Origin of the sequence: Bacillus sp. B1-b2 (assembly GCF_009183415.1) — a bacterium.
In the GTDB taxonomy this organism is placed as follows: Bacteria; Bacillota; Bacilli; order Bacillales; family Cytobacillaceae; genus Niallia.
The window spans coordinates 113790-171460 of sequence record NZ_WEHU01000003.1 but is presented as its reverse complement, the minus strand read 5'-3'; the positions used below and the strand labels follow the sequence as shown (position 1 = coordinate 171460).

Annotated in this window: 54 protein-coding genes, 1 pseudogene, 1 riboswitch and 1 other annotated feature (2 of these 57 cut by a window edge); of the genes and pseudogenes, 48 read left to right on the top strand and 7 right to left on the bottom strand. The window is 32.9% G+C overall.

The genetic code is table 11. The annotated features are described in order from the left end of the window. Both F9279_RS04335 and F9279_RS24985 read right to left on the bottom strand, forming a co-directional pair. On the bottom strand, nt 1–908 hold the 5' portion of the coding sequence (locus F9279_RS04335) for a beta-glucoside-specific PTS transporter subunit IIABC (RefSeq protein WP_152111559.1). The gene continues 1012 nt to the left of window position 1, outside the view; only the first 908 of its 1920 coding nucleotides appear in the window; the start codon lies at nt 906–908; the stop codon falls past the left edge of the window. A gap of 189 nt (nt 909–1097) precedes the next feature. Continuing rightward, nucleotides 1098–1277 (bottom strand): hypothetical protein, encoded by a 180-nt coding sequence (locus F9279_RS24985; protein ID WP_193224444.1) that lies wholly within the window; start codon nt 1275–1277, stop codon nt 1098–1100. 331 nt (nt 1278–1608) lie between these two features. Between F9279_RS24985 and F9279_RS04330 the strand changes: the two genes are divergently transcribed. The 11 genes from F9279_RS04330 (at nt 1609) to F9279_RS04280 (ending at nt 11478) form a co-directional block, all read left to right on the top strand. Further along, complete coding sequence (locus F9279_RS04330; protein WP_152111558.1) at nt 1609–1791, top strand: hypothetical protein; 183 nt, start codon at nt 1609–1611, stop codon at nt 1789–1791. 316 nt (nt 1792–2107) lie between these two features. Continuing rightward, complete coding sequence (locus F9279_RS04325; RefSeq protein WP_152111557.1) at nt 2108–2980, top strand: alpha/beta fold hydrolase; 873 nt, start codon at nt 2108–2110, stop codon at nt 2978–2980. Nucleotides 2981–3434: 454 nt separating this feature from the next. Next, nucleotides 3435–4469 carry a DUF3231 family protein gene (locus tag F9279_RS04320; RefSeq protein WP_193224443.1) on the top strand — a complete coding sequence of 345 codons (1035 nt, stop codon included), beginning with the start codon at nt 3435–3437 and terminating at the stop codon, nt 4467–4469. Between the two features lie 435 nt (nt 4470–4904). After that, on the top strand, nt 4905–5225 hold the full coding sequence (locus F9279_RS04315) for a PadR family transcriptional regulator (RefSeq protein ID WP_152111555.1): 321 nt from the start codon (nt 4905–4907) through the stop codon (nt 5223–5225). After that, nucleotides 5218–5817 carry a DUF1700 domain-containing protein gene (locus F9279_RS04310; RefSeq protein WP_152111554.1) on the top strand — a complete coding sequence of 200 codons (600 nt, stop codon included), beginning with the start codon at nt 5218–5220 and terminating at the stop codon, nt 5815–5817. The genes F9279_RS04315 and F9279_RS04310 overlap by 8 nt, the downstream gene beginning before the upstream one ends. After that, nucleotides 5818–6783, top strand: coding sequence for a DUF4097 family beta strand repeat-containing protein (locus tag F9279_RS04305; protein WP_152111553.1), 966 nt, complete (start codon nt 5818–5820; stop codon nt 6781–6783). A 389-nt stretch (nt 6784–7172) separates the two neighbouring features. After that, nucleotides 7173–7811, top strand: a complete 639-nt coding sequence (locus F9279_RS04300; RefSeq protein WP_152111552.1) for a DUF1349 domain-containing protein — start codon at nt 7173–7175, stop codon at nt 7809–7811. Between the two features lie 401 nt (nt 7812–8212). Then, nucleotides 8213–8953 (top strand): alpha/beta hydrolase, encoded by a 741-nt coding sequence (locus F9279_RS04295; protein WP_152111551.1) that lies wholly within the window; start codon nt 8213–8215, stop codon nt 8951–8953. A 399-nt stretch (nt 8954–9352) separates the two neighbouring features. Continuing rightward, nucleotides 9353–9673: a hypothetical protein gene (locus F9279_RS04290; RefSeq protein WP_152111550.1), complete on the top strand. Its 321-nt coding sequence runs from the start codon at nt 9353–9355 to the stop codon at nt 9671–9673. Between the two features lie 28 nt (nt 9674–9701). After that, nucleotides 9702–10574 carry an ABC transporter permease subunit gene (locus F9279_RS04285; protein ID WP_226793212.1) on the top strand — a complete coding sequence of 291 codons (873 nt, stop codon included), beginning with the start codon at nt 9702–9704 and terminating at the stop codon, nt 10572–10574. Continuing rightward, nucleotides 10558–11478, top strand: a complete 921-nt coding sequence (locus F9279_RS04280) for an ABC transporter permease subunit (protein WP_152111548.1) — start codon at nt 10558–10560, stop codon at nt 11476–11478. The genes F9279_RS04285 and F9279_RS04280 overlap by 17 nt, the downstream gene beginning before the upstream one ends. A gap of 405 nt (nt 11479–11883) precedes the next feature. Here F9279_RS04280 and F9279_RS04275 read toward each other — a convergent pair whose 3' ends face one another. Continuing rightward, nucleotides 11884–13185, bottom strand: coding sequence for an alpha-glucosidase/alpha-galactosidase (locus tag F9279_RS04275; protein WP_152111547.1), 1302 nt, complete (start codon nt 13183–13185; stop codon nt 11884–11886). A 182-nt stretch (nt 13186–13367) separates the two neighbouring features. Between F9279_RS04275 and F9279_RS04270 the strand changes: the two genes are divergently transcribed. Beyond that, nucleotides 13368–14273 carry an AraC family transcriptional regulator gene (locus F9279_RS04270; protein WP_226793209.1) on the top strand — a complete coding sequence of 302 codons (906 nt, stop codon included), beginning with the start codon at nt 13368–13370 and terminating at the stop codon, nt 14271–14273. Between the two features lie 342 nt (nt 14274–14615). Here F9279_RS04270 and F9279_RS24980 read toward each other — a convergent pair whose 3' ends face one another. Continuing rightward, nucleotides 14616–14903: a hypothetical protein gene (locus tag F9279_RS24980; protein ID WP_193224442.1), complete on the bottom strand. Its 288-nt coding sequence runs from the start codon at nt 14901–14903 to the stop codon at nt 14616–14618. 744 nt (nt 14904–15647) lie between these two features. Between F9279_RS24980 and F9279_RS04265 the strand changes: the two genes are divergently transcribed. The 10 genes from F9279_RS04265 to F9279_RS04225 all read left to right on the top strand — a co-directional run bounded on the left by F9279_RS04265 (nt 15648) and on the right by F9279_RS04225 (nt 23565). Continuing rightward, nucleotides 15648–16163, top strand: a complete 516-nt coding sequence (locus F9279_RS04265; RefSeq protein WP_193224441.1) for an RNA polymerase sigma factor — start codon at nt 15648–15650, stop codon at nt 16161–16163. After that, nucleotides 16150–17196, top strand: a complete 1047-nt coding sequence (locus F9279_RS04260; RefSeq protein ID WP_193224440.1) for an anti sigma factor C-terminal domain-containing protein — start codon at nt 16150–16152, stop codon at nt 17194–17196. The genes F9279_RS04265 and F9279_RS04260 overlap by 14 nt, the downstream gene beginning before the upstream one ends. Nucleotides 17197–17280: 84 nt before the next feature. After that, a complete protein-coding gene (locus tag F9279_RS04255; protein ID WP_152111544.1) occupies nt 17281–18057 on the top strand; it encodes a hypothetical protein in 777 nt (258 codons plus the stop codon). Nucleotides 18058–18260: 203 nt separating this feature from the next. Further along, complete coding sequence (locus F9279_RS24975) at nt 18261–18437, top strand: hypothetical protein (RefSeq protein ID WP_193224439.1); 177 nt, start codon at nt 18261–18263, stop codon at nt 18435–18437. Nucleotides 18438–18631: 194 nt separating this feature from the next. Next, a riboswitch (TPP riboswitch) is annotated at nt 18632–18742 on the top strand. Between the two features lie 139 nt (nt 18743–18881). Continuing rightward, complete coding sequence (locus F9279_RS04250; protein ID WP_226793243.1) at nt 18882–19481, top strand: thiamine phosphate synthase; 600 nt, start codon at nt 18882–18884, stop codon at nt 19479–19481. Beyond that, nucleotides 19465–20583 carry a glycine oxidase ThiO gene (thiO, locus tag F9279_RS04245; protein WP_152111543.1) on the top strand — a complete coding sequence of 373 codons (1119 nt, stop codon included), beginning with the start codon at nt 19465–19467 and terminating at the stop codon, nt 20581–20583. Before F9279_RS04250 ends, thiO begins: the two co-directional genes overlap by 17 nt. A gap of 4 nt (nt 20584–20587) precedes the next feature. Then, entirely contained in the window at nt 20588–20791 is a 204-nt protein-coding gene (thiS, locus tag F9279_RS04240; RefSeq protein ID WP_152111542.1) for a sulfur carrier protein ThiS, read from the top strand. 3 nt (nt 20792–20794) lie between these two features. Beyond that, complete coding sequence (locus tag F9279_RS04235; protein WP_152111541.1) at nt 20795–21562, top strand: thiazole synthase; 768 nt, start codon at nt 20795–20797, stop codon at nt 21560–21562. Beyond that, on the top strand, nt 21559–22575 hold the full coding sequence (locus F9279_RS04230) for a ThiF family adenylyltransferase (RefSeq protein ID WP_152111540.1): 1017 nt from the start codon (nt 21559–21561) through the stop codon (nt 22573–22575). Before F9279_RS04235 ends, F9279_RS04230 begins: the two co-directional genes overlap by 4 nt. A gap of 654 nt (nt 22576–23229) precedes the next feature. Then, the gene (locus tag F9279_RS04225) at nt 23230–23565 is read left to right on the top strand and encodes an MmcQ/YjbR family DNA-binding protein (protein ID WP_152111539.1); all 336 of its coding nucleotides are present in this window, start codon (nt 23230–23232) and stop codon (nt 23563–23565) included. 375 nt (nt 23566–23940) lie between these two features. Here the strand turns inward: F9279_RS04225 and F9279_RS04220 are convergent, their stop codons facing one another. Then, nucleotides 23941–25161, bottom strand: a complete 1221-nt coding sequence (locus tag F9279_RS04220) for an MFS transporter (protein WP_193224452.1) — start codon at nt 25159–25161, stop codon at nt 23941–23943. Between the two features lie 70 nt (nt 25162–25231). Continuing rightward, nucleotides 25232–25487 (bottom strand) — a binding site (T-box leader). Between the two features lie 488 nt (nt 25488–25975). Here F9279_RS04220 and F9279_RS04215 point away from each other — a divergent pair. The 26 genes and pseudogenes from F9279_RS04215 to F9279_RS04100 all read left to right on the top strand — a co-directional run bounded on the left by F9279_RS04215 (nt 25976) and on the right by F9279_RS04100 (nt 54572). After that, a complete protein-coding gene (locus F9279_RS04215) occupies nt 25976–26617 on the top strand; it encodes a DUF421 domain-containing protein (protein ID WP_152111537.1) in 642 nt (213 codons plus the stop codon). A gap of 720 nt (nt 26618–27337) precedes the next feature. Continuing rightward, entirely contained in the window at nt 27338–28006 is a 669-nt protein-coding gene (locus F9279_RS04210; protein ID WP_152111536.1) for a response regulator transcription factor, read from the top strand. Beyond that, a complete protein-coding gene (locus F9279_RS04205; protein ID WP_152111535.1) occupies nt 28003–29016 on the top strand; it encodes a sensor histidine kinase in 1014 nt (337 codons plus the stop codon). The genes F9279_RS04210 and F9279_RS04205 overlap by 4 nt, the downstream gene beginning before the upstream one ends. Before the next feature lie 310 nt (nt 29017–29326). After that, nucleotides 29327–29743 carry a hypothetical protein gene (locus F9279_RS04200; RefSeq protein WP_152111534.1) on the top strand — a complete coding sequence of 139 codons (417 nt, stop codon included), beginning with the start codon at nt 29327–29329 and terminating at the stop codon, nt 29741–29743. Between the two features lie 54 nt (nt 29744–29797). Further along, nucleotides 29798–30565, top strand: a complete 768-nt coding sequence (locus tag F9279_RS04195) for an ABC transporter ATP-binding protein (RefSeq protein ID WP_152111533.1) — start codon at nt 29798–29800, stop codon at nt 30563–30565. Then, nucleotides 30555–32564, top strand: coding sequence for an ABC transporter permease (locus F9279_RS04190; protein ID WP_152111532.1), 2010 nt, complete (start codon nt 30555–30557; stop codon nt 32562–32564). Before F9279_RS04195 ends, F9279_RS04190 begins: the two co-directional genes overlap by 11 nt. Nucleotides 32565–32815: 251 nt before the next feature. Continuing rightward, nucleotides 32816–33226, top strand: coding sequence for a hypothetical protein (locus F9279_RS24970; protein WP_226793206.1), 411 nt, complete (start codon nt 32816–32818; stop codon nt 33224–33226). A gap of 351 nt (nt 33227–33577) precedes the next feature. Then, nucleotides 33578–33724, top strand: coding sequence for a sulfurtransferase TusA family protein (locus F9279_RS24965; RefSeq protein ID WP_193224454.1), 147 nt, complete (start codon nt 33578–33580; stop codon nt 33722–33724). Nucleotides 33725–33898: 174 nt separating this feature from the next. Beyond that, a complete protein-coding gene (locus F9279_RS04180; protein ID WP_152111531.1) occupies nt 33899–34690 on the top strand; it encodes a sugar phosphate isomerase/epimerase family protein in 792 nt (263 codons plus the stop codon). A gap of 15 nt (nt 34691–34705) precedes the next feature. Continuing rightward, a complete protein-coding gene (locus F9279_RS04175) occupies nt 34706–35782 on the top strand; it encodes a Gfo/Idh/MocA family protein (RefSeq protein ID WP_152111530.1) in 1077 nt (358 codons plus the stop codon). Between the two features lie 74 nt (nt 35783–35856). After that, the gene (locus tag F9279_RS04170) at nt 35857–36903 is read left to right on the top strand and encodes a Gfo/Idh/MocA family protein (protein ID WP_152111529.1); all 1047 of its coding nucleotides are present in this window, start codon (nt 35857–35859) and stop codon (nt 36901–36903) included. Between the two features lie 85 nt (nt 36904–36988). Continuing rightward, nucleotides 36989–37456, top strand: a complete 468-nt coding sequence (mgsA, locus tag F9279_RS04165; RefSeq protein ID WP_152111528.1) for a methylglyoxal synthase — start codon at nt 36989–36991, stop codon at nt 37454–37456. 251 nt (nt 37457–37707) lie between these two features. Then, entirely contained in the window at nt 37708–38613 is a 906-nt protein-coding gene (locus F9279_RS04160; RefSeq protein WP_152111527.1) for a sugar phosphate isomerase/epimerase family protein, read from the top strand. Between the two features lie 44 nt (nt 38614–38657). Further along, entirely contained in the window at nt 38658–39788 is a 1131-nt protein-coding gene (locus tag F9279_RS04155; protein WP_152111526.1) for a Gfo/Idh/MocA family protein, read from the top strand. A gap of 422 nt (nt 39789–40210) precedes the next feature. After that, nucleotides 40211–42709: a GH39 family glycosyl hydrolase gene (locus F9279_RS04150; RefSeq protein ID WP_152111525.1), complete on the top strand. Its 2499-nt coding sequence runs from the start codon at nt 40211–40213 to the stop codon at nt 42707–42709. Nucleotides 42710–42949: 240 nt separating this feature from the next. Beyond that, entirely contained in the window at nt 42950–44059 is a 1110-nt protein-coding gene (locus F9279_RS04145; protein WP_152111524.1) for a Gfo/Idh/MocA family protein, read from the top strand. 26 nt (nt 44060–44085) lie between these two features. Continuing rightward, complete coding sequence (locus F9279_RS04140) at nt 44086–44526, top strand: DUF6379 domain-containing protein (protein ID WP_152111523.1); 441 nt, start codon at nt 44086–44088, stop codon at nt 44524–44526. 17 nt (nt 44527–44543) lie between these two features. Then, nucleotides 44544–45515 (top strand): sugar phosphate isomerase/epimerase family protein, encoded by a 972-nt coding sequence (locus F9279_RS04135; RefSeq protein WP_152111522.1) that lies wholly within the window; start codon nt 44544–44546, stop codon nt 45513–45515. A 358-nt stretch (nt 45516–45873) separates the two neighbouring features. Beyond that, on the top strand, nt 45874–47280 hold the full coding sequence (locus tag F9279_RS04130) for an MFS transporter (protein WP_152111521.1): 1407 nt from the start codon (nt 45874–45876) through the stop codon (nt 47278–47280). Between the two features lie 292 nt (nt 47281–47572). Beyond that, nucleotides 47573–49027 (top strand): MDR family MFS transporter, encoded by a 1455-nt coding sequence (locus F9279_RS04125; protein WP_152111520.1) that lies wholly within the window; start codon nt 47573–47575, stop codon nt 49025–49027. 27 nt (nt 49028–49054) lie between these two features. After that, nucleotides 49055–49492, top strand: a complete 438-nt coding sequence (locus tag F9279_RS04120) for a DUF6379 domain-containing protein (RefSeq protein ID WP_152111519.1) — start codon at nt 49055–49057, stop codon at nt 49490–49492. Then, on the top strand, nt 49476–50465 hold the full coding sequence (locus F9279_RS04115) for a sugar phosphate isomerase/epimerase family protein (protein ID WP_152111518.1): 990 nt from the start codon (nt 49476–49478) through the stop codon (nt 50463–50465). The genes F9279_RS04120 and F9279_RS04115 overlap by 17 nt, the downstream gene beginning before the upstream one ends. Before the next feature lie 107 nt (nt 50466–50572). Beyond that, nucleotides 50573–51529: an ROK family glucokinase gene (locus F9279_RS04110; RefSeq protein WP_152111517.1), complete on the top strand. Its 957-nt coding sequence runs from the start codon at nt 50573–50575 to the stop codon at nt 51527–51529. A 749-nt stretch (nt 51530–52278) separates the two neighbouring features. Next, nucleotides 52279–53052 (top strand): annotated as a pseudogene (locus tag F9279_RS26175) (MCP four helix bundle domain-containing protein); the annotation flags it as partial. Next, the gene (locus F9279_RS26170) at nt 53044–53991 is read left to right on the top strand and encodes a methyl-accepting chemotaxis protein (RefSeq protein ID WP_413463192.1); all 948 of its coding nucleotides are present in this window, start codon (nt 53044–53046) and stop codon (nt 53989–53991) included. The pseudogene F9279_RS26175 and the gene F9279_RS26170, both read left to right, overlap by 9 nt. A 209-nt stretch (nt 53992–54200) precedes the next feature. Beyond that, a complete protein-coding gene (locus F9279_RS04100) occupies nt 54201–54572 on the top strand; it encodes a VOC family protein (RefSeq protein WP_152111515.1) in 372 nt (123 codons plus the stop codon). A 1400-nt stretch (nt 54573–55972) separates the two neighbouring features. On the opposite strand, the gene F9279_RS04095 is transcribed toward F9279_RS04100, so the two are convergent. Further along, the gene (locus F9279_RS04095; protein ID WP_152111514.1) at nt 55973–56794 is read right to left on the bottom strand and encodes an STAS domain-containing protein; all 822 of its coding nucleotides are present in this window, start codon (nt 56792–56794) and stop codon (nt 55973–55975) included. Between the two features lie 820 nt (nt 56795–57614). Next, nucleotides 57615–57671 carry the 3' end of a class I SAM-dependent methyltransferase gene (locus tag F9279_RS04090; RefSeq protein WP_264298223.1) on the bottom strand. 474 nt of this gene lie beyond the right edge of the window, so the window shows 57 of its 531 coding nt (coding positions 475–531); its start codon lies beyond the right edge, outside the window; it ends in the stop codon at nt 57615–57617.

The following is a 57671-nucleotide window of genomic DNA, read 5'->3' as shown; positions in this document are numbered from 1 at the left end:
AATATTCCTGCGATGATAGGACTTAGGTTGTAGAGCCAAAGGGTTGCTTGTCCAATTAATACTCCTGCCCAAGTTGCAACTGGTCCTATTACTAGAAATGTGATTGGTACAGCTATTAATAGAGTAAAAAAAGGTACTAAAAAAGTTTTAACGACATCTGGTATTACTTTTCGGAAAAACTTCTCAAGCTTCGCACCAAAATAAGCTGCCAGTATAATAGGAATGACAGAGGATGCGTAGCTCATAAGAATCACTGGAACACCTAAGAAAGTAATATAAACAGGTGACTGAAAAACAGATCCTGAAAATAATGTGGTAATAGGCGTTCCTGTTGTTAATGTCGTTAATGTGGGGTAAACAAGAGATGCACCAATTACCATCCCAATAAACGTTGTACCTCCGAACTTTTTACTTGCTGTATAACCTAGGAATATCGGGAAGAAATAAAACAATGAATCTCCAAGCGCATTTAAGATTTGATAGGTTCCAGCAGTTGTATCTAGCCAACCCAATGCTAAAAATAATGCATTAAATCCTTTAATCATCCCTGTTGCTGCTAGTACGCCTAAAACTGGTGTGAAAATACTGGATATAATATCTATAAATTGATTAAATATTCCTTGTTTCTTACCATCTGCTTTTTCATCATTAGTTTGGTTATGAAAACCACCGACCTCAACAACAGCCTTATATACATCGGGTACATGATTTCCGATGACCACTTGGTACTGGCCACCACTTTTCATGACGGTTACTACACCTTCCATATTTTTAATGACATCTGTATTAGCTTTACTTTCATCTTTTAACTTAAAGCGTAAACGAGTGATACAATGAACGACACTGTTAACATTTTCCTTCCCCCCTATATTTTGCAAAATATCTTTTGCAAGCTGTTCATATTTCATGTAGTACACCTACTTTCTTGAATTGTATAAACATCTATATTGTGTTATATCGTAGGTTATATTATCCACATATAACTTGAAATCATAAAAAAGGATTCCCAAACAAAGTCTTTTAGAGGATTGCTAGACTTATTGTTAGAGAGATGTTCTTCCTTTATAACTACAGTTAAAACATCATATAACAGATGTTCAAATCTCACCATTTGCAACAGGTAGCGCCTTAAAGCCAAGATTTACTGTTTCATTTCCAACCCATTTTAAAATTTCAATGAGGAAAATAATTTCTGTTTTAACTGGAAATGAAAGTAATTTATTTCTTTGTGTAGAATGATAGAGATAAATATTTTCTATGTGAGTTCGCATTTTCATATTCTGTAAGAAAAAGAGTAATTTTTGTTCTGAAACAAAAAGGGAATTCCTACTTCCTTTAATTAAGGAACAGGAGCGTACATATGTATTTTTATTTTTTTAGAGTACTTCAGCCACTTTTGGAGAAGTATTCCTGTATTATTTGAATGTGGTTCGAATAACAAATGAGATGTTTTCTTTAGTTAAAATGAAGGTTAAAAAGATTAACGATTTGTTTATGAGTTAATGCTCATTTACTGTGTGTGAAACTGTGTATTCAGTGTGGTTATTAAGGAAGCTAGTTGAGGAATTTCTTAGATTAAAATAAAAATATAAAAAAAGGTGGTGTTTTTTGGTGGTAAGCAATGGAGAAGTCTCAGCTAATACAGGAAACATTAGAAATGTAATCTTCTGTATCCTTCCCATTTCTTCCATCGTATTTTTGGTTCCTAGAGTTACAGGGAAAACATCAACCGAAAAATTACCTAAACAAAAAGGTGGGATAAACTCAGTATTACCAAATCCAAATTATTAAAGAATGAAGAGTATCCATTTTTGTTCAAATTTTAAAAGGAAAGTACTGAATGGACCGACTTTAACATAATGAGCACCCTAACTAATTATTAAGTAGCTTTTTCTAATGTTTAAGAAAACAAGGGCTTCGAATCTTTAATGATTTGTATCAAAATTGCGTAGAAGAACAACTAACATAACAAAGTCACTTTCTGCCTATACAATTCGATTGCTCAAACTTAAATGCTTCTTTCTACTTTCCTATCTAATAAAATATATTATGGATTTATGAAACATTTAGTCAAGGAACTCGTAGAATCACTATGGGAGTTGATAGTATGGAACGAACAATCGAGAAATATTCTATAGAAGGAATAACAATTGAATATTCATTGGTCGGTAAAGGAGAGCCAATTTTAATTTTTCACGGTGGTCACTCAAATTGTAACGAAGAATTTGGATATAAATCACTACTAGATAGTGGTTACTCCATAATTACCCCTTCAAGAGCAGGGTATGGAAGAACATCTAAGGAAGTAGGAGAAAGCTTAACAAAGGCTTGTGGGTATTATGTAAATTTACTGAAACACCTACAAATAGATCAAGTTCATGTGATAGCAATTTCAGCTGGCGGTCCAACTGGAATACGTTTTGCGTCTTTGTATCCAGAAAGAGTAAAAAGTCTTATTTTAGAGAGTGCAGTCTCTAAGGAATGGTTGACAAATAAAGACTTAGCGTATAAAGCAGCCCATATTATTTTTCGGCCTTCTGTTGAAGGGATTACATGGAGGGTACTTAGTAGACTTAGTAATCTGTTTCCGAAGGCTATGTTTAAGATGATGGCTCCACAGTTTAGTTCTCTTGACAAAAAAGAGCTCCAACTTAAATCTGAAGTTAGCGATGTTATAGAATTTAAAAAGATGAATGCACGTCAACGTTCTGGTCATGGTTTCCTTATTGATTTAAAGCAATCTAAAGAAATAAAGGACCAAGATTTTAAATCGATCAAAAGTTCAACTCTTATTATTCACAGTGTAAATGACGGTTTTATTTCACTTGAACATCCACAGACTGCTCAAAAAAAAATAGCGAAATCAGAGTTATATTTAGTGGATACATGGGGACATTTAATTTGGATTGGAAAATCAGCAAAAAAAGTTAACCAAAAACTGATATCTTTTCTTAAATCTCAAAGTAATATGGTTCCTTAGCTGTAACTGCCAAATGGCAGCTTATTTTTCTATATATGTGTCTCACATAGATGTGAATAATTGTACTTAAATTATAGAGGGCTAAGTGAGTGAAAGAATAAACATAATTAAAATTTTGTTTACTACCAGTATCTTGTTCTAAGCGTATAAAAGCAGATAAATAGAAGAAGAATCCAGGAGAGAATAAAAGTCATTATCCTATCTAGGAAATGGCTTTTTTGTCTACTTACAAAATAATGAACACTAAGACTGGATTCGTTATTTTAAAGAATTCTTATATATTTTTAGTGTTTCATGTATATGAATCTTTGCTTTTCTGTCTTGGAAATCAATAAAGCACACTTTAAGTTTCTATACATCTTACATATTTTAATGAAAAATAGGAAAAGTAAAGGTTATATACATATTAATTTAGTAACATTAAGTAATGTAATTTTTGAAAGGAAATGATTCTGTGATTGGCTTAAATAAAAATGGCAAAACAACTCATAATTCAAGGCTTACTGCCCCTGAAATTGCAAATCTTTGGACACAATACCAAAATGACACGATGGCTATCTGTATTTTTAAATACATGCTTCATATTGTTGAAGATAAATCAGTCCGCCCTATTTTACAATTTGCTTTAAGCTTAGCCGAAGGACATATTATAAAAATAAAAGAGTTCTTTGTGGCAGAAAAATTCCCTATTCCACATGGTTTTACGGATAAAGATGTTAATCTGGAGGCTCCTCGTTTATTCTCAGATGAATTTAGTGTGACTTATACATACATAGCGAGTATTCATGGCATGGCAGGATATGCAGCTGCTCTATCATGCAATATGAGAAGAGATATCCGTGATTATTTTGTTCAATGTCAGAATGAAACAATGGACCTTTTTAACGATTCTTTAGATTTACTTTTGGAAAAAGGAATTGCATCAAGACCGCCGTTTATTAATCCACCAACTAGCTATGAGTTTGTTGAGTCAAAAAGCTTCCTGCAAGGCATTCTTGGTGGTGAAAGGCCACTAAATTGTATTGAAATTAGCAATATATATTGGGATATAAAAAAAGGACAGTTGGACAGAGCTTTGTGTATTGGATTTTCCCAAGTTTCTAAATCACAGGAAGTGAAGGATTTTTTATGGCGTGGGGTAAAGGTCATCAGTAAGCACGTTGAAATTTTAGAATCATTATTGTCAAAAGAACAGCTACCTTCCCCAAAGTCTGAGGAATCGGAAATCACTAGTTCAACCGTTTCCCCTTTCTCTGATCGACTTATGATGTATCAAAAAATGGTGATAGGCTCTACACAACTGGGACTTTACGGTACAGCAATTGGAACAAGTCAGAGATATGATTTAGGAGTGAATTTTTCTAGATTATTATTGGAACTAACAGATTTTCTGAAAGATGGTTATAAGTTAATGATTAAAAATAATTGGGTGGAACAAGTGCCGTTAGCAGATGATAGGGCAAAACTCTCTGGTCAGAAGAAAGATTAAACACACTTTATCTTCATAGCTATACAGAATTGTATATTTTTATTAGGAAGTTATCATAATCTAACATCTAAAGGGTACTTTCCTTTTATTTAAGGGAGGTGCCTTTTTCTTATGTAACGATAGAAGCAGACTAATGATGAACGATTAATGAAGCCAATTTATAATGAAAGCATTAAATGGAATAATGTTTCATGCATTATAAAACCTTTCTACTCCTCTTTTGAAAGGTTTTTTGTTTTTCGCTATTTCATTAAAATTAATGTTTAATTTGTGGCGGAGATCAGGATGAGGCAAGGCAAATCAATTTGAACGCGGCTAAATTATCCAAAAATAACCAAATTTAGAACTTGACGGTAGGATGTTATACGGCGTATAATATGATTATTCTAATACTATATAACGTATAATATTATATATTGGAGGTGTTTTTATTAAATGTCTTTCCAGCTTGGTTCCTCATTACTTGATGCATGTGTCCTTGCAGTCTTGGTAAAGGATGATGCATATGGCTATTCACTCACTCAGCAAGTCCGAGAAATTATGGATATTTCTGAATCAACACTTTATCCAGTACTGCGCAGACTACAAAAACAAGGATTTTTAACAACATATGATCAGCCATTTCAAGGGAGAAATCGGCGCTATTACCGAATAACAGCCAGTGGAATAGAGAAGTATCAAGAACTTCTACAAGAATGGTTGGTGCATAAGCAAAAAATCGATTCCGTATTATTAGGAGGTATAAAAGGTGAATAAAGAAGAGTATTTAAAAAAACTCCGATCGAAAATTAAGAAATTGCCAAACGAAGAAATAAATGAAGCGATAGAATATTATCATCAATATTTTGAAGAAGCAGGTGAACAAAATACTAGTAAGGTTATTGCGAGATTAGGATCCCCAGCATATGTAGCATCTCAAATTTTAGCAGATTATGCTATCAAAGATCTGGATGCTCATAAAAACACTACCAAGAAAAACTTCTCCGCCATTTGGTTTATTATCTTAGCTACCATTGCTTCTCCCATTGCTCTGCCATTGGCTCTTGTCATCATACTTTTAGCATTAACTTTATTACTAGTTTGTGGTGTTACTATACTCACTTTTTTCCTACTTGTAATTGGATTACCAATTACGGGTATATTCAGCATTATTTCTGGAGGTGCAGTAATAATGCAAGATTGGGAAACTTCGATTTTCTTTATAGGTTTAGGATTCGTAACAGTTGGTTTAGGAATACTTTTATTTTCTCCTTTTGTCCGATTCTCTAAAAGTGTTAGCTCTGGTATTGTAAAACTCCTGAAAAAAGTACTTGATAAGTTTAGCAACAAACGCAAGGAGGCAATGTAAATGAAACAATTTAAAAGGCGGAGTAAATTAATTGCTAGCGGATTAATGGTGATGGGTGTTCTACTCGCTGCAATCGGCTTTTTCTCTGGGGCGAAATTTTCTATTATCCAAACAGATGATGGCTTGAAAGCAGTTGGTAAAGAAGATAGAAAACAAGAGGAATGGGACTTAAAAGAATTTAAGAGTTTAGAAATTGATGTGGCAGATGCTGATATAGAGATAATTCCTTCTGAGGAATTTCGACTGGAAGTAGAGAGAATGGAAGGTAATGAAATTACTCAAGAGGTTAACAATAACACACTCATTCTTAAAGAAAAAAATACTAAATCTATATTCTCTTTTAGTATGAATCTATCAGGCAACATTCAAAGGACCATTATTAAAGTGTATATTCCTAAAGTATCAGACCTTGACGATGTAAATATTGATAATAAATTTGGTGATATAAAAATGGATGGAATGAATATAAATAACTTGTCTATTCAATCCAATGATGGGACTGTAAATATAAATGAGATAAAAGCGAATTCACTGACTGTGCATAACAAATTTGGCAATATTACGGCATCGAATGTCAATACAACCGAAATTACGCTTGAAAGTAATGATGGAGATATTAATTTAAGTAAAATGAACATTACTAAAAATGCAGATTTTATTAACTTGTTTGGAGATACCACTTTACGCGATTTTACTAGTAATGGGACGAAAATCGAAAGCACAGACGGTGAAATAAATATTAATGGAGAGTTATTTGGTCAATCAGTAATTGAATCTAATTTTGGTGATGTTCAATTAGCATTGGCAAACAAAGAATCAGAACTAAGTTATGATATCCACAATAGTTTTGGAAGTATTATGGTTAATGGGACAGAACTTGTAACCAAATCTTCGAATTCTGGGCAGAGTGAGGATAAATTAAATATCCGTTCTAAAGATGGCGATATTGACGTTACCTTAGAATAAGGAATGAGTATTTTAAATATTAAGTGAGTAATAGAGGGAACTCTTTAAAAGTCACTTAATGGGCTATTCTCAATTTATCACCAAGCTATTATAAAAAGGCTTTCCATTTACATATAGGAAGCCTTTTTATTATGTTTCTATATAACAACAAGTACATGGGAGAAGGGGGTAGTTCACTTAAACGAAAGATTGACTTGTAAGGAGATAAAAAGAATAATTTATTGCAATAAGGTATATAGTTATCTGTTCTTGATAAGGAGTGGGATAGATGATAAATTAGTAATAATTATTTGAATAATCACAAAAAAGAATTGATTTGCACATGAAGTTTTAAATTGTAGGTTAAAATGGTATTACTATAAAACAAAAGTAATTACTGGGGGAAATACATGGATAAAAATAGGATTCTTTATGAAAACTTTGAGAGTGAACATTTAAGTGACATGCTAGAATGGCAAAGTGAGCCAAAAGAATGGTTTGTGGACAAGACTTCTTCCAATCTTGTATTAAAAACAGATGAAGGAACAGATTTTTGGCAAAGGACCCATTATGGTTTTCAAGTGGATAATGGTCATTTTTTATTTGCGAAAACAAATAAAAATTTTAGAATGACTACTAAAGTGAAAGCTCTGCCTAAGTCAAAATACGATCAAGCTGGATTGATGATTCGCTTTACAAAGGACGTATGGGTAAAGACCTCAACAGAATATATTTCATCTGGTTTCAGTAAACTAGGGGCAGTAGTTACAAACGATGGTTACTCTGATTGGTCAACCCAATATATAGATAGTAAAGAGGTACATACATACTATCGGATATCTAAGATAGAAAAGAATTGTTATGTTGATTTTTCATTAGACGGAGAAAGTTGGAATCAAATTAGGATTGCTCATTTAAATATACCAGATGATGCGATTTTGCAAGCTGGCTTATATGCTTGTAGCCCACAAGGAAAAGAACAAGAAGTTTGTTTTGACTTCCTTACAATAGAAGAACTTTCTAATAATCCAAAAGATGCTTATTTATAAAAGAATCCATTTTAGTGGTTATGGATACTTTTCAATGAAAGGCAAATAAAAGATCATTCCTGCTTCAGTGAAGCCTATTTAATGTACTGTCACAAGTTAGGTTAGTGCTCTTTTTTAAGCATTATAGTAGCAATGTTCCTGTCATAAGAGACCGATAAAAAATTAAAATATGTAAAAGCTTACGTTTAAAATTAAATGCACAGAACGTTTTCGTATAGAAACGTGAGACTTTTGAAATTATAGAGAATAATTGACTATTCATTTATAAATAGTAACTATCCATATATGCTCTAAGGTTTGAATTTGCTTCTTACATACCCATAATCGCACTACCTCAATGGGGTATTATCCTTTTTGTTTATATATAGGATTGTTCATTTCAGAATAAGGGGGTAACGGATATGGTACGAATTAGCGAGCCAAAACCCTTCTACTACAAAGGCGGTTCTAAAGCGGTATTACTTTTACACTCTTTTACAAGCAATACGGTTGATATGAAAAAACTAGGTAGCTTTCTAAATAGAGAGGATTATACTTGCTATGCTCCTTTGTATAAAGGACATGGTTATTCGGCTGAACATTTAATTTTATCAACTCCAAGGGAATGGTGGGAAAGTGCAGAAGAAGGGTACAATTTTTTAAAAAATGAAGGTTATCAGCATATTGCTGTCATTGGTGTGTCATTAGGTGGACTATTAGCACTAAAGCTTGGTCAGAAAATGAATGTTACAGGTATAGTTACTATGTCTGTTCCATATAAGAATGAAGTGTTTTCGCTAAAAAAACGTGTACTATCTTATGCAAAATACTATAAACAATCGCAGGGAAAAGAAAAAGATAAAATTTCGAAGGAAATAGATGCGTTAGAAGTTAATTCAACAAGTAGTTTATTGCAATTCAAGGATTTTATTGACTTAACTATAAAAGGCTTGCCTCAAGTGAAGCAGCCAATATCTATAATGTACGGAGAATTAGATAACCCATTATATAGAGAAAGTGCTAATTATATATATGAAAAAGTATCTTCTCTTCATAAAAGGATAAAAGGTTATTCTAATTCAAAGCACTTGATGACATTAGGACAAGATAAGGATGCCATTCATCAAGACATTCTATCATTCCTAGAGTCTTTAGAATGGTAATATTCATAGATGTAGTAGAGAAATAATCAAATTTTTATCTTTGATTATTTCTCTTTTTTTGAGTATATTTTTATTTTTACTCTCTTTACGAAATTGCTCTACATTTGCTTCCATAGATGGTGTTTGAAGCAATGTTTCCATTTACATAAATAAGGTGCGATACTTCAAAACAGGCATCGCTTTTCCCTTATTAAAGTAAAAAAGTAGGTTACTTGAAGAAATTGTGCTGTTGGATAGGCTGACTCTCCTTAATATTAAATAATTGGAAAAATGAGATTTTTACAAAATTTTGAAACATTGTTCATTGTTATGCGTATTAGTTATTAAGGTACAATCCCAATCATATGAATATCATTTGTGGTTAACATTATCAATCATATAAAGGGAGGAATGGTAATTTTGAAAAATAAAAAATCTACATTTTTGTTTGCTTTCGTTCTTTTTTTTGGAATTATTGTCGGTTGTTCGGGAAAAGACGAAGCTAAAAAAGGCTTGGTATCAATTCAACAATATAATCAGTTAGAAAGCAGTATGCCTTATCAGGATGTAATTGATTTACTAGGAATGCCAGATATGATAGGTACGGAAGAAGTAACTGGCGAGGTCGTTTATAAAGATGTTGAACCTTATTATTGGGATGGTGCTGCACCTGATTCTTTCGTAGTGCTATATTTTAGTAATGAAATGTTATTCAAAAAAGATCAATTTGGGTTAGAGTAAGATGGGTATGATGCGTACTTGTCTGAAGATGATTATTGAGTTTGTTTTGATTCTATGTGTTATTGTACTGATTGGTTGTTTTCCTCTCTTATTGCAAACAGGAAGTATGGTACCCTTCCTCGAAGGTATATCTAGTGGCTTTTACTATTTAGTTCATCCTCAAGAAGTTACAATCCCACTTAGTAATGGTTCTAATCTCACATTTTTCGAAGCGGTGAAAGAAAAATATATTAATTCTGCTGTCATTCTTTTATGTTCATTTATTATAGCGGTAGTATTCGCCGTCCTATTTACGTATATTGCTAGCTTAATCTCAAATAAAAGTAAAAGAATGTTAGATTTTTCTTTTTTTATCATACAGTCAATGCCTGATGTTTTAATTATTCTATTAGCGCAGCAGTTTATTATCTGGATTTTCAAAATAACTGAGTTTTCCGCTATTAGTATCTATGAGCTTGGCGGAGAAAAGATTTACTTCTTGCCGATTATTTGCTTAAGTATCATACCTGCTTTGCACTTATTTAAATACTTTCACACTAGTATATCTGAAGAGAAGTCAAAAGATTATTATTTGTTTTTAAAATCAAAGGGGCTAAGTGAAGGATATGTTTTTTTTATTCATCTCCTAAGAAATACGGTGGTAACACTAGTAAGTTACTCTAAAAATATTATTCTCTTTATGATTTCTAGCCTACTCATTCTAGAAATCCTATTTAATATGGATGGGATAATGAAATTTGTTAAAGTATACGGTATCGGTGATTATCGCATTCTCATTTTGGTTCTGGTTATGATATACATACCATCGTACATACTCATTAAATTGGGGGAATATATAATATCGAAGTGGACTGGATACGACGCAACTATGCAGGAGACAAAAGATGAAGAAACATACTAAACACATAAAAATTGGAATAGGACTTTTATATATCTTTTTGCTACTATTAGTTAGCTTTTTTCCTGACTTAATTGTGCCTGATAACCAGCAGTCTATTACAAGATTGTTATATAACGAAGAAGGAAATCTTATTGGAAAAGCACCATTTTCTCCGTTAGAGTATCCACCTCTTGGAACAAACAAAATAGGTGAATCTTTGTTCAACAATGTGATAGAGGGTGCAAAATTCACTATTATATATATAGTACTTATTTGCCTTTTGCGTTTTATCTTTGCTGTGGGATTCTCCATTTTGTATGCCTTTTATGTAAAAAAGTCACAGCGTTATATTAAACGAGTAGTGGATGTAGCATACTTTATTCCGCCAGTTATCATTATTTTTTTTGTATTGGGACCACTTACTGCTTTATATGATAGTTTTAGTCCAGCGTTTTTAATTGCACAAGGGATATTGTTAGTCTTAATTGGTATACCACCATTAACGATTCTCTTATCCGATGAAATCAAAGTTATTTTGACCAAAGACTTTATAAGTATTGCAAAATTATCAGGAGTAAGTAAATATTATTTATTTAAAAAACATATATGGATATTGATAAAGCCAAGAGTGGCTATTTTCTTTATTCAAGAACTTATTCAGTTACTTTTCTTGCTTATTCATCTTGGCGTATTAGGGATTTTTATTGGTGGTGATAAAGAAATTCAAATGAACGAATCACCAGACAGTTCTAAGAAGTTCTCTTTATCTAATGAATGGGCAGGTTTAATAGGATCAGATTATCGAGAATTTCTACTAAATCCTTGGATAATGCTCTTTCCACTTATAGCATTTACGACATTAATTATTGCATTGAAAATTATCTTGTCTGGACTTGAAGAAAAAGGCAGGAAAGATCGGTATTAATAATAACCAAGCATAGAAAGGTGTAAGTTGAATAGTTTTGTTTAAGTAAATATCTTCACATAGTTAAAGAGAAGCCGATTTTCCTACTTAGGAAAATCGGCTTTTCTTTCTAAAAACAGCGGGAGAAAAATTGATTATTAAATCCTTATCTTGATGATAGTTAACAATATCTTAATAAATAAAAGACGCCAAAATCAGAAGGGATATAGAATAGTGGCATCGAAATGGTTATCTTTTGTGTTGCCATATACAATCAATACATGTGAATTGTATCTCGCCATTCATTTTAAAGAGTGGCTAACCCTTGAACTGAACCCCAATTGTTAACCACTCTTTAAAATGGGAGGACAGTTCCATTTTATATGGTCAATACTTTTTTTGTAATAGGAACGAAATGGTTTGCGATTATTGAAATTTTGGAATCCAGTCACCATGTGCTTCAATTAAATCATCACACATCGCAATGATGTCATCCATTGATAATTCAGCGGCCGTATGAGGATCGAGCATTGCTGCTTGGTAAATGTGCTCTCTTTTTTTCGTAACCGCTGCTTCAATTGTTAATAGCTGTGTATTAATATTTGTACGGTTAAGGGATGCTAACTGTTCTGGAAGATCTCCTACATAGCATGGAGTGATTCCACTACGGTCAGCAACGCAAGGTACTTCAACAACAGCTTTTTCTGATAAGTTGCTAATTAAGCGTCCTGTATTTAAAACATTGCCGCCAAATTTAAATGGAACATTCGTCTCAATCGCTTCAATAATTCTGGAACCATATTCGTGTGTACGGGTATGGGCAAGCTGATCATTGTTGATCATCTCATCGCGCATTTTATTCCAGCCTTCCAATTGCTCTACACAACGACGAGGATATTCATCAAGAGGGATATTGAGTTTCTGGATTAATTCTGGATAATTACGCTTTATAAAGTACGGATGGTATTCAGCATTATGCTCAGACGATTCCGTCACGTAGTATCCGAATTTGTCCATTAACTCGAAGCGGACCATATCATCATGCTGTGTTTGTTGTTTTTCTCTCGCACGGCGTTTAATTTCTGGATATAAATCTTTGCCGTCGCGTTTGATCTCAAGGAGCCAGGCCATATGGTTGATACCGGCAATTTTTTCTTCCACTCCTTCATGATCCATTCCTAATGCTTGGAACAGGTGCTCGCTACAAATTTGTACACTGTGGCATAATCCGACTGTTTTAACATTTGTATAGCGCAACATTGCTCCTGTTAATGCTGCCATCGGATTTGTATAGTTTAAAAACAGGACATCTGGACAAACTTCTTCGATATCTTTGGCAAAATCCCACATAACTGGAATGGTGCGAAGTGAACGGAAAATTCCGCCAATCCCGACTGTGTCAGCAATCGTCTGACGAAGACCATATTTTTTAGGAATCTCGAAATCAATAATTGTACTCGGCTTATAGCCCCCCACTTGAATAGCATTGATTACGTATTTAGCACCTATTAATGCTTCTCTCCTATTTGAATATGCTTTAATATGGATGGTTTTATTATAACGGTCTCTTAAATTAGTCAGCATTGCTTCTGATTCTTTCAAGCGCTTTTCATCGATATCATGTAAAGCAAACTCAAATCCATCAAGGGAAGGCACCATTAAGCAATCTCCCAATACATTTTTAGCAAAAATAGTACTTCCAGCTCCAATAAAAGTGATTTTTGACATAAGTATACCTCCTATAAAGCGAAACAGGTAGCATCTATCCAATTCTTGTAATAGGATAAAAAATTGTTCTAAAAAATAATTGATGTCCTGTGTTCAACTTTGTGTTTTATGTTGTTATAATAATATTAAAACGTATATACAATAACCTCAATGGTAAGTTTGTGTGATTGGAGGGTAAAATATTGTCTTTCACTTATTGGGGGAATCAAGAGAAGGATTATGGTACGTACGGTTTTCGTTTTCAAGATATGCTCCCTAACGATGTGGCAAATATTTTCGTGCTTGGTCGGGAAGAGAAAATACCCGGTGAAATATATGATTGGCATGGGTTAAAGCGAAGAGACGTCGGCACGTATGTGTTTCAATACACACTGTCAGGATCAGGAAGATTTGACATAGGGGATAAAAGTTATACAGTGAGGTCAGGAGAAGCATTCATTGCCGAAATTCCTAGTAATCATCGTTATTACTTTCCAAAGGATAGCGAGGGATGGGAGTTTATGTTTATTACATTGGTGGGAAGAGAAGCCGCCGATTGCTGGCGGTTTATGAATGAACAGAGTGGTCCTGTCTTAAAAATCCCTCCAGATTCAAAGTTGATTCAGCTTTTGCTGAAAATCTATCAAGAAGCATATGAGCAAAAGATTACAGATGCATATTATGCCTCTGCAAAAGCTTATGAGTTTATCATGGAGTGTTACCGTTTCATAAGGAATATTGAAAGAGCAACAGAAGGTTTCTCACTCCAGATTACAGAAGCTTTATCCTTTATCCAAACGCATTATCATGAACCAATCACACTCGACGAAATAGCGGCCGTATCTGGTTTCTCTAGATATTACTTTATTAAGCAGTTTCAACACCAACTTAATATGACACCTGTACAATATCTTACCAAAATCAGAATTGAAAAAGCGGCGGAGCTTCTTCGTTCAACGAGCTTCTCTGTTACAGATATTGCTGCCCAAGTAGGGTACGCAAATGCCAACTATTTTAACAAGGTATTCCGTAAAGTCGTTGGTGTATCCGCCGGGACATTTCGTGAAAGTAAAGACGTTGTCGGAATTGATCGTTTAATTATAGATTAAGTTTTCAGGTACTTTAACGATAGATGATAAGGGAATTTTTCATCTAGGCGGTGGTTCTGAAAATTATCAAATCGAGCCAAATAATGATATTTATGTATAAGCAATATAAATATATATCGATGTAAAAGGAAAATATTAAATTGATAAAAATAATAATGAAATTGTAAGATAAGCAATAGATTGTATTACTTGAACATACAGCGTAAAGGATTTTGCAGTGGAGATTCCTTTCACAGTGTTGAAAAAAGATTAAGCAATGAAACATGCCTCCAATTTTAATAACAGGAGTGTGTCGAGAACTTGTATAAGTAGTGAACTCGCAAAATAAGGTTTTGATTTCTGTTACAGGTGTTTGGTTCGCTTCATGGGGCTAGAAGCTTTGGCCGATGTTTCCCCTTTGTCTGCAGGGTATAAAGCTTTTGCAGATTCCATAGGATTCTCACCACTGAAACATAAATCATCTAGATAAAAAATAAGCTTATTAATATTCTGTTTGAAAAAAACCACAGCCAACTTGCAGGAACCATCAACAATAAGCGGAGAATTACGACTAAAAGCAAATATACTGTTAATTTCCTTGCTAATAAGCGGATTTTTCCGGTTAAGGTAGGAAAATGCCTTCGATTTCATGTGTTCTAAGGAAATAGGCGTAAATCTCCGTCTATTTCTGTTATTTTTCATGTAAGTAACGAAAATAAGAGGATTTTTACGACTATTTTTCTAAAAGTGGTCTTTTCCAAATTCTCTATGGTACGAAGCATCATCCATTAATTCATCGCTCTTTCGATTATCTGCTATTTCATATATGAATAGGTGAAGTATATAAATAACCCCTTGTTTTCCGTTGTGTAAAGAGGGGAGTTATCTCTATATTCACAAATTGTCCATAGACAATTTTGTTTTTCAACAGTATGAAAGGATCTTCCAGTGGAGGATCCTTTTTCATTGCCGATACTTGTATGTTAACTAGAATTGTATACAGTATTGATGTGATACACTCGGACTTTGTTCAAATAAGGGTGAGAAGGTAGAGAATATTCCCCAAAGATAATTGGATATTTATGTTAAAGTTATTGGTGAAGTGAATATGTGGGGTTTTATGGAACGAGGAGGAACCAAATCTAAAATTATTATTATTCTATTAGCTTTTGTCAATTACTAGAGTTCAAAGAAAAAGGGTTCTTAAAGTAAAGGGCGCACTTCTTTATGAAGACGTCTTCTTTTATTGAGCCAGTTGACCTAGAAACACTTCATATATTGTGTTCCGATTTAAAGCAATGTATTTAAATTAAAAGTTATAAATTAAATTTAGTTTTATTTTAGGTGTTAACTTTTTAAGATATTAATAGTCTTATAAGTGAAGGAGGGGAGTTATTGAATCGGGAGGAAGATCTACACAAAATTTTGCAAGAAAAAACAGGAATTATCTTTAAGTACTTAATTAAAATAGGGGCTGATCCTCGCGATGCGGAAGATATTATTCAAGAGGCATTATATAAATTTATCTCATACATTGATTCCATTGAGTCTAAAAAAGCGTACAGCTGGCTATTCCGTGTAGCACTTAATCAATATTATGATTTGTGTAGTAAACAGCAAAAGCAAATTAATGTATCTCTTGAAAACTTTGATTTTGTAGATGAATCCCCTCTGCCAGAAGAGTATATTCGACAGCATGAGATGAAAAAAGAAATCCAAGTCATACTAGATCAACTAACTCCTCTTTATAAGCAATTATTATTGTTAAAATACGAGCTTGAGTTAAGTTATGAAGAAATTGCTGAGATGTTGGATATAAACTTGGGAACGTTAAAAACTTATTTATTTCGCGCGAGGAAGTCTTTTAAAGAAATATATGGGAGGGAGCAAACCAAACATGACCGACTATAAAGAACGTGAAAAGGAAAAGGAGCTTATTGAGCTTTTTCAAGGAAATCCCACTAGCAATTCGTTTGAAAGGATTATTAGAAAGGCGAAAAGAAGAACCATTCTTCGTAATATTGTAATCTCTTTATTTGTTATGTTTTTTTTATTCATTACTTTAGGATTCTCATGGCTTTCAATCATGAGATGGAGTCAAGAGAATGCAATGCGTGACACTGAATTATTTAGTAGAATAACGCAGCCTAACGTAGAAGAGTTAGGTGCTCAAAATATGGGGAACGGCTTATTTGAGGGTATTTTATATTTTAATAGATATAAAGAAGTCGGTGGAATTCCTGTACACTGGAGCGACCAAGTTATTACCTATAATTTATTTGGTGGAGTCAGTCGATTAACAGGTGACCATTCTCCAATACAGTTAAAAGACGAAAATGATGGTCAAACAAGGTATTATGACCGTGAGACAAAGCAAAGAATGATGGAATTCTATCATCCAGACGTCACATATACCTACATAAGAAACGATTTAATGAAACTAAATGAGTTCCCAGATGAATTATTAGTTGAAATAGCTTTATCCTTTAACCAAAAATATTCACCAGAAGAAGTGCGCGAATTTATACCTGATGATGTAACACTAAAATGGTATTGGGCCGATACATATACAAATATAGAGATGTTTAAAGAGACAGATTTAGAAACTGTAGAAGGAACAACGGTAAATATACCAGCTTCTCCTGAATTGGCATCTAATGTGTATGGATTTGAAGGGATGCCTAGTGACAGTAACCCTTCTATAAGTGAAGAAAGGTTTATCAACGACATTGAGACAGGTTTAAGCATAAAGGAAGGGGAATATTTTGGTGAATTTGAAAGGATTTATAGCTATTTAAAAGGGGAATCTTCCACTCTATCTACTGATAATGTAATGATATTGGGGGCTGTTGTAACGGGTACAGCAGCGGAGCTAAAAAAACTAGAAGATTTACAGATGATTCGGACATCGGTATTTGGTGTAATGGCAGATTCAAATAAGTAGTAACAAGGTAAAAAATGTTCAATTCTGAAAAGCTATGAAAAATTTTAAAGATGTTAAATTATGAACAATTAAGGAGGAGTAGATATGTTACAATTAATAAAAATGGAAATTTCTAAGCTAAAGTATCCCTACCTTATTATTTTATTTATAGCTTTATTGTTTAGTGGCGGGATCGTTATTTCTCGCCAATATGGTTTTAGCTATAATTACAATATTGAAGTTTGGGAACAATCAGGAGAGTTATTTGGACTCTTTTTTCCTTTTTTTGCAGTAGTTACTGCATGCTGGTTAATGTTCTGTGATAGAAAAAAAGGTAATAATTCTTCCAATAATGATAGGGAATCAAAGGAAAAGTACATGCTTTCCAAATGGTTAGTTTCATCAATCAGTGGGGCTTTTATCACTTTTTTTATATCTTTTATAGGGTTAATTATTTCCCTATATTTTATCCCTGATGTTAAACCATTTGGTTCGGATTACGCCATAGGATATTTCGCTGGTAACTATTTTGTTAATCATCCGTTCTTATATGGACTTGTACTTAGTTGTTGGAGGGCATTTATAGGTTTTGTTGTTGCTTCATTTGGTTTTGTACTTTGGATATATTTAAAAAATATCTTTGTTATGTTTACAGGTCCTTTTATTTACATGATATTAGAAAATATTATTCTGGCATATTTAAATGTTCCTTATTTTAGGTTGATTACTTCGTTTGATCCAAGTACGCTAGATTCGGATGCAATTACTATCGGACGATTACTTGTAGGACCTTTAATATTAATTCTATTAATTAGTGGGCTCTTATGCTTTAGAATTATAGTAAAAAGGTTATCGAGGAAGCAACGTGACAGTTTAATATAGTTTTGTGATGAAAGAAGAAATTAAAACTCTTATTCAAGATAAAGGCACTATTCTTGAACAACATAGGTGGAAAATAACCAAACTTTTTTATAAAAGTCTCATACTTATTTAAAGCTAGTAACTCCATTTTGATCAATCTTTTCCCAAAATGGAGTTTTTAAAGTTGCTGTTAGATAAAAATATAGGAGCGGGAAGGGGATAGGATGAGTAAAAAGAAAGATATGCAAAAATTTTTTATTGTATTTATTTCCTATGGAATATTAATGTTTCTTTTCTTTATACAAGATTCAACAATCCTTGAAACAATAGCAAGTATTATACCTATTATCGCGGTAATTACTTTTTGGGTTTGGGTAAATTATGGAAAGAATAGAACTTGATAAATAAGTCCTTGGTTGTCGAATATTCACGTAATGGGTGCATCGATCCTAGAAAGGATGATACTCTTTTTTTTCTTTGGCCAGAAGCTAAAGGAGCAGCATTCCTGACAAATTAAAATGGAATTTACTTGAAACATATCTAGTAATGTATTAGAATTACATATGCAATCAGAATAATTAAATAAGTTGAAATATTCATTTTCTAGGGGATCCCTTGATAAGGGCTGAGAATAAAGTAGTTACTTTTTAAACCCTCAAAACCTGAACAGGTTAGAACCTGCGTAGGAAAGTAAAGAATGTTTGTCTTTGTTTGCATGTGAACACTTTCAAACCAAACCACTTTTCTATTTAGGAGAGTGGTTTTTTTATGTGGAAAAATGCCTGATGGAAGTTGTTCAATTGGCTGATTATTTGGATTTTTAAGGGGGGATAATGTTGAAGCTAATGGCTGTAACAGATGATAGGAAATTAGTGTGTGATCTGGCAAGTACAATCATTAAGATAAAAGACAAGATTGATTTTGTTCAGATTCGCGAAAAAACAAAAACAGCTCAAGAGATTATCACTTTACTCCAATATCTAGAAGAGGGTGGTGTTAAAAAAGAAAAAATAATCTTAAATGACCGTTTAGATATTACTTTGCTTATGGGGATACTAGGGGTTCATTTACCAGAGAAAGGTCTTCCTGTACATGAAGTTAAACAAAATTTTCCTGATTTAATGGTTGGATGCTCTGTTCATTCTTATGAGGGAGCAATGAATGCCCAAAGAGAGGGTGCAGACTATGTTTTATATGGACATTGTTTTGAGACTAATAGTAAAAAAGGGAAGGCTCCAAATGGAATAGAGCCTCTTCTCAAAATGACTGAGGAGCTAAGGATTCCTGTATATGCTATAGGTGGTATTACATGGAGTAAGGTAGATGTTTTGCAACAAGTAAAAGCGGATGGCATTGCAGTGATGTCTGGGATATTTTCTTCAGACAACCCAATTTATTCGACAAATCAGTATGTTGAGGCGATAAATAATGAATCAGAAATTTGAAGTAGCCATCATTGGCGGTGGCATAATTGGTTGCTCGATTGCTTATTATTTAGCAAAAGAAAAGATGAATGTGGCATTGTTTGAAGGTAATCAAATAGGGTCTAAATCTACAAGTGCTGCAGGTGGTATGCTTGGAGCTCATTCTGAATGTGATGACGATTTGGAAGTATTCTATCCTTTTGCGAGAAGCAGCCAGTTTGCCTATTCTCATCTTAAAGAAGAATTAAACTACTTGAGCGGTTTTGACATGGGATTCAGAAAAGGTGGTATTTTAAAGCTTGCTTACAATGAACTTGAAAGAAATGGACTCCGAGCCATCTTATCTCAACCGACTGTTAAATGGCTCGATAAAGATTCTGTTCGGGAGATGGAACCGAATGTTTCTACCAATCTATTAGGAGCAGTCTACATAGAAGAGGATATAAATGTTATGCCACTTGCTGTATGTCAGGCATTTGCTAAAAGTGCTCAAATACTAGGGGCTTCTCTTTTTGAATTTTCTCCTGTACAAGATATTCGAAAGAAAGATAATAGTTTTTTTATTCAAACTGCAACAGGTTCTGTTGAAGCTAAGTATGTTGTGGTTGCTAACGGGGTTTGGAGTACCCATTTTTTTAAACAGCTTGGGTTAGACCAACAATTGACTCCTGTAAAAGGAGAATGCCTATCTGTAATAGATGAAAAAGCGACTTTAAAACATACCATCTTTCACGATCACTGTTATATAGTGCCAAGAAATAATGGAACAGTTGTGATTGGAGCTACTATGATTGAGAATGACTGGAATGAAAAAGTTAGTCTCAGTGGAATGGAAAAGCTTATTGTAAAGGCAAAAACGATGCTGCCAACTGTTGCAGATATGAAAATGGAGTCTTTCTGGGCTGGATTACGTCCACAAACATTTGATCAAAAACCATTCATTGGGCACCATCCTGAAGAAGAAGGAATTTTATTTGCTACAGGGCACTATCGAAATGGAATCCTGCTTGCGCCTGCAACAGGGCAAATGATTCGTGATTTGATACTTAAAAGACAAATAAAAAATGAATGGGTGGAGGCATTTAAAATCGACCGCCACCAGCCATTGCTAGTAAGAAGGTGAATAAATGTCGATTACATTAAATGGAAAGAGTGTTAACCTTCAAGAAGGAACCAATACGGTTAAACAATTACTTTCCTTCTATCACTTAGAAAATCGTATTGTCGTAGTTGAGGTCAATAAGGAAATTGTGATGAAAGAAAACTATGAAGCAATGAGTCTCACAAATGGGGATGTTGTTGAAATTATTCATTTTGTAGGAGGAGGATGAAACATGTTAAAAATTGCTGATCGTACGTTTCAATCAAGACTTTTATTAGGAACTGGAAAATATCCATCATTTGATATTCAAAAAAAGGCGGTAGAAGTATCGGAAGCAGAAATTTTAACCTTTGCTGTGAGAAGAATGAACTTATTTTCAGATAACCAACCCAATTTTCTAGAGCAACTGGATTTGTCTAAATATACGCTTCTTCCTAATACGGCTGGTGCAAAAAATGCTGAAGAGGCCGTCCGTATAGCGAAACTGGCAAAAGCTTCTGGATTGTGTGACATGATAAAAGTAGAAGTGATTGGAGATGAGCGAACACTTTTACCAGATCCTGTTGAAACGTTAAAAGCTTCTGAAATGTTATTGAAAGAAGGATTCATTGTTTTACCTTATACCTCCGATGATGTCGTGTTAGCAAGACGTCTTGAAGAACTTGGGGTACACGCTGTTATGCCAGGTGCATCACCGATTGGTTCTGGTAAGGGAATTATCAATCCGCTTAATTTAAAGTTTATTATCGAACAGTCTACTATTCCAGTAATTATTGACGCGGGGATTGGTTCTCCTAAAGATGTAGCATTTTCGATGGAGCTTGGTGCAGACGGTGTGTTACTAAATACTGCTGTTTCAGGTGCGAAAGATCCTATAAAAATGGCACAGGCAATGAAGCTTGCAGTAGAAGCAGGGAGACTAGGGTTTGAAGCTGGAAGAATAGAAGAAAAAGAGTATGCTGTAGCGAGTAGCCCAACAACTGGGATGGTGACATTTTGACGACTCGTTATTCAAGACAAGAGTTGTTTTTAGGAAGTAAGGCACAAGCCAGCCTAAAAGAGGCTAGTATTATCATTATTGGTGCAGGAGCTCTTGGATCTGTAAGTGCTGAAATGTTAGTAAGAGCTGGAATAGGACGCATTAAGATAGTTGATCGTGATTATGTGGATATAAGTAATTTACAAAGACAACAATTATATACAGAAGAAGACGTTAGAAATCAACTACCAAAAGCCATTGCTGCCAAAACAAGGCTGCAGCAAATCAACAGTGAAGTTACTATTAATAGTTTCATAGAGGATGTTAATGGACTAAATATTGAAGAATTGATTAAGAATCATTCGGTAATCGTAGACGCTACTGATAATTTTGAAACTAGTTTAATTGTGAATGATGCTGCAGTGAAACATCAAATTCCGTTTCTATTTGGTGCATGTGTTGGAAGCTATGGACTTACATATCCGATTATTTCAATTGATAAACCTTGTTTATACTGTTTATTAAATCATTTACCGATGAATGACATGACATGTGATACAGTTGGTGTAATAAGTCCAATCGTTCAAGTTACTGCAGCAATACAAGTTACGCAGGTTCTGAAAATTCTTTCAGGTGAAACACTTGCTCCGATGCTTCAATCATTTGATATATGGAAAAATGAAAAATCGGAAATAAATGTGAGTCAGTTGAAAAATAAAATTTGTCCAACATGTAGTGAAAATCCATCCCATCCTTTTTTACAGTTTGAAAACCAGACCAAAACAGATGTATTATGTGGGAGAGATGCTGTCCAACTTCGACCAGGGAAAAATAGGAAAACGTATTTACTTCATCGCTTGTTGGAGAGATTGGAAAATCACGTTACTAATCCTAAATTAAACAACTATTTGCTTACATGTGAATTTGAGGGGTATCGAATTGTTTTCTTTAAAGATGGGCGTGCTATTATTCATGGTACGAATGAAGCGAAAAGAGCTCGAGCAGTTTATAATAGATTTATTCAATTTTATTAGAATTAATTATGCGTTTTAACGATGTATACATTGTTAAATTAACACTCAATTTATGAAATGTGTGCGGTCTCAATGGCAAGATGCGATTCCGTACTAGTAAGAATTAGCATCCTCTTGCAAATAGAACTAGAAGGACAAGATCTACAGGGAGATTAGGAACGAATTGAATAGATGAGGAGAAGGAATATACACCATTTGTTAAGGCTGTAATACAGAAGTTATTGGAGCATATTTGTTTGCTAAATCAAACTGTTTATTCCAGTAAAATACCTTCAGATAAGTACTTGCTGCGACAACTGGAATATAAATTGTTGTATTTTCCGCTGTTGGAAGTACAAGCTACTTCAACACCATCAAACCTTCCCTTTTTTATGCCCTATTTTATAGGGTGTTTCTTTTATTCTAAGTTCTCCCTAGGTAGACCTTTAAAATTTATGAATATATAACAGGAAAAAATTCATATAGAGTAGAAATCTTCATGATTATTACAACGTGGAGCATTTTTTATTTGTCAGAAATTCAGAGGAGAACTGTGAGCGAGAGCCTTCTTATGGTAAAAACGGGGCAAGTTAGTGCAATACAGTGTTGAGAGGTTATAATTAGGATGCAACTTTATTAAAAAACTAGCAAGTTATCTTGGAGAAGAGGTTAACAATGGAAAATAGAGAGGGAGCTATCAGTTACTGTTTGGGGATGGGTAATACATATGAAGATTATCCATTTCGTGATAAGAATTGGACGTTAATGCGACATATAGATAACAAGAAAGTGTTTGCGTGGATATTTGGAAAAGATGGCCATATTTGGATTAATGTGAAATGTGAACCCGGTTTTTTGGATTATTGGCGTCAGATATACAATTCGGTAGTTCCGGCATTTCATCTTAATAAGGACCATTGGAATTCGATAATTCTTGACGGCACTGTTCCAAAGGAAGACATTTACGAAATGATAAAACAAAGCTATATGTTAACTAAAAAAATTAAATAGAACAGTTACTTTCAATAAGTAAAGGCATTGATTCAGTAGAAAAGGATTAATATTTTTTTCTGCAGAACTTATTATGATTGTCTAATAATCTACTTAAAGTAGCGGGAGCTTTCCTTAAATTAAAGGAAGACATTTTCTTATGTCGCTAACGGGGCAGCATTCCTGTAATAACTGTATTTTGTTGCTTATAGTAGAAACAGGGCGTTTAATTGAATAAGAAATTGGCCTATAGATAACTGTTATGGATTGAAAAATTAGTTCAGATTGCCAACAAAAAGGCCTTGAGAATGATTACATTCTCAAGGCCATTCGTATTTTTGATATATTCAAAGTCTTATTTTAAGCATAGGTACTGTCGAGTAATTGTGTCCTGTATTATTTCTCAGAATAAAATTTTGCTTTCGAGGGCTGTGTATTAAAGATAAATAATATAATTGTTACTGTAAACATAATTAAGCTTCCTAATAGGATAACAGACTGAATGGATATCATTTCAGCCATGATTCCAAAAAGTATCGTCAAAATGATGGTGAAAAAAGCTTCAATGAATCCGTATACACTACCAACCCTTCCCATTACATGGACAGGAACATTATTTTGGTAAAAAGTGTCAAATCCTGTGTTAAGAAAAGCCATCGAAAAGGAAAGAATAAAAAACCCAATTGCTGCTATCAAAAAATTGTCTGAAAATGCATAGATTATATAACCGATAGAGACCAATAATGATCCAAGACCAATCAGCCAAGAGGTAGCAACCTTTTTAACAGTTATTATGTTTACTAATGCTCCAACAATTATCCCAACACCAGCAATACTCACGAGGAATCCATAGTTTCTCTCTGATAATAAAAGCACTTCTGTAGAAAACGCTGCTTCCAATGAATCTACAGCAGTTGCCAAAACCATCACTGTACTGAAGAGGAAATAAATGACCATAATATACAGGTGTTTACGACTAAAATCAACAACTAATTTCCAATCTTCTCGCAATACCTTCAAGGATAGTTTTTCGTCTTCTGTTTCAACAAAATCATTTCTTTCAATATTTGGCATGAAGAGAGTGATTAATGCTGATAAAAAAAGGGCTATTGCATTAATATATATGGCGAAATTAGGAGTTCCAATCATAAACATCATTCCTGCAACTGCAGGACCTATAACAAACGCTCCAGAATCAATTAAACTTCGAAGAGAATTAAATCGTTTTCTTTGATCATGAGGAATTAACTTTGTAATGTACGGTACAGATGTTGGTTCATAGATGGAACTAGCTACACTAATTAAAAAAACGATTCCATATATTGCTGAAAGAGACGAAAGTGAAGGCAGTAAGGCAATAAACACTGCTTGGAATATGTTTAGCCACACCATAAGATGCTTTTTATTTAATCGATCAATTAAACTACCCGACCAAAAGTTTGTAAATAATGCAGATAAAGCCCTTAATATATATAAACCTGAAACAGCAAGTACACCCATCCTATCAAGTACGATTATATTTAGTGCTATAAAATATACCCATTCTCCAATGCTGGAAATACCAATACTGGATAATAAGATAGAAGGGTATTTCCACGAATTTACTAACTTTTTTATACGCAACTTTATTTCCTCCTTGAAAATGCAAAATTTGAAAATAAAAAAAACTCACCCCAAGATTTTTAGTCTTGAGGACGAGTTGTTGCGCGCCGTGGTGCCACCTCAGTTTGACAATATGTCACCATATTATCCTTTTTAGGTACGGTATGAAGACCATACTTATACCCTAGCTCAATAACAGGAGCACCTGTCACACCATCACCCATATGGATCCAATGTGCCGCTCAGAGGCTTGCTTCCAACCAGTATTCTTACTCCTTTCCACCAACAGGAGCTCTCTTTGAAGAATTGCATGATTGTACTCTTCTCTTCCTAGCATTTATTTGTTTTTGGCATTTTATTGTAATAAACAATACCAAACCTTTCGGAGGTTGTAAATAATTTTTTGAATAATCATTGTTTTAGATTTTTTCGATATGAAAATTAGTAAAATGAATTAAAAAATACAGCGGTGTCCTTGGATTGAGTTTGTAGAAATTATTCAAAAGGGTTTGTGGTAGAAGAAATAATAGATTTTATGATAAAGATCATATTTAATGATTCCATTAAAGGTGCCATTATTCTTAAGTAAGAAGGTGCCTTCTATTATAGAGCGAATTGCAAAAGACTATTTTAAATAATTCTCCTAATAAAAGTATATAAAAACCTAGATTTAAAGATAGTCTAAATAGCGTTCGTTAGATAAATATGGATTATAATCAGATTTTTCTCTTGAATGAAACTAATGAGAATAGATATGTCTTAAATGGATAATAAAGGGTAATATGGGGAAGATATCATTAATTCTTTTTAGTCGAATGGTGGTTATTATATGGAATGGGATTATATATGGAAAGCAATATTGGTTGTTATTGCAGGAACAGTACTTTTAAGAATTGCAGTTAGGAAGACAATTTCACAAATGACATTGGCTGAAACAGTTATAATGATTGGAATTGGATCTTTATTAATTCAACCCGTAGCAGGAAAAAATATTTGGACAACCATTTTGGTTGGTGGTGTTCTGGTCGGAACATTATTAGTAATGGAATTTTTACAAATAAAGTCCAATACCTTTGAGAAATTGATTACAGGTAAAGCAAAGGTGGTCATTGATAATGGTACTTTAAATGAAACAAATTTGAAAAAACTTAGGTTAACAGTGGACCAGCTTGAAATGAAACTTAGACAAAATAGTGTATCTAAAATAAGTGACGTAAAATGGGCAACGTTAGAACCAAATGAGCAATTAGGTTTTGAGTTAAAACAGGCTGCTCAACCTGTAACGAAAAAGGATTTCGAGGATTTCAAACAAACAATAATAAATGTAATACCGAGCAATTCCCAACTATCTCATATAAACGAAATATTAAACTCGATAAATAAAAAGTATGAGGTCGAAAGTCAAGAGGATATATTCGCAGAAGTTCAGAATAAAGTACATAAAAACGTCACACCAAAGCATTTACAGTAATCTAAATAGTGAGCTATAGTAAAATAAATGAGGAGCTATTTTTATAGATTTTTCACATTGTTAATATTTCAAAATTTTTTTGACATGGGGTTAACTTTGCTTAAAGTAAAAGCTCCACAAAAACGCATTACTCATTAGTAAAATAGCTTCTCTCAGTATTGTATATTATGAAATAAACTCCTTCAGATTTGAAGGAGTTTTTTGCTTTTTAGTTGTTGTTTTTTTACTAACCGATAATGTTCTAAAAAAGTCGGTTACTGAAAGAAAGACTAACCTCCAAAACATTTTGGTTAATTGTAATTGCTTCTACTGTTGGGGTTTTTATTCCATTTTTTATAGGAGAAATTCTTTTTTAACTCTTCAACTATCAGGTGCTTTTCCTTAATAAAAAGTCCATCTATTTTCGTTAAAGAACCATATTAAAGCTGTGTCTAAAATCTGAATATGCTTGGATCTTGTGGCACTGCTTTTTTGTTTGTCCTTGTCTATTTACCTTTTGTGTAACTAAAAGGGTGTCATCAAATAACAGAGATACGGGTGATTAACATACATTTGTTTGTTATAAATTATTAATCATGGTATAAGTGTAAAAGAATCCTAATATTGGAGTTATATTTTTGACTGAGCATTACACCTAGTATAGCTGATGTTTTTCCTAGAAAAAATATTCCAATGAAAAGGTAGTTAGGTATTCACAAATTTTACAAAGGAAGTGAGCCTATGTCAAAAATAGTTATTATAGAAGACACCGAAAAGATAAGAGAGGAACTTAAAACCTTTTTAATCAGATATGGATATGACGCTGTTGCGCCAACAAATTTTGAAAATATTATTAATGATACTCTAAGGGAAGAACCTAATCTAATTCTTTTAGATATTAACTTGCCCATATTTGATGGATACTATATCTGCAGAGAAATAAGAAAAATCTCAGATGTGCCTATAATAGTAGTTACTAGCAGGGATAACGAGATGGACGAACTTATGAGTATGAATTTAGGTGCTGATGATTTTATTACTAAACCATATAATACACAAATTCTTTTGGTAAGAATTGAAACTATATTAAGAAGAGTTCTAGGGTCCAGCATTCGAGATACACTTGTTTATAATGATTTAATGCTTAATTTATCCAACGGTTCTGTTACATATAAAGGAAAAATAGCAGAACTGACTAAAAATGAGATTAAAATACTTTCTTGCTTATATAAAAATAAAGGAAAGATTGTGTCAAGGGACGATTTAATGGACTTTATGTGGAACGCTGATGTTTTTGTAGATGATAATAACTTATCTGTTAATGTTACAAGATTGAGAAAAAAACTTGAAGGGTTAGGTATGAAGAAAAACATAGAAACAAGACGTGGATTAGGATATATCCTTCCATGAGTATAAAAGAGTATTTAAAAGACAGAACTATATTCCTGCTGATCAATTTTACATTATTCATCATCATATGTGGCATAATGCTGCTGATTAATATTAACAGCAAATTAATTTTTCTGATTTTCTGTATTTGGTTCTTTCCCATACTTGCTTATATAATTATAGAATATGTTAAACAGAAAATATTCTATAACGAGTTATACAGTATTATGGATAATTTGGATAAAAAGTATCTGTTGTCTGAAATTATGAAAAAACCAGAGAATATAGAAGGCAAGCTTTTATATGATGTATTGCGCCAGGCAAATAAAGATATGCATGAACATGTAAAGAATTATAGAGATAGAGAAAATGAGTATAGAGAATATATAGAAACATGGGTACATGAGATAAAGACTCCGATTGCATCAACTCGATTAATAATAGAAAATAATCAAAACAACATTACTCGAAATATTAAAGATGAAGTGAAAAAAATTGAAGAATATATAGAACAAGTCCTATATTATTCAAGAAGTAATAATGTCAGCAAGGATTATCTTATTAAAGAGGTCTCTTTAGCTGATCTTGTCAGAAGTGTAATAAAGAGAAATTCGAGAGACTTTATAACCAAAGGCATTATTATTGATATGGAAGCTGTAGAAGGCACGGTGTATAGTGACGCGAAATGGCTGGAGTTTATAGTCAACCAATTGATCGGAAATGCTATTAAATACAACAGGGAACGTGACGCAAAGGTAACAATCAGTACGATTAGAAATGAAAACAATATCGTACTTACCATAGAGGATAATGGCATCGGTATTATAGATAAGGATATAAATAGAGTTTTTGAAAAAGGATTTACTGGAGAGAATGGGAGAAAGTTTGGAACATCTACCGGCATAGGGCTTTATTTGTGCAAAAAGCTAACAGAGCAGCTTGGTTTAGGGCTTACCTTGACTTCAAAAATTGGCGAAGGAACAAAGGCTATTATAATTTTTCCTCTAGGAAGTATCAACTTAATGCACTAATTTAGTTTATGCTAACGGTTTATAGCTATTGCCTTGCGGTAGCTATAAACCGTTTTTTTATTTATCCTGCATTAACGGGCAGTGAGCTACCCCAAGGCTTATGGGAATCCTCAAGCATTAGCGCAAAATCAATTGTCACCAAAGTGCGTTGGTTCAACTAACAATCATTGGAGGATGAGGATCACCATTAATTAAAGTTTCTCTTTATAATCTTGCAAAAATGTAACTTTAATAAAATATAAACAAATATTTCTTCCTAATGTCTAATGATAAGATGCATATAGGTAATAAATTGGAGGAGGAATTAGAATTGAAAAAAGCATTAATTACAATACTGGGACTATTTCTTTTAGGTATGGGAGTTTACTTTGGGTATGAATATGTAACGGAACCAAAAATTGTAGATGGTGTTATGTCAAAATCTGTCGATGACAAGGGGAAACCTTTAGAGGTAAGCACTTCGTTTGCACCAGAGGATACGATTTATTTTTCTGCAAAGAGGAACCGATTCTGGATTAAAAATGCACAGGTCGTATGGTACAAAGGCGAAATTGCCTCAGAAAACAGGTTTTTAGTTGAGGAAGAAGTAACTATTAACAAAGCAAAATATTTCTCAGCCAAACTAACAATCCCAGAAGGTCTTGAAGAAGGTCATTACGGTGTCACTATTTATGTAAAGGGATCAGAAATTATCGAAACAAAAGCCGAATTTGATGTAAAAAAATAGATGGTATATAGGTACAAATTTGAGTCAAATAATATAAAATCGTGGAGGGAAAGTATGCAAAATATATTAAACGTTGAAAAAATTGAAAAATATTACGGCAATAAAGGCAATATTACAAAAGCTATTGACAATATAAGCTTCAAGGTAAATGAGGGAGAGTTTTTAGGAATTATGGGCCCTTCAGGCAGCGGCAAGACGACTCTGTTGAATTGTATTTCAACAATTGATAATGTAACAACAGGCAAAATTGTCATAAATAACAAAGATATTACGGTTCTTAAGGCAAAAGCTTTGGAAAAATTTAGACGTGACGAGTTAGGATTTATATTCCAAGATTTTAACCTTCTTGACACACTTACTGCATATGAAAATATAGCTCTAGCCCTAACAATACAAAATAGGGAAATTAAAGAAATAGATAACCTGATTAAAGAGGTTGCGAAAAAACTTGAAATTACCGAAATACTTAGCAAATATCCCTATCAAATGTCTGGGGGACAAAAGCAAAGAGTCGCATCTGCCAGGGCGATCGTTACTGAGCCTTCTCTTATTTTAGCGGATGAGCCAACCGGTGCTTTAGATTCAAAATCCTCAAGATTGCTCTTGGATTCTTTTGAAAAGTTGAATAAGGAGTATCATTCGACGATACTGATGGTTACCCATGACTCCTTTACCGCAAGCTATGCCAATAGAATCTTGTTTATTAAAGATGGCAGAATTTTCAATGAACTTATACGTGGAAATGATACGAGAAAGGAATTCTTCAATAAAATAATTGAAGTTGTTACTTTACTTGGAGGCGATGTCAGCAATGTTCTCTAAAATAGCAATTAACAATGTAAAAAGAAGCTTTAGGGATTATTCCATCTATTTCCTTACACTGACCCTTGCAGTATGTATATTTTACAGTTTCAATTCGATTGAATCCCAGAATTCAATATTAGAAATGAATAAAGATGCTGACTTTATGTTAACCCTAAATAAACTTATAGCGGGAACATCCGTATTTGTATCTTTTGTTCTCGGTGGCCTAATCATTTACGCAAATAAATTCTTGATAAAAAAGCGAAAAAAAGAATTAGGTATATATATGACATTAGGAATGTCAAAAAGTAAAATTTCAAAAATCTTGATTTTTGAAACCCTTTTAATTGGTGTGCTGTCCCTTGTGGCAGGAATCATACTCGGAATTGTTGTATCACAAGGTCTTTCGATCCTTGTGGCAAACATCTTGTCGGTTGATTTAAACAAATATAAGTTTATTATTTCATTAAATGCTGTTATTAAATCAGTTGTTTACTTTGGAATAATCTATCTTCTAGTGATGATCTTCAATCAGTTTACTATTTCAAAATACAAACTGATCGACATGCTAAATGCTGCAAAGAAAAATGAAGAAGTTAAACTTAAAAATGCTTTTGTATCAGTGCTTATATTTATTTTAGCTGTGGGGTTATTAGGAACTGCTTATACTAGAATATTAGAAACTGGTTTACGTGCTGAAGACTCTGAACTGCTCATCACTGTACTGATGGGAGTTATTGGAACACTGTTATTCTTTTTCAGTCTCTCTAGCTTCTTTATCCATGTTGTGCAAAAGATCAAAAGGATATATCTTAAGGATATAAATATATTTATATTAAGACAGCTAAACAACAAGATTAATACGAACTTTCTCTCCATGACTCTAATATGCCTTATGCTTACTTTAACGATTACACTTTTATTCACTGCGTTTGATTTGAAAGGAACGATTGATAGAAATTCAGCGGGAAGTAAAGCTTTTGATGCTTCAGCGTTTCTCATTGTTGATAATGAAAACGAAGACCCAAAGGTGAATGATATAGAAGAATATTTAAAAGAAATAAACTTTCATTTCGAAACTTATGAGAAGCATTCCTTTTATAGTGAATACAAACTTAATCTTACTGTAGAGGACCTGTTATCAAAGTATTTAAGTAGTCAGGAGCTAATTGATTTAGAGCAAAATTATTTAGATGGAGCTATATCGGCGATAAAAAAATCGGATTATAATTCAATCCTTAAACTTAAGGGACAAGAGGCTATAGATTTAAAGGAGAATGAAGTCTTAGTTGTATCCAATTACGGTCGGGTGAATAATGCTCTGCCTGAATATATGAAAAATGAAGATATCATCCATATAGAGGACAAAGCATACACTATTAAGAATGAATCCCCTATAGAGGAGAATATAAAGAGCACAGGAGGTGATGAATTTTTCTATCTCATCATTCCTGATAACTTTAATGGTGGCCTACAATTAGAGTTCACAAGTTTTAATGTGATATATGATGAGAATTACTCTGAGAAATCGGAAGAGAAATTTTCTAACTTATTTACTGATTTTTTGACAGACAAATATAGAGATATCTCTCCATCTTTAGTTATCGGAAAAACAAAGGACCAAATAAGCGATAGAGAAAATGGTACAGCAGCATTAATTGTATTTCTTGGTCTATTTTTAGGTCTCATATTTATAATAACTAGCGCAGCAGTTATGGCATTGCAACAATTATCTGATGCTAGTGATAGCTTGGAACGATATAAGTCTTTAAAGAAAATCGGTGTTCCTGAAAAATTAATAAACAAAGCAATACTAAAACAAAGCTTAATCTATTTCTTGGTGCCCTTAGGCCTTGCTATTATTCATTCAATAGTTGGAATAAGAGCAGTCAGTGAAATTTTTAGCTTCCACTACCAAAGCATAATAGTAAGTTCTTTCTTCCTTGTAATCATATATGGTGCATATTTTTATGCAACGTACGTTGGAGTTAAGAATATAGTTAAAAATAACCATTAATTATAATGAATTATTGATTAGTGAACTAAAAAGGATGCTTGGTTAGAAATTAGCCAAGCATTTTTCATAAACCGATAAGCAACTATGGGGTGGCACATAAGCTCAGGACATATTGGTATGTGGGAGCATAGCCTAAAAATAATCAATGTTATGAAAATTTAGTGAAGGCTTGAATTGATTTATGATTTTATTGTATAACCACTACTCCACAGTACATCGATACTTTCAAGGTATAGTGTCAACAAAATGAGGTGAGGAAAATCGTTACTATCTTAAAGAGAAAAATTTTAACTGCTATTCTTAGTAGTTTGTTATTCGCATTGATCTTTTCAGTACTTGGTGGCTTCGAAGTGAACCGATATTTCAATTTATATTTCAATTTATATTATTTAAATTTTATAATTGTAATTACATACGGAATACTTGCTTCCTTTTTTAGTGACTGGCTTAGTAAGAAAATGGTTAAAGGAGTTTATCCCCGTGAAAGTGTCTCCTTCTTATTACACTGCGGCTGTGGAGCAGTATTACAGTTCTTTGGTCTAGGTTCTGCTATCTTCTTCTTTATTATTGATCGTTTATTAGGTAGGGTGAAGATTGGATGGTTGTCAATAATCATAGCATTATCAATCGTGGTGCTAGTATTTGTGATTTTAATTAATTAGTGGGCAACAAGCACTGTCGTTACAATTCGGGCTCCACATCGAATAAGCATTACACAAATGAGATATGTCTTCAAAAACGATTTCCAAAAAGATAGGAATAGATAAGTTCATTCGCCCACAACAATTTAAGAAATTCTTTTAAGTGCTGCTGACTTGATGCAGCATTTTTTATTGAGTTAAAAGGGTTAATTCAAGTAAAGAAATTCAAACTGGTCCATTTGAAATTTTATTTCCCAACTAAGAATACTATCTACTCAAGAAGTGGTCGTGCCACACAATTTCGAAGGAAAGTAGAATAAATTATTTTTAATTTCAAAAATACCCAGTTGGGTATAAATGTGGAGGTTTAAAATGAAAAACTTAAAAGCAATTATGAATTTAGATGCAAAAGGCTTAGCATGTCCAATGCCCATTGTTAAAACCAAAAAAGAGTTCGGGTACTATATATCAATATCAAAGATATCTATAAGTAAGCTATGGCTGACTAAAAGAGATTAAAAATTACCTGTTAATTTTTAATCTCTTTTGTTTTTGGAAGAAACATTTTGAATAAAAAACGAATTAACTTAGTTAAGAAGATGAGAGAAAGTAAGAGAAAATAAATCTAAAATAAGAGTATAAAGTTCTTAATAGTGATGAAATATTTTTATTTAGAAGAAAGAAGGAGTTTGTATGAAACTTGGTATAATTGCAAAACCATTGGAAGAGAATTTTCAAAAAGCGAAAACGATGGGATTAGATTTTATAGAACTATGTGTAAATGAAGGAGACAATGTAGAAAAATTCTATGAAAATAGACGGTGTTTACGGAAATGGAAAGAGGAATATGTTGTTGAAATAGGGTCTATTGGTAGATGGAAATCACATCGTATTAATCAATCAGGAGAAGTAATAAAAGAGGAATTAGAGAATTGTTTTAAGCTCATAGATGTTGCGAGTGAATTAGGGTGTAACAATTTTGTAGCTGGTTGCAATTATATAGAAGAGTTATCTTACTATGCAAATTGTTGTGCAGCTATTGAGTTTTATTCACGTCTGATTGAGTATGGAAAGCCTAAAGGTGTGAAGATTTCTTCTGTAAATTGTAGAAAAGAAAATTTTGTTCATCATGCCAAAGCATGGGAAATGATTCATGGACATTTAGCAGATTTAGGAATCAAATATGATCCGTCCCATAGTTACTATGATGGTGGTGATTACTTACAAGAAACACTTGATTGGGGACATAGATTTGAACATGTTCACTTAAAAGGTTCTTTAATGGTGAATGGAGTAAGAGTGGATGACCCACCTGCTGGACTTGATCAAACAGACTGGGCATCTTTTGTTTCTCTTCTTCGACTGAAAGGCTATACAGGTGGACTAAGTATAGAGCCGCATTCGACAGTTTATAAGGGAGAGTTGGAACGAAAAGGTACATTGTACACAATCAATTATATGAATCAAATCTTATTAAGAGATTAAGAGGAGAGATCTAGGATGCTTAGAAAATTAAGATATGGATTGATTGGTGCAGGAAATAATGCGGTAAAGAAGCATCTAAGTAATTACGCACAGTTAAGTAATGTAGATCTTGTGGCAATTAGTGATATTAACATAGAACAAGCAGAGAAGGTAGCTGAAAAATTTAATATTGGAAAAGTATATAAGAACTACCAAGATATGATAAATGAAGAGAGATTAGATATTGTTAGTGTTACAACGCCAAATTCCCTTCATGCAGAAATCACGATTTATGCCCTTCGCCATGGAGTAAATGTTCATTGTGAAAAACCGCTTGCTATCAACTCTTTAGAAGCACAAAGAATCGTTGATGCTAAAAATGCATCAGGGAAATTAGTAATGGTTGGATTAAACAATCGATTTACAAATGCTGCTATTTATTTAAAGAACTTAATTGATACAGGTTACTTCGGATCTATTTACAAAATTAATACAGGCTGGGTGAGACGTAGTGGAATTCCGGGAAGAGGAACTTGGTTTACAAACAAAGAGGTTGCAGGTGGCGGCGTATTAATAGACCTTGGTGCCCATTATCTGGATTTAGCGCTATATTTTATGGGAATGCCTGAACCAAAGTATATTACAGGTGCAACTTATCAGAATTTCGCTCATACCACTACAAGAAATCGTAATGGTTATAAAGGGAAACCCAATGGAATCTTCAATGTGGAGGATAGCGCAACTGGTTTCCTGGGCCTAGAAAATGGTTCTACTGTTCATTTCGAATTTAGTTGGGCTTCAAATAGGGAAGAAGAACGTACTTTTGTTGAGGTTTTAGGAACAAAAGGTGGAGCAAACCTTGTCAATGGAAAGCTGAAAATTCAATCAGAGTTACTAGATACTTGTGTAGACGTAATACCAGTTTTAAATGACAATATAAAATTTTTAAGTGAGTTTGAACATTTTATCCATGCTATTGAAAATAACAAAGATGTACTAGCTCCTGCTGAACATGGATTGTATCTCATGAATATCATTGATACTTTCTATCAAGCAGCTGAAAGCCAAGAACCAGTATTTTTCAATAAAAATATAGTAAGGCTATTATCTTAAAATAACTAGTAGGTTCATAGTGAGAATAATAAATAGAGGATGAAATGAACGATATAAAAGGAGAGATATAGTCTATGAAAATCAAATTGGGTGTAATCGGCTTTGGAGGTATGGGAAAATGGCATGCTCAAAATGCTCCTAGAGCAGGTGTCGAGATAGTTGCTGTTTGTGACATTGAGGAAAAAAAACAAACAGAAGCCATTGAAATGGGGTTTAAATTATACAAAACAGCTGAAGAACTAGTGACTGACCCAGAAATTAATACAGTTATCTTAACAGTACCTAACCACTTGCATAAAGAAATGTGCGTATTATCAGCAAGAGCAGGTAAGCATGTGATTACTGAAAAGCCAGCTGCATTAAATGTACAAGAGTTAGATGAAATGGATCATTCTTGTAAAGAAGCGGGGGTATTTTTTACTTGTCATCAAAATAGAAGATGGGATAAAGATATGCTACTAGTAAAGAAAGCATTTGAAGAAGAGATGCTTGGTAATATCTTCACCATTGAATCTAAGCTACATTCAGGAAACGGCTATATGCATGAATGGCATATTTATAAAAAATATGGCGGAGGTATGATATATGATTGGGGCGTACATCTAATTGACCAGATATTATTTATGATGCCAACTGCAAAAGTTACATCCATTTATGCAGATGTTAAAAATGTACTACATGAAGAAGTAGATGACTACTTCAAAATTATGATGAAAATGGATAATGGGATTACCGCACATATAGAATTATCCACTTATATATTAAACTATCAACCAAGATGGCTAGTAGGCGGAGATAAAGGTACCATGATTGTCAAATCCTTCGCATGTGACGGCGATATTTATAGAACAGGAAAAATGTTAGAAAAACTTCCACCACAGATTACGGAAACAGAAGCTGGTCCCACAAGACAATTTGCACCAGTTCCCCCTGGAGGCATTGTAACAGAGCCACTTCCAGTCATTCATTCTGATTGGACAGATTTCTATAGAAATTTTGATGATGTGATTAATGGAAAAGCGGAAGTATTAGTCAAAATCCCTGAAGTAAGAAAAGTATTATCATTAATGGAAGCAGTAAGAAAGTCTTCGCAAACAGGAGAAGCAATTTTGTTTGAGTAAATTGACGTTTTAAATTTCGTTCATTATATATGTCAAAGTATTATTTATTTTAATTTTCACAAGTTAAGTGCTGGGAGGGATTATCGTGAATATAGCCATGATTGCACATGATAGCCAAAAGAAAGAGATGGTGAATTTTACCTTTGCATATAAACATTTTTTACAGAATCATAGTCTAATTTCTACAAAAACAACTGGTGAGCAAATCAGAGAAAAAACAAAATTAAATGTAAAATGTGTTCTACCTGGTCCGCTAGGAGGCTATCAGGAAATTGGAGGACTAGTAGGGAGAAATGAAATAGATATGATTATATTTTTCCGGGATCCGTTAACAGCCAAAGCACATGAACCAGACATAAATGAGCTTCAAAGACTTTCAGATGTGTTTAAAATACCGATGGCTACAAATATGGGTACTGCTGAAATACTAGTGAAATCCTTAAATGATGGCAATATGGAATGGCGAAACATAGTTCAAGAAGACCGTAATAGAGAATTGGTAAAGCAAGAAGCTTTACTAAGAGGGATTCAACTACTAATGAATGGTAGATAATTTTTATAGATATAGATGCTACAGGCACAACAACGGGTTATTTTATTAAGGGAAATGGATGGGGAAAATAGAAAGATTAATAATAAATAGGTTATTCTTAATCTATCAAACAATTAAAAAAGTAATATGAAAAAAATGGTGAAAATACCTTTGATTAAAAGACAATTATGAAAATGGCACCATATTTTATTACATGTAAACTATTATTGTAAGCGGTTAAATATAGTTCCTATAAGAAGGAGTGATACTAAATGAAGATAGGTTTTAATAGTGCCATTTTAGATGGATGTACATTTGAAGAAGTAATTGATTATGCATCTGAGAACGGTTTTACATGTGTAGAATTATGTGCATGGCCGAAAGGGAAGGCTCTTAGAAAGTATGCTGGTATTACTCATATTGATGTAGAACAATTAGATGTTAATTATGTAAAAAATTATACAGAAGAAAAAGGAGTGAAAATCTCAGCTATTGCTTATTATCCAAATGCTTTAGATGCAGATAAAGAGAAAAGTAATTATTATGTAGAGCATATAAAAAAATGTATTGAAGCAGCAAAAATATTAGATGTAAATATGGTTACTACTTTTATTGGAAGGGACCAAAACAAGACAATTGATGAAAATTTGCAAATAATGACTAAAGTGTGGAAGCCAATTGTTGATTATGCAGAAGAATTGGGTGTAAAGATCGCAATAGAAAATTGTCCTATGTTATTTACAAATGATGAATGGCCAGGTGGACAAAATTTAATGACAACACCAGCTACTTTCCGTAAAGTGTTTGAATTAATTCCTAATAAGAATTTTGGTTTAAATTACGATCCATCTCACTTTGTATGGCAACAGATTGATTATATTAAACCTATTTATGAGTTCAAAGAAAGAATCTTTCATATTCATTTTAAAGATATTAAAGTCTACAAAGAACGTTTAGATGATGTGGGGATCATGGCAACTCCACTTCAGTATATCTCACCAAAACTACCAGGCCTTGGGGATGTAAATTGGGGCAAATATGTTTCTGCATTAACGGATATTGGTTATTTCGGATATGCAGTTATTGAAGTAGAAGATAAAGCATTTGAAGAATCACTTAAATCTAGAAAAGATTCTATAAAAATCAGCAAAAACTACTTAAGTCAATTTCTAGTCTAATAGTTATTAATCATCATATAAAATAAAAATAGGAGTGAAGAACAATGTCTAAATTAAGAATTGGTATTATCGGTTGCGGTGGAATTGCAAATAACAAACATTTTCCTGCATTATCTCATTTTAAAAACGAGTGTGAGATGGTGGCATTCTGTGATGTGGTCGAAGAAAGAGCGTTAAAAGCGGCGAAAGAATTTGGATCAGATGATGCAAAAGTATACACAGACTACAATGAATTATTAAAAGATCACTCTATTGATATAGTGCATGTATGTACACCAAACGTATCCCATAGCCCCATTACCGTGGCTGCATTTGAAGCGGGTAAGCATGTTTTATGTGAGAAACCTATGGCACATAATACAGAAGCTGCTCAAAAGATGGTAGAGGCATGGAAAAAGTCTGGAAAGAAATTCACTGTTGGCTATCAAAACCGCTTCAGAGAAGAAGTACAAGCATTACACCAATCTTGTGAAAAAGAAGAATTAGGAGAAATCTACTTTGCAAAAGCACATGCCGTACGTCGTCGTGCTGTGCCAACATGGGGCGTATTCCCAGATAAATCACAACAAGGCGGGGGTCCACTAATTGATATCGGAACTCATGCACTGGATATAACTTTATGGATGATGGATAACTACAAGCCAGTATCCGTAACAGGGTCTGTATTTCATAAATTAGGAAACTTACCAGAAGGGCCAGAAGGAAACTTATTTGGACCATGGGATCCTGAAACATTTGAAGTAGAAGATTCAGCATTTGGCTATATCAAAATGGAAGATGGTTCTACTATTTTCTTAGAATCTTCATGGGCATTAAACACATTAGATGCGAAAGAAGCAGCAACTACTCTTTGTGGAACAAAAGGGGGAGCACAAATTATCTCCGGAATGGGTCAAAAAGAGAAAGAATTAATTTTTAACAGAGCGCACAACAATATGTTAGTAGAACAGAAGAAATCGCCTGTCGGAAATATTGCCTATTTTGAAGGTGGAGCAAATTCTCCAGAAGTGTTAGAAGCAAAGCAATGGCTAGAAGCAGTAAAAGAAGATAAAGAACCATTAGTAAAGCCAGAGCAAGCATTTGTCGTAACACAAATTTTAGATGCCATCTATCAATCTGCAGAAATTGGTAAGGAAGTTGTTTTTAAACAAGAATTAGAAGAAGTAAAAGCATAATAATCAGGCATATAATGGGTCAGTTCTATAAGTCCTATTTAGTAAAAAGGAGAAAGCTATTACACTAATGTTTCTCCTTTTTCGTTTTATTTACAATTTAATTAATTAATTCTTTAGTATGGCGCGTTCCTATATTACAATATATATATGAAGTATATAAGGTTAATTTTTACAGCATTAGTCATTCTTAGAAAAGATTCTAATCTTAAAAGGGTTAAAACTGATGAATGATTATTTTTTTATAAAAAAAAGTTAATCGCTTACATAATTTTTGATAAAAGAAACCAAGAAGAAAAAAAGAATGATAGATAAGTGCAAGTATTTTTATTTCAACTACCTCTAACGAACTAAATATCGGTGGTTAATATGGATTAGAAAGATGTGTAAGTATCATTACTTGAAAATTCAGTGGAGGGAATAGAATGCTAAATACTCAAATAACTCAACCTTTAATAGATTCTAAATTAGTAGCTATTTCAGTCATGAATAATAAAGATGTGTTGGATCATGCACATAAAGACATCGAATTGATTTATGTAATTGAAGGGAATCTAGAAGTGAAGATAAAAAGTGATTCATTCAGATTAAATAAATCTGATTTTGTCATCGTTAATTCAAATGAACTTCATTCTTTTCAGTCAGAAAACAATAATTTATTTGTTATTATCCATTTTAACTATTTACAAATACGCTCAGTCCTCCAGCAGGAAAATCTCTTTTTTCAATGCAATTCATTAGAAGAAACAAGTGCTTCTAATCAACAGATAAAACAAGTGATAGAAGAAGTACTTTCTGTATACTTAAAAGAGTCAGATTTTTCAATAGCAGAATTTTGGGAAAAAGTATTAAAGCTAGTTTCTATTATTCAATTAAATTACTTGAGGGATAGGAAGCATCAAGAAATAAAACCACTTCAATCGGAGGAACTGGCGAATGAAAGGGTAATGGAGATACTTGAATATGTAGAGAATAATTTCCGAGAAGCATTAACACTTGAGGAAGTAGCAAGCACTCAATATATAACAGTACCTTATTTATCAAAATTTTTTAAAAAACAAACGGGAAAAACATTCTTGCAATATTTGAATAAAGTCCGTCTTGCTCATGCTGTAAATGAACTGATAAATACAAAAAAATCCATTACTAGAATTGCCCTTGATAATGGTTTCCCCAATCTTGTAGCATTTAATAGGGTTTTTAATGATAAATTTAAAATGAAGCCTGTTGATTACCGAAAAAGTAAATTAGAACAAATGAAAAAGGAAGAAAAAACAGTTAGTTACGATAAAGTGGAAATGGAAGAATCAATACTAGAATTACGAAATTATATAGAATGTTATGAACCAGTTCACAAAAAGAATGAAATAATATCTATTGAAACAGCTATTAGGAAACAATCAAAATTAGAAGCATATACAAAATATTGGAATAAAGTAATTAATGTTGGTTATGCAACAGACTTATTAAATTCCGATATGCAAGAACAGATTTCGTTATTACAAAATGATATTGGCTTCACTTATGCGCGATTTTGGGGGTTATTTAGTGAAGAAATGCATGTGGAAGATAACTCAGATGAGCAGGTAGTATATAATTTTTCAAATATTAATAAACTACTAGATTTTTTAATAAAACATAGATTGAAACCATTTATTGAGCTTGGTCCAAAACCGAAGCTTGTTTTGAAATCTTTCCATCAAACACTCATTTTTCAAACAAACAATGAAAAATCGCTGGATGAATGGAAAAAGTTACTAAGATCCTTTTTATTACACTGTATCGAGCGATATGGAATTGAAGAAGTAGAAACATGGTACTTTGAAATTTGGAGTAACAACATTGATCCTATTATTAATCTGAAGAATGAAAAGGGTTTGAGTAAAAGCAATAGACACGATCCCATTCAGTTTGAGGAGTATTTTAAAATATTCAGTTTTCTAAAAAGAATTCTACATGATATTGTTCCTGGTGCCAAAGTAGGTGGCTGTGGATTAACAATGGATTTAGAAGTGGATAAGTTAGATTTATTTTTAAAACAATGGAAATTGCAAGAAATGCAACCAGATTTTCTTTCTATATATCTCTATCCAATAGAAACGGAAAGTGAGAGAAATACGAAAAAAAATGTCATTTCAACGAACCCAAACTACATTAAGAACAAAGTTAACCAGGTAAGAGAATCTATGGAGAGATGTGGTTTTCCTCAATTAGAATTAAATATTACGGAGTGGAATATATCCATTTCCAATCGAGAATATTTAAATGATAGTTGCTATAAGGCATCCTATATTGCGAAGAATATTATAGGAAATTTGAATCAGAATATTAATATGTTAGGGTATTGGATGTGTTCTGATATATTTAGTGACTTTAAAGATTCTAAAAGTTTATTACATGGTGGTGTAGGTCTAATAACCAAGAGTGGTATTAGAAAACCAAGTTATCATTCATTTTCACTATTAAAACGATTGGGTGAAATATTAATTTCAAAAGGGGACAACTATATCATTACAAAAAAGTCTGGGGATAGATACCAGATTATTTGTTATAATTATAAACATTTTGATTATTCCTATTATCTTCAGCCAGAAGGTAGTATCGAGATTAGTGAACAGTATGATATTTTTGAAAATATGAATACCTTGCATGTATCTCTAAAATTAGAAGGAGTTTCAAATGGTAGGTATCGTATAAAAGAACAAAGGATTAATCGGGATCATGGTAGTATTTTGGATGAATGGTTAAGTTTTGGTTCGGTTTATGACATGAAACCAGACGAAGTGGAGTATTTAAAACAAAAATGTGTTCCTTATATGAAGGTAGATCATACTATTGTGGAAGAGAATAGTTTAGTGATTAAGGGTGAGCTTCAACCGCATGAAGTAAGGTTATATGAACTTAACTTAATTATTAGTGAATAGAAAAGAGATGAAAAAAGCCTCGGCATTTTTCATCTCTTTTTTATGTCATATTCGTATTTTATATGTTATTGAGATTAAGAATATTATAGTATTTTTTAATCTTCTATAAGAAAAGAAGTAAAATCTCTAGAAAAATTAGGTGGGAATTCAATGTTAAAGAGTTAATAAATAAAAGGGAAAGCATGAAGTTAAAAGTTAAAATTAATATGTAAGCGAAACCAACATAAAGGAGATATACAAATGAATAAATTAAGAATTGGTATTATCGGTTGCGGAGGAATTGCAAATAACAAACATTTTCCTGCATTATCTCATTTTAAAAACCAGTGTGAGATGGTGGCATTCTGTGATGTGGTCGAAGAAAGAGCGTTAAAAGCGGCGAAAGAATTTGGATCAGATGATGCAAAAGTATACACAGACTACAATGAATTATTAAAAGATCACTCTATTGATATAGTGCATGTATGTACACCAAACGTATCCCATAGTCCTATTACCGTGGCAGCATTTGAAGCGGGTAAGCATGTTTTATGTGAGAAACCTATGGCACATAATACAGAAGCTGCTCAAAAGATGGTAGAAGCATGGAAAAAGTCTGGAAAGAAATTCACCGTTGGCTATCAAAATCGCTTCAGAGAAGAAGTACAAGCATTACACCAATCTTGTGAAAAAGAAGAATTAGGAGAAATCTATTTTGCAAAAGCACATGCCGTACGTCGTCGTGCTGTGCCAACATGGGGCGTATTCCCAGATAAATCTCAACAAGGCGGGGGTCCACTAATTGATATCGGAACTCATGCACTGGATATAACTTTATGGATGATGGATAACTACAAGCCAGTATCCGTAACAGGGTCTGTATTTCATAAATTAGGCAACTTACCAGAAGGACCAGAAGGAAACTTATTTGGACCGTGGGATCCTGAAACATTTGAAGTAGAAGATTCAGCATTTGGCTATATCAAAATGGAAGATGGTTCTACTATTTTCTTAGAATCTTCATGGGCATTAAACACATTAGATGCGAAAGAAGCAGCAACTACTCTTTGTGGAACAAAAGGGGGAGCACAAATTATCTCCGGAATGGGTCAAAAAGAGAAAGAATTAATTTTTAACAGAGCGCACAACAATATGTTAGTAGAACAGAAGAAATCGCCTGTCGGAAATATTGCCTATTTTGAAGGTGGAGCAAATTCTCCAGAAGTGTTAGAAGCAAAACAATGGCTAGAGGCAGTAAAAGAAGATAAAGAACCATTAGTAAAGCCGGAGCAAGCATTTGTCGTAACACAAATTTTAGATGCTATCTATCAATCTGCAGAAACTGGTAAGGAAGTTGTTTTTAATAAATAAGCAAAAAAATATAGGAGGAGAACAAAATGACGTTTGTAATGAAATTACCTTTTGTTGATACAGTTGTTGATAATAGCCTTGCTAATACATTGGTAAATGGAAAAAAATTAGGGTATGAATTTCAAGTTAGATTAAGCTATTATCGCGGTCATTATTTATCTTGTATTGAAGACTTAACCATTGTAGTAGATGGGGAAAAGGTTCAAGCAAATGATCTCAGTTTATGCTTGAATGGTAAAGAATTTACAATGGGGCAAATCCCTTATCTTATTTCGGAATTTTGGAATTGTAATGAAGCAGCGACGATAAAAGTTTACTTACCAGGCGGGCTAGAAGAAGGAGAACATAATATAGATGTTACTTTATTACTTCGTAACGCCTATATGTACGTTCCAGGAAATACAGAAAAACATAATTATGCAGTACTAGATTCTTGTGGAAGTAAAACATTAACGCTAAGAAATTAAGAGAGGAGAAAGAAATCATGGGTAATATTAAACTAGGAGTTTCTTTATTTAGTTTTTCAACAGATTTTGTAAAAGGTATTCTTACTTTAGAAGATTGTATCCGTTCTGCCGCGGAAATTGGTGGTGAAGGATTTGAGCTTGTTGGAGCATCGATGTTACCTACATATCCATATGCTAATGAAAAAATAGTTAATGAATTTAAATCAATGAGCGATCATTATGGAATTAAATTTGTATCATACGGTGCAAGTGCAGATAGAGGGGTGACTTCAGACCGTGATTTAACCGATGAAGAGCTAATTCAATCTGCCATTCTGGATATTAAAACAGCAAATAAATTGGGGTGTGAAATGATGCGAGTTCAGTATCATTTATCACCAGCAGCTATAGAAAAATTAGTTCCTTATGCCGAGAACTATGGAGTTAAATTAGGGATAGAGATTCATAATCCGGATAATCCATCATCTCCAAAAATCCAGAAATATGTAGAGCTATTTGAAAGATTAGGAACTGACTTTGCTGGATTTGTCCAAGATTTCGGGTGTTTTGCCACGAAACCTAACAAAGTATATTGGGATGAAGCACTTGAGAACGGAGCACCTCTTGAGTTATTAGAAATGGCTGCAAACTTCCGCTATAATGATGTACCGAAAGAAGAAGCCATGAAGAAATTGTTAGAAGCAGGAGCAAATGGAGCTGTTATTGGTGCATTACAAGGTATGTACGGTTTTGTTCAATTTAGCCATAATCCAGATTTAGAGGGATTAAAACAAATTATGCCACATATTAAATACTGTCATGGAAAATTCCATTACATGCATGAGCACCTGGAAGAAGCCAGTATTCCATATGCCGATGTTTTGAAAGTTCTACACGATTCAAACTTTAATGGTTATATAATGTCAGAATACGAAGCATCAATTGATGCAGTAGAAATGACAAGAAGACATCTACAAATGGAACGAAATATTCTTGAAAGCTTAAAATAATGAATCAAAAAAATATATGTTTCATCTTAAAGATAAGATCTGTATAAATACAGATCTTATCTTTTTTTTACCTATATAGTCAAGCTGAATAGATTCATAGAATGTGAATCTTCTAAAAGATAAATGGATTAATCATTTTCTAGAATATAACGATTGCATATTAAAGAATTACATAAAATATTAACCATTTTCTAACTACACAAGCAAATAGATTAAATATTTATAGCATTCAGAGTAAGAATAGGATATTTAATGTAAGTGTTTACATTTAAAATTTAAATCAGAAAGTGCTTAATAAATTTAAAAGTAAGGTGCCGCTTTTAATTTATTTTTTCAATTACAAAAAGGAGGAAAATTCATGAGTAATACGAGTATTACTGAGAATATAGAAACTGTAGTTGTTGAAAAGAAAGAAAAGCTGTCTACGGGAACAAAAGTTAGTTATGGATTAGGCGATTTCGCAAGTCAATTATTTTGGAGTTTTAGTGGTTCCTATTTGACTATTTATTATACAGATGTTGTTGGGATTGCACCAGCTGTCATTGCAATGATTATGTTACTATCGAGAATCTGGGATGGAATTAATGATCCACTCCTTGGTGCTCTTGCAGACCGTACAAAATCAAAACATGGTAGATTTAGACCTTATATACTTTATGGTACACCATTCTTGGCTCTATTTAGTGTATTAGCCTTTACCTCACCAGGCTTTCTTGAATCTATGGGTGCTAAAATTGCCTGGGCAGTATTTACATATGTCGGACTAAGTATGCTTTATACTGTTGTTAACATTCCTTACGGTTCTTTATCTGCTGTTATGTCATCTAATCAGGGAGAAAGAACAGCTCTAATGTCTTATAGAATGACTTTTACCAATTTAGGAAGTGTATTACTTAGTATTGCTTCTATGCCATTAATCATTTTCTTTAGTGGTGGAGATGAGGGGTCATTAACAGGAAATGGATATACAATGACAGCTGTAGTACTAGCAGTAATTGCTATTCCGCTTTTCTATATACTTTTCTTCAATACAAAAGAAGTGATAAAGCCATTAAATAATGAAAAAATACCCTTCGCAACATCATTTGTAAGCGTTTTATCAAGTAAGTCGCTAATTCTAATATTTTTTATGTTACTTACTTCTTTAACAGCGTTTTTTGGTAGAATGGGCGTTCAAATCTATTATTATATTTATGTCATCAAGAGAATGGATTTAATTGCAATATTTATGCCTTTACCTGCTATTGGAGCGGTACTTGGTATTCTAATATTCACTCGCTTTGGAACTAAAATTGGTAAAAAGAATTTGTTATATATTTCTTACTTCTTCTCCGCTGTATTCTTAATGATTCTTTACTTTATCGACTTTAGCAATATTACCATGTTACTGGTAGTAACATTCCTTTATGGATTAGCCCAATTTGGAACACCTATTGTCATGGCTATGATACCTGATGCTATTGATGAATTAGAGTATAAAAAGGGTATACGTCTTGATGGTACGGCTTTTGCAGCAACAAGTTTGGCAACTAAATTTGCGAGTGCACTTGGTGGTGCTGTAACAGTAGCATTACTGGGCTCTTTTGGATATGTAGCAAATGCAGAACAAACTACAGAAGCAATTGCTGGTATTAATTTAGTAGTAAATATTTTACCAGGCATATGTTTCTTACTAGCTATGATTCCAGTTTTTCTATATAAATTGGATGATAATAAATCTAGTGAAATTAGAGATAAATTAAATGCTCAACGTATGGCTCAATAATTAATAGAAATACTAGATGCACATAACTCAATTGGTAGTTATGTGCATTATTAAATTAAGTTTATATTAGATCAAGGGATAAGACAATTTTCTTAAGGAGTGTTGCTTTAGATTCGAGGATAAAAATAACATATAAATTCTTAATCTACAGAGCATGAGAGCAAGGAACAGTGAGGATAAGAAAGTAAAGGAAATTGTAAAAAGATAAGAAAGCTCTTTCTTAAGTATAAAGTTAAGATAAATGAAGGATAACAATTAATTAAATATTTAACTTAAGGAGAGATAGAAAAGAATGGAAAAGGAGATCCAACAAACGAAATATAAAAAAAGTATTTTATTGGCATTAATACTGTTAACACTTTTTGTTGCAGTACTAAATCAAACATTTTTGATCACTGCTCTTCCTCAAATTATGCTTGATTTCCATGTAGATGCTAATAAAGCGCAGTGGGTAACTACTATATTTATGCTTTCAAGTGGAATAATTGTGCCAATATCAGCATTTTTAATTGCTAGATTTACAACAAGACAATTATTTTTTACCGCTGTTATTACTCTATTAATAGGAACTATTTTAGCAGGTTTTTCAACAAGTTTTACAATCCTCTTAATAGGTCGCTTAACACAAGCGGTTGGTGCTGGATTAATAATGCCACTTGTATCAAACATTATTTTACAAATAACAACAAATGAAAATCGTGGTAGTGCAATGGGATTGCTAATCCTAGTGATCTGTTTTGGTCCAGCAATTGGTCCTGCTCTCGCTGGAGGTATTGTTGATTATTTTTCATGGAGATACTTATTCTTTGGAACATTTCCAGTTGTATTATGTATTTTTATTGCTTCCTTTTTTATTTTAAAAAATGTGACCGAGACAAATAAACAGATAAAATTGGATATTTTATCAGTAGTCTTATCCACACTGGCTTTTACTGGAATTCTATATGGATTAAGTCTAATTGGTACATATGGATGGAGAGATCTTACAACCATTAGTTGGATTGCAATAGGAGCACTTTCCTTGTATTTCTTAGTTCGAAGACAATTAAAACTACCAGATCCAATGATTGAATTTAGAGTTTTTAAATATCCTATTTTTTCTGTTTCCACTATTTTAGTAAGTATTGCCTTTGCAACAATGTTTGGAGTAGAAACCATTATTCCTCTATATACTCAAAATGTAGAAGGTACTTCAGCACTGGTATCGGGTTTAATCTTATTACCTGGGGCAGTTTTAATGGGGGGGATATCTCCTTTTATAGGGAAATTAACAGATAAAATGGGAATTAAAGTATTAATTTTAATAGGTTTTACCATTGTTACACTTTCAACGATTCCCCTTTCCATTATTGGATTAGAAAAATCACTTTTATTAATTGTTCTCTTTTATTCGTTACGAATGATTGGAACAGGATTTCTAATGACACCAGTGCAAACGGGAGCAATGAATGCCATTCCTAAGCATTTATACAGACATGGAGTCGCAGTTTATAGCACGTTAACTAATATTGCCGGTTCAATCGGTATTTCCCTTATTGTTGGTTTATATACAGCTCTAGCAAAAAGTTCAAGCTTAAGTGTTCTAGAATCAGAAAAATATGCTATAGCTGTTACTTTCTTAGTTGTAACCATTATTAGTGGGGTAGGACTTCTACTAGCACTTAAATTAAAGGATAAATCAGTTCAAGAAACAACCAGCTCCGTACAAGCAGCAAAAGGAAAACAGACAGAAGAATTAAACTCATAAATAAGTAATACAAATGGAGGAATTATCATGTTTGAAAAATATCTTATCTCGGAAAAAACGTTCCACAATGTTGAAAGTACAGGAGAAATAATAGGATACAATGTTGGACTTAGAATACCGTATTATCGTGGGATTACTCTATCGTGTGTTAATGAGATTAATTTAACAATCAATGGGGTTAGCATCTCACATGATGATATGACTGTTATGGTTGAAACTGGTTCATTTCCATACAGGGAACTCTCAACTGTTATTAATAATAGATGGGAAATGACCGAAGAAGCAGTAATTTTTGTAAATGCACCTGGTGGATTGGAAGCTAAGGAACATATAATAGAAGCATTTGTTAGTCTTCGGATTTCCTATCAACCGCATCCAAATACTGGTGCAGACAAAAAAATAGTTAAACTTGGAACAACTAGAAAAGTAGATAAGGAGGTTATACAAAATGACAGAAACTATTAAAACAGGTGTATCTTTGTATAGCTATCAAGAAGAATTCTATACAGGAAAATTAGATTTAGAAGGATGTATAAAAGAGGTAGCAAAGTCAGGAGCAAAAGGTGTAGAAATTTTACCTGAACAAATGATTAAAGGATTCCCACGTATTCCAGAAACTTTTTATGAAAAGTGGCATGAATGGATGAAAACATATAATCTTACACCAATCGCTTATGATGCTTTTTTAGAGCTTAAGTTATTTCCTAATCGTATTACAACCCTTGAAGAATCAGTTGATATGATGAAAAGAGATATCGATATAGCAAGCAAATTAGGATGTAAGGTATTAAGAACACTTGTTGCTACACCTATTGAAGTAATAGATGCATCCTTACAATATGCAGAAGAAAAAGATGTGAAAATAGCTTTAGAAGTACATGCTCCTTTTACATTTGGTACTCCTTGGTTCGAAGAGAGAATGGAATATATCCAAAAAACGGGAACAAAATGGTTTGGGATTATGCCTGATTTAGGTGTGTTCGTAAAGCGTATGCCAAGTGTAATGGAAGATTGGCATATTAGGCATGGTGCGGATCCGAAAATTGTTGAATATGTAAGCGAGCATTATGCAAATAGAGCAGATATGAAAGCAATTGAAAAAGAAGTACAAAACAGGAAAAATGCAAATGAATATGATAAATTGTTTGCTAGATTAGGTACACATATGGTTTATACGGATCCCCAATCTCTGAAGGAATACATTCCTTATATCATGCATATACATGGGAAATTTTATGAAATTAATGACCTGATTGAAGAGCCGAGCATCCCTTATCAAGAAATTATTTCTGTCTTGAAAGAAAATGGATATACAGGCTATGTGAATAGTGAATATGAAGGAAATCGTCATATCCAAGATTATAAAGAGGTAGACAGTATCGAACAAGTTAAAAGACATCAAAAATTATTAAATAAAATTATTCATGGTTCCATATAAAAGATTGCTTTAATCATGAATTTAATTATCATTCTAAGAATAATTAGATAATTCAGGTAATCTAGAATAATCATTCCTTGATTACATGCTTTGTTTAGGAGGTTAGCATGAAGAAATTAATAGGTATCGATTTAGGGGGCACAACTGTTAAATTCGCTATCTTAACAGAAAATGGTAAAGTCCAACATAAGTGGAGTATAGAAACAGATATTAGTAACGATGGAAAAAATATTATTCCAAATATTATAGAATCAATGAAGCATCGTTTAGAATTATACGGTTTAACAAAGGGAGATTTTATTGGAATTGGAATGGGATCTCCTGGATCTGTTAATATAGAAAACGGTACGGTTGTTGGAGCATATAATTTAAACTGGAGAACGCTACAACCTGTAAAAGAGCAAATAGAAAATGGAACAGGGATTCCATTCTTTATAGATAATGATGCAAATGTCGCATCGCTTGGAGAACAATGGATTGGTGCAGGAGAAGGCAGTAATAATGTTGTATTTGTGACTCTTGGCACTGGTGTTGGTGGTGGAATTATAACAGAGGGTAAATTAGTTCATGGTGTTGGTGCAGCAGGTGAAATTGGACATATTAACGTGAATCCAAATGGTTACACCTGTACTTGTGGAAATATAGGTTGTCTAGAAACAGTTGCTAGTGCTACAGGAATTGTGCGTCTTGCAAGAGATATGTCAGAACAATATGCAGGAGATTCAAAATTGAAATTCATGATAGATGATGGACAACAAGTTACAGCAAAGATTGTATTTGATCTAGCGAAGGAGAACGACCCTTTAGCAGTGAAAGTATTGGATAAATTTTATTTTTATTTAGGTTTAGCCTGTGGAAACATTGCCAATGTTCTGCATCCTGAAACAATAGTGATTGGTGGTGGGGTATCAGCAGCTGGAGAAATGTTAATTAATGGTGTAATGGACAATTTCCAAAAGTATGCATTCCCACAAATTAGAATGACTACTAAATTAAAATTAGCCGAACTAGGAAATGATGCAGGTGTAATTGGAGCAGCATCTTTAGTGAAAATAAGAGCCTAAACACAAAATACTCTGCAAGTTATAGTAGGTAGTTTATGACCTATTAACCGTTAAATAATCTCTAATGATAACCGTCAAAAAACTTGATATATAAGGTTTTTGACGGTTTCTTTATTATACCATTATTTCTTTTAAGAATGATTAACGATAAGCCTCTTTTAACATGGTATATTACAATCCATTTAAAAATCACAGTTTAAAAATACAACTACTAATAAACTAAATAATTGTAAGGAGTTTTATTATACGGGGGAAACATTCCTATGTAGTAGAGGGTTGAAATTTATATGAAGTGAATGATGAATGATTATTTTGACCCTTATTTTATAAATACAAAGTGGGAATTTTAGGGAAAAATACTCTAATGCATTGAATAATCAGCAGGGTATATATTCCAAATGTTCAATAAATCTATTCGATTCCTTTGTTCAATGATCTTTAGAATATGTGATAATTAAAGCATATTTATAGAAAGAGAAGAGAGTATGCTATATAATATCAGGACGCGTCAATTCATAGATTGTTATTACTTTAGAGTGGGTAAAAATGAATTAGGAGAAATTCGTAATATTACCAGTTGTTTTTCATGGGTTTCCTACCGATAAGTTAATTAGAGAGGTAATGGTTTGTTTCTTCGAATATACTTCCCAGTTGTTTAGGTCATGCTGGCACGTGTCCCAAGCAACAAGTAAAGCATGAAACAGAGCATTACCATATAACCTAATTAACCATTTAGAGGAGATTGTGAAATGAATTTTATGAAAAACAGAAAAGTATCACAAAAAATATTCATACTTATTATACTTAGTAGTATATTTCTTTTGTCTATAGGTATTTTTGGAGTGACTGGGTTGCAACAGATGTCAAAGAATACAAAGGCTATGTATGAAGATAGATTAATTCCTAATACTTGGATAGCTAAAATGCAACAAAACAACACGCAGAATGATGCTTATGTTCTTGAATTATTTAATACAGAGACAGAAGAAGAAAATAATAAGATTATGGATGCTTTTAAAGCATCAACAGAAGAAATAGAAATGTATAAGGAGAAAATAGGAAAACTAGATCTATCCAATAAAGAACGTGCCGCTTTGGAGGAATATAGCGAAGCAGTACCTGATTTTATAGAAACAAGATTAAAAGCGATGGAATTAGGAATGCAAAACAAAAATGTAGAGGCTTTTAACCTATATAGCACAGAGGTAAAAGCTAAAAAGCAAGCTGTTGTTGAAAAACTGAATATCTTACAAGAAATCAACTTAGACACCGCAGAAGAAATTGCAACAGAAAATGAAAAAGAAGCACAGAAATCCATGTATACGTTTATTATTGTCATGTTTGTGGCAATTGCAGTGACCGTTAGTATAGGTATTTATATTTCCAGAATGATTACCAAGCCACTAAAATCATTAGAAGAATTAATGCAAAAAGGGAAAAATGGCGATTTCACCGAATTATCTACTTACGATGCTAAAGATGAGATTGGTTCATTGGCTACAAGTTTCAACGGAATGTCAGAAGGTATAAGAGAGGTAGTCCAAACGATTAATGAATCATCCCAACAACTAGCTGCTTCTTCAGAAGAATTAAGTGCAGGGGCGGAAGAAAACACAAGAGCTAGTGAACACATTTCTGAAACGATTCAAGAACTAGCATCTAGTTCTGAAAATCAAATGAAGCAAATTGAATCTAGCTCAAGAGGTATTGAAAATATATCTGATAGCACGACTACCATTACAAAACATGCAGAGAAAGTAGTAGTAACAGCAGAGGAAGCATCTAAAATATCCGGTAAAGGTGCGGAAAGCATGATTGAAGCTACTAAACAAATGAACTCTATTAATATGAATGTCATTAATCTAGCGAAATCTGTAAATTCCTTAGAGTCACGCACGAATGAAATCGGAGATATTACGAAAGTTATTACGGACATTTCTTCTCAGACAAATCTATTAGCCTTAAATGCTGCTATAGAAGCTGCGAGAGCAGGTGAGCAAGGAAAAGGATTTGCCGTAGTTGCAGAGGAAGTGAGAAAACTAGCAGAACAATCTTCTCAATCTGCGAAACAAATCTCAACACTTATAGCCCAAATACAAGAAGATACAAAAGCTACGTCCTCTTCTATGGATACAGCAACAATAGACGTACAAGCAGGGCTATCTATTGTGAATGAAGCGGGAGAATCCTTTAAACATGTAGAGCATTCGGTGAAGGAATTAGTTCTCTTAATTGAAGAAGTGTTTGGTTCATTACAACAATTAAAAGAGAATACTAACATGATTAATGACTCTGTTCAGGAGGTCAGTCACATGGCTGGAGATGCTGCCTCGAAAACAAGTAATATTTCATCAGCAACAGAAGAACAAGTAGCATCAATGGAGGAAATTTCAGCTTCTTCCGCTACGCTTGCAAATCTAGCAACAGAACTACAATCATTAATTCAACGATTTAAAATATAAAAGCTAAACACCCATAGGTAAATGAATGGATGCCCAATTGATAGGTTGTAATTGGCCTCCTTCTTGCTTATGGGTGTTTTATTTTCCTGCAAAAATCATCTATACCTTTCTTATCTTGCTAATAGGGGTTAATTTAAATAATCAGAAGGAAAAAGATATATAGAAAGGGAACTATTTGATATAACGGATTAAATAAAGGAGAAAATACTATGAGTAAACCATTTATTGAACAAGTTCATTATATTAGAATTCCTGTAAAAGATTTAGAACTATCTGCACAATGGTACAGAGATGTATTAGGGCTCCAGTTACTAAACAATACTGAGGAGCTTGCAATTTTTAAAGTAAATGAAGGACCTTTCTTACTAATCTTAGTTCCTACAGAAGATGAAACATTTGCACATTTTACAATTGATAATGTACAAGAATTTAGCATTGGTTTCACAAGTCCAGAATTATCTAAATTCCATCAACACTTAATTGATAATCAAGTTAAGGTCGAGGATATAAAAGAAGATAATGGACATGCCTTTTTCCACTTTTATGACCTAAATGGTAATAAACTTCAAGTACACTGGTAAGATTATAATAAATAAATTACCTTATGTCATCATTGGGAGATTTCCTTAAAATTGGATAAGTGGTAAAATAATACAATTAAAATCGCCAAAACTAAAAAAACCTTTCTTTTTTACATAATATTATTTAAAGAAACACAGACATACAGAATTTTGTCATCTATAAATTTTTAAGCTGTTCGTTGCTTACTTGACACCGTCATAAGGTTAACCCTATCTGCTGTTAACTTGGAAACATGTTGTAAACAAGCGTCACGAGATACCATTATAGTTCCTTAAGTAGGAAAATTGGAAGAACTGGAGAATAACATGCAAGTATGTTTTTTATTGCCACGGGAGGGTTACTGTACGAATATATTGTAAAAGAAAATATCTTGTAGAAATTCCACACTGATTTTTCTACAGACTTGAAATGGTTGTTATTATTTATGCCATTGTTACAATGCCTATTAGTATCTTGATTTTTTCTTTCCCTTTTTCCAAAAAGATAGTTTCAAACACTGATTTACATTTTGCTTAAGTCTGGAATTTATATATTTATTGATTGGATTTTAAATGTATTCGAGAAAATTTTCTACCGGAATATATGGGGATTTTTGGTTTTTTTCGATTTACGTGATTTTACAAATTGTTACCATAAAACTCAAAAGTGGTCTCATGGTACATTTATCATGAGGTGGTATAATGTTTTTTTACCTATGTTAATACACCAGTCAAACGTTCTTTAAAAAAGCTTGAAGTGATCTCCAAGCCTATGATTTTAAGGTGCGAAAATTTATGAACAGATAGGTCATTCCATAAGCAATTCCCACAATGATTAGGTCTAAGAAGAAAAGATGAACAATGGTTAGCTCTCTCGATAGAACAACCAGTCCCATCCATTTTTCGATGGAGGAAAGGCTAGCTACCAGTTATCACCCTGTTCCAGTAAGAATAATGTTTGTTATAATCTTTAAACATAAGGACCCTTCTATCTAATAAAATTTGTTGTGGTAACTATAATTTTATCAGAAGTGGTCCTTATTTTTATGGAAAAAGTAAACAAAGCCGTGAAATTTTACTCCTCGTAAAATTTCACGGCTTTTTCATCTAAAAGGAGGGTTTTGTCCCAGCCTCTTATCTTATGCAACAATTTGGGCAACATCCTTATGTATTAAAAAGAATCAAATGAGGAGAATGTTATGAAAGAAGTGTAATAAAGTGCTAAAGGGACATTTTACCTGAAAAAGTATTACATTGTATGAATTGAATATATACCCAGTATAGTAGGAGAGTGTATATAGATCTGAATAAAAGTTTAAAAGGTATAGAGTAAATACTAGCGCTGGTTAGTCAACCAAATAATTAATGGTTGACTTAATCAGGGGATAGTACTTAAAAGTTGCTTATAAGTGATTCTAAAATTAAAGATATAACTTCAAAGTTTCTTGCAGTGTCCCTTTTGTCTCAGAATCCTTCCCAAAGTGAATACCTGAATGAACCATTTTTTTTACTAGCTCTGGTCTTAATCCAGTGAGAATAGTTTTACAACCCATCATAGATATTCCGGCTAAGATTTTCTCGAAATAATCGATAACATCTCTTTCCATAGTAGCCAAACCAGAAAGATCAATTACTAAAGTTTGAATTCTTGTTTCTGCTATATCATTTAGAACTTTTTCTTCAATTACCCTAATTCTATAGTCGTCAATATCACCGATTAAAGGTAGAACAGAAACGTACTGTTTAATAGGGATGATAGGAACTGATAAATGTTCCACCATTTCTCTCTGTTTATAAAGCATTTCATCTTTAAATTTTGAATAGCTTAGAAAAAAATTATTTAAAAATTGGTCTATTTTCTCGTTGAAAATTTTCTCCATACTATAATAGTGATTGCGATTTTGAACTATATCTTTTTCGTTATCAAGTACATTAATATAATGCCATAATGTTCTCCGAATAGCCTGTATCCACTCTAGTTTCAACTTTAAGGTTAAAGAATGTTTAGCCCATGCAATTCCTTCAAAATTAGCAAAAGAAACTAAATCTTCTTCCTTTTGCTCTACAACAAAAAAAATCAATTTTTTGGCGTTCTTTACTAAATCAATATTTCCTTTTTTTAATATATCAGAAACTTTTGAAGACACATTTACTGCCTCTGTAAGTAATTTATTTTGAAACAGTTCTTCATTCTCCGTAATAAAATTTTTTATTTCATCTTTCATATTATCTATAGTATTCATCTACATTACTCCTAGTTATAATTTTTTGTACAGAATAAAAAAGGATATAAATATTTTAAACTTTACCCTGTTTGATAGGAGATTAAACTATAACTTAATAATTTTTCTTTATTTCTCTAGAAGACAATTATATTATTGATTGATACTATAAAAATTAAGTGATATCTCTACAAGATAAGAATTAATAATAGGGAGGCATATTCGAAATTTCCTTGAAAAACCACAAGATGAGCTGGACTGAAGATAGCACTCAAGTATTCAAGAGGAAGAGTGTGTGGCCCAGAACGGCAGTGACATCCAAGATATATATATTAATTGTTGAAAATAGGAACTAGATGATAGTCCTAAGGGTATTTTCATTTAGTTTTTTTCTATACTAATTTTAAGGAAAAGCTTCCCCCAAAAAATTCCCGTAGTTTTAAGCTATTTATTTTGCACTGATATTATTGTATTAAGTTGCTCGTAGTTAATAGGAAGATTAATAAGTAGAAAGAAATGCGTTGATTATAAGATTTAATGGTGAATGATTCTTTACATGGAAAATAATACACTTAAGATATAGGGAGCTTTCCTTAAAAAAAGGTAAGCTCATTCTTAACTGGTCCCTATGTCAAGGACACAATAAAAAAAGAGTTAAGCAGCTAACAGATGACTGTGATATTGAAGGCTTCTTTGATAATATTCCTTATAAGAAATTGTAAAATACTAGATGGTGTAAAATGTTTTTTTATATTTTTTACAAGTCTATACTATATTAGTAAAGAAAGGCCTCATGAACGATAGGAATGTTAGATATCTAGGGGGCACTAGAGTGTTCAGGCTAATCTTTTCTCGCGAATAATACAACAAAATTAAAGTACTTATAAATACAATCAAC

Coding starts and splice junctions, on each gene's coding strand:
- F9279_RS24985 (WP_193224444.1), bottom strand. CDS start 1,277: ATGAAAATGCGAACTCACATAGAAAATATTTATCTCTATCATTCTACA.
- F9279_RS04325 (WP_152111557.1), top strand. CDS start 2,108: ATGGAACGAACAATCGAGAAATATTCTATAGAAGGAATAACAATTGAA.
- F9279_RS04315 (WP_152111555.1), top strand. CDS start 4,905: ATGTCTTTCCAGCTTGGTTCCTCATTACTTGATGCATGTGTCCTTGCA.
- F9279_RS04305 (WP_152111553.1), top strand. CDS start 5,818: ATGAAACAATTTAAAAGGCGGAGTAAATTAATTGCTAGCGGATTAATG.
- F9279_RS04300 (WP_152111552.1), top strand. CDS start 7,173: ATGGATAAAAATAGGATTCTTTATGAAAACTTTGAGAGTGAACATTTA.
- F9279_RS04295 (WP_152111551.1), top strand. CDS start 8,213: ATGGTACGAATTAGCGAGCCAAAACCCTTCTACTACAAAGGCGGTTCT.
- F9279_RS04285 (WP_226793212.1), top strand. CDS start 9,702: ATGATTATTGAGTTTGTTTTGATTCTATGTGTTATTGTACTGATTGGT.
- F9279_RS04280 (WP_152111548.1), top strand. CDS start 10,558: ATGAAGAAACATACTAAACACATAAAAATTGGAATAGGACTTTTATAT.
- F9279_RS04275 (WP_152111547.1), bottom strand. CDS start 13,185: ATGTCAAAAATCACTTTTATTGGAGCTGGAAGTACTATTTTTGCTAAA.
- F9279_RS24980 (WP_193224442.1), bottom strand. CDS start 14,903: ATGAAATCGAAGGCATTTTCCTACCTTAACCGGAAAAATCCGCTTATT.
- F9279_RS04260 (WP_193224440.1), top strand. CDS start 16,150: ATGACCGACTATAAAGAACGTGAAAAGGAAAAGGAGCTTATTGAGCTT.
- F9279_RS04255 (WP_152111544.1), top strand. CDS start 17,281: ATGTTACAATTAATAAAAATGGAAATTTCTAAGCTAAAGTATCCCTAC.
- F9279_RS24975 (WP_193224439.1), top strand. CDS start 18,261: ATGAGTAAAAAGAAAGATATGCAAAAATTTTTTATTGTATTTATTTCC.
- F9279_RS04250 (WP_226793243.1), top strand. CDS start 18,882: ATGGCTGTAACAGATGATAGGAAATTAGTGTGTGATCTGGCAAGTACA.
- thiO (WP_152111543.1), top strand. CDS start 19,465: ATGAATCAGAAATTTGAAGTAGCCATCATTGGCGGTGGCATAATTGGT.
- thiS (WP_152111542.1), top strand. CDS start 20,588: ATGTCGATTACATTAAATGGAAAGAGTGTTAACCTTCAAGAAGGAACC.
- F9279_RS04235 (WP_152111541.1), top strand. CDS start 20,795: ATGTTAAAAATTGCTGATCGTACGTTTCAATCAAGACTTTTATTAGGA.
- F9279_RS04225 (WP_152111539.1), top strand. CDS start 23,230: ATGGAAAATAGAGAGGGAGCTATCAGTTACTGTTTGGGGATGGGTAAT.
- F9279_RS04215 (WP_152111537.1), top strand. CDS start 25,976: ATGGAATGGGATTATATATGGAAAGCAATATTGGTTGTTATTGCAGGA.
- F9279_RS04210 (WP_152111536.1), top strand. CDS start 27,338: ATGTCAAAAATAGTTATTATAGAAGACACCGAAAAGATAAGAGAGGAA.
- F9279_RS04205 (WP_152111535.1), top strand. CDS start 28,003: ATGAGTATAAAAGAGTATTTAAAAGACAGAACTATATTCCTGCTGATC.
- F9279_RS04195 (WP_152111533.1), top strand. CDS start 29,798: ATGCAAAATATATTAAACGTTGAAAAAATTGAAAAATATTACGGCAAT.
- F9279_RS04190 (WP_152111532.1), top strand. CDS start 30,555: ATGTTCTCTAAAATAGCAATTAACAATGTAAAAAGAAGCTTTAGGGAT.
- F9279_RS24965 (WP_193224454.1), top strand. CDS start 33,578: ATGAAAAACTTAAAAGCAATTATGAATTTAGATGCAAAAGGCTTAGCA.
- F9279_RS04180 (WP_152111531.1), top strand. CDS start 33,899: ATGAAACTTGGTATAATTGCAAAACCATTGGAAGAGAATTTTCAAAAA.
- F9279_RS04175 (WP_152111530.1), top strand. CDS start 34,706: ATGCTTAGAAAATTAAGATATGGATTGATTGGTGCAGGAAATAATGCG.
- F9279_RS04170 (WP_152111529.1), top strand. CDS start 35,857: ATGAAAATCAAATTGGGTGTAATCGGCTTTGGAGGTATGGGAAAATGG.
- F9279_RS04160 (WP_152111527.1), top strand. CDS start 37,708: ATGAAGATAGGTTTTAATAGTGCCATTTTAGATGGATGTACATTTGAA.
- F9279_RS04155 (WP_152111526.1), top strand. CDS start 38,658: ATGTCTAAATTAAGAATTGGTATTATCGGTTGCGGTGGAATTGCAAAT.
- F9279_RS04150 (WP_152111525.1), top strand. CDS start 40,211: ATGCTAAATACTCAAATAACTCAACCTTTAATAGATTCTAAATTAGTA.
- F9279_RS04145 (WP_152111524.1), top strand. CDS start 42,950: ATGAATAAATTAAGAATTGGTATTATCGGTTGCGGAGGAATTGCAAAT.
- F9279_RS04140 (WP_152111523.1), top strand. CDS start 44,086: ATGACGTTTGTAATGAAATTACCTTTTGTTGATACAGTTGTTGATAAT.
- F9279_RS04135 (WP_152111522.1), top strand. CDS start 44,544: ATGGGTAATATTAAACTAGGAGTTTCTTTATTTAGTTTTTCAACAGAT.
- F9279_RS04130 (WP_152111521.1), top strand. CDS start 45,874: ATGAGTAATACGAGTATTACTGAGAATATAGAAACTGTAGTTGTTGAA.
- F9279_RS04125 (WP_152111520.1), top strand. CDS start 47,573: ATGGAAAAGGAGATCCAACAAACGAAATATAAAAAAAGTATTTTATTG.
- F9279_RS04120 (WP_152111519.1), top strand. CDS start 49,055: ATGTTTGAAAAATATCTTATCTCGGAAAAAACGTTCCACAATGTTGAA.
- F9279_RS04115 (WP_152111518.1), top strand. CDS start 49,476: ATGACAGAAACTATTAAAACAGGTGTATCTTTGTATAGCTATCAAGAA.
- F9279_RS04110 (WP_152111517.1), top strand. CDS start 50,573: ATGAAGAAATTAATAGGTATCGATTTAGGGGGCACAACTGTTAAATTC.
- F9279_RS26170 (WP_413463192.1), top strand. CDS start 53,044: ATGTCAGAAGGTATAAGAGAGGTAGTCCAAACGATTAATGAATCATCC.
- F9279_RS04100 (WP_152111515.1), top strand. CDS start 54,201: ATGAGTAAACCATTTATTGAACAAGTTCATTATATTAGAATTCCTGTA.
- F9279_RS04095 (WP_152111514.1), bottom strand. CDS start 56,794: ATGAATACTATAGATAATATGAAAGATGAAATAAAAAATTTTATTACG.